Below are 57,671 nucleotides of genomic sequence, written 5' to 3' on the forward strand. Positions count from 1 at the left end.
GGCTTTGGGTTTGGGGTGCGCTCCGGTGCGCAGCGCGCACCGGGCCACCCCTGTCACATCCGACCTAGCAGCCCAGCAGACGGCTGCCGAGGTAGCTCTGGATCTGGTCCAGGGAGACGCGCTCCTGCTTCATGGTGTCGCGCTCGCGCACGGTCACCGCGTTGTCGTCCAGGGTGTCGAAGTCGACCGTCACGCAGAACGGCGTGCCGATCTCGTCCTGGCGGCGGTAGCGGCGGCCGATGGCGCCCGCGTCATCGAACTCGATGTTCCAGTTCTTGCGCAGGTCGGCGGCGAGGCCCTTGGCCTTCGGCGACAGCTGCGCGTTGCGGGACAGCGGCAGGACGGCGACCTTGACCGGAGCCAGGCGCGGGTCGAGGCGCATCACGGTGCGCTTCTCCATGACGCCCTTGGCGTTGGGGGCCTCGTCCTCGTTGTACGCGTCGAGCATGAAGGCGAGCATGGCGCGGTTGACACCGGCCGCCGGCTCGATGACGTACGGGGTGTACTTCTCCTTGGACTCCTGGTCGAAGAACATGAGTTCCTGGCCGGAGGCGGCGGAGTGCGCCTTGAGGTCGAAGTCGGTGCGGTTGGCCACGCCCTCGAGCTCGGAGAACTCGTTACCACCGAAGTTGAAGCGGTACTCGATGTCGGCGGTGCGCTTCGAGTAGTGGGACAGCTTGTCCTTCGGGTGGTCGTACCAGCGGATGTTCTCCTCGCGGAGACCCAGGTCGCGGTACCAGTTCCACCGCTCCTGCATCCAGTACTCCTGCCACTGCTCGTCCTCGCCCGGCTTGACGAAGAACTCCATCTCCATCTGCTCGAACTCGCGCGTGCGGAAGATGAAGTTGCCCGGCGTGATCTCGTTGCGGAAGGACTTGCCCATCTGGGCGATACCGAACGGGGGCTTCTTGCGCGAAGTCGTCAGCACCTGGGCGAAGTTGGTGAAGATGCCCTGGGCGGTCTCGGGGCGCAGGTACGCGACGGAGCCGGCGTCCTGGGTCGGGCCGAGGTGCGTCTGCAGCATGCCGGAGAACTGCTTGGGCTCGGTGAACTGGCCCTTGTTGCCGCAGTTCGGGCAGTTGATGTCGGCCAGGCCGTTCGCGGGGAGGCGGTTGTGCTTGGCCTCGTACGCCTCTTCCAGGTGGTCGGCGCGGTAACGCTTGTGGCAGGAGGTGCACTCGGTCAGCGGGTCCGAGAAGGTCGCGACGTGGCCCGAGGCCTCCCAGACCTCGCGGGCCAGGATCACGGAGGAGTCGAGACCCACCACGTCCTCACGGCCGGTGACCATCGAACGCCACCACTGGCGCTTGATGTTCTCCTTCAGCTCGACACCCAGCGGACCGTAGTCCCAGGCAGCCCTGGAGCCGCCGTAGATCTCACTGCACGGGTAGACGAAGCCACGGCGCTTGCTCAGGCTGACGATGGTCTCGATCTTGTCGGCGGCCACGGTGCTCTCTTCATTACGAGGACGAACGGCGAAGCCTTTAGGTTACCGGCGCCCGTACCCCCTCCTTCAAATCGGATCCCCTTAGAGCGGCTCCCGGGGCACCCTCACCAGGCTTGTTGACAATCGTTTCCATTTTTGATGAAAATGGATGTCATGAACGTACGTCGCCTCATACCCACCGCCGCCCTTGCCACGGCCGTCGCCCTCGGCGCCACGGCCCTGACCGCCTGCTCCGGCGCCTCCGCCGCGGGCACCGGCAAGGACGGCAAGCTCGACGTCATGGCGTCGTTCTACCCGATGCAGTTCCTCGCCGAGCAGATCGGCAAGGACCACGTGAAGGTCACCTCCCTGACCAAGCCGGGCGTCGAACCGCACGACCTGGAGATCACCCCGCGGCAGACGGCCGCGCTCGGCGAGGCCGACCTGGTCCTCTACCTCAAGAGCCTGCAGCCCGCCGTCGACAAGGCCGTCGCACAGACCCCCGCCAAGAACGTCGTCGACGCCGCCACCTTCACCAAGCTCGAAGTCCACGGCGCCTCCGGCCACGACCACGCCGAGGGCGAAGCGGACCACGGCCACAGCCACGGCGAGTCCGGTGAGGACCCGCACGTCTGGCTCGACCCGGTCAAGTACGCCGAGATCGCCAAGGGCGTCGGCGCCGCCCTGGAGAAGGCCGACCCCGACCACGCCGCGGACTACAAGAAGAACGCCGACGACCTCGTCGCCAAGCTGACCGCGTTGGACACCGAGTTCAAGGACGGCCTGAAGAACACGGCCTCCAAGACCTTCATCACCACCCACTCCGCCTTCGGCTACCTCTCCGCGCGCTACGGCCTCGACCAGGAGGGCATCTCCGGCATCGACCCCGAGTCCGAGCCGACCCCCGCCCGGATGAAGGAACTGCAGGACGTCGCGAAGAAGGACAATGTGACGACCGTGTTCTTCGAGGCGCTGGCCAGCGACAAGACGGCCAAGACCCTCGCCCGCGACACGGGCCTGAAGACCGATGTCCTCGACCCCCTCGAGGGAATCACCGACACGTCCCAGGGCGCTGACTACTTCGCGATCATGCGGTCCAACCTCAAGAACCTGCAGAAGGCGCTCGGCAACAAGTAATGGCAGCAGTAGCAGCAACGGAGGCGCGAGCCATGGAGTCCACGGCAGCCGCGACAGCGGTGGAGCAGCCCGTCATATCCCTGCGCGGGGCCACGGCCACGCTCGGCTCGCGCCCCGTGCTGCGCGGGGTCGACCTCACCGTCCGGCGCGGTGAGGTCGTCGCCCTGCTCGGCGCCAACGGCTCCGGCAAGTCCACGGCCGTCCGCGCCGTGGTCGGCCAGGTCCCGCTGACCGCGGGCACGCTCTCCCTCTTCGGTACGGACTTCAAGCGCTTCCGGCAGTGGTCGCGCATCGGGTACGTCCCCCAGCGCACCACCGCCGCCAGCGGCGTCCCGGCCACCGTCCGCGAGGTCGTCTCCGCCGGACGCCTGGCCCGCACCCGCTTCGGGTTCCTGCGCGCCGCCGACAAGGCGGCCGTGGAGCGCGCCCTCGCCCTCGTCGACATGGACGGGTACGCCGACGCCTCGGTCAACGCCCTCTCCGGCGGCCAGCACCAGCGCGTCCTCATAGCCCGGGCCCTCGCCGTGGAGCCCGAGCTGCTGATCATGGACGAGCCGATGGCGGGCGTCGACCTCGCCAACCAGGAAGTCCTCGCGAACGCCCTGCGCCTCCAGGTGGAGGCCGGCACCACCGTCCTGCTCGTCCTGCACGAGCTGGGCCCGCTCGAGCCCTTGATCGACCGGGCCGTCGTCCTGCGCGACGGCTGCGTCATGCACGACGGACCGCCCCCCGAGGCTCTGGGCCAGCACGCCCTGCCCGGCCACGACCACGTACACCCCCACGCGGCCCACGACGCCGAACCGATCCGGACGGGACTGCTGAGCTGATGGAGATCCTCGACTACGCCTTCATGCAGCGGGCCCTGATCGCGGCCGCTCTCGTCGGCATCACCGCCCCCGCCATCGGCACGTACCTCGTCCAGCGCCGCCAGGCGGTCATGGGAGACGGCCTCGGCCACGTCGCCATGACCGGTGTCGCGCTCGGCTTCCTGCTCCAGAGCAGCCCCGTCTGGATGGCCACGCTGGTCGCCGTCATCGGCGCCGTCGGCATGGAGCTGATCCGCGCGCGCGGCAAGACCAGCGGCGACGTCGCGCTCGCGATGCTCTTCTACGGCGGTCTGGCCGGCGGCGTGCTGATCATCAACATGGCTCCGGGCGGCTCCACCGCCAAGCTTCTGGGCCCGATGTTCGGTTCGATCGCCGCGGTCGCGCCCGAGGACGTCATCGCGATGGCGATCCTGTCCGCCTTCGTCCTGGCCGTCACCATCGGCCTGCGCCGCCAGCTCTTCGCCGTCTGCCAGGACGAGGAGTTCGCCCGGGTCACCGGCCTGCCGGTGCGGTTCCTGAACCTGATGATCGCGATCACCGCGGCCGTCACCGTCACCGTCGCCATGCGCATCGTCGGCCTGCTCCTGGTCAGCGCCATGATGGTGATCCCGGTCGCCGCCGCCCAGCGGCTCACCCGCGGCTTCGCCGCCACCCTGGGCCTGGCCATCGCGATCAGCCTCACGATCTCGCTGACCGGCACCGCCACGACGTACTACATCGACGTCCCCTCGGGCGCGATGATCGTGCTCATGGCCATCGCCGTCTTCCTGGTGCTCTCGCTGGTCTCCACCCCGCTCGCCCGACGGCGCGCACGGGCCGCGCGCACCGCCGAACAGGTCTGCACGCAGGACGACGTGAAGGTCCAGTAGCGCTCCGGACGGGGCGCCCGGGACCGGGGGGCTGGCACAATAGCCGGACGGCCCGATATGAGGAGGACCCGGTGGCGACTGCCCCTGGCGAGATGAATACCGCGCCAGTCCGAGGGCGCTCGACCCGGCAGCGGGCCGCCGTCGCGGCCGCGCTGGACGAGGTGGACGAGTTCCGCAGCGCCCAGGAGCTGCACGACATGCTCAAGCACCGCGGCGACTCCGTGGGCCTGACCACCGTGTACCGCACCCTGCAGTCCCTCGCCGACGCGGGCGAGGTCGACGTCCTGCGCACCAGCGACGGCGAATCCGTCTACCGGCGCTGCTCCACCGGAGAGCACCACCACCACCTGGTCTGCCGCAAGTGCGGCAAGGCCGTGGAGGTCGAGGGCCCGGCGGTGGAGAAGTGGGCCGAGGCGATCGCGGCCGAGCACGGCTATGTGAACGTCGCCCACACCGTGGAGATCTTCGGCACCTGCGCCGACTGCGCGGCGGCCGCCGCCTAGTACGGGTCGCGGCGCCGCAGGCTAGCGGCGCCGCAGGTTCCGGTCCAGGACCGCCCGCAGCCGCTCCAGGTCGGCGGGGCCGCCCACCCCGCGCTTCGGCAGGATCGTCATGGCCGCGGCGCGCTTGTCGTCGCTGAGCATGACGAACGCCCCGGGCGTCTCCACGTACGTCGGCTGCACGACCCAATTGACCCGCGACTCGGCATCGGCCGTGGTCACCCGCAGCCCGGCGTCACTCACGACGGCCCGGGTCTCCCCCACCTTCGCCAGTACGCCGCCCAGCGCGCGCGCCGTGAGCTGCGGACCGTACCGCGCCAGCGCCGCGAGCAGCACCCCGCCGCCCAGGAACGCCAGCCGATCGAGCTCGACCGGCCCGGCCGACACCAGCGACAGGGCGCCGATCAGGGCGATCAGCACCCCCGCCGACAGCAGCATCCGGCGCTGGAACCGCCCGGACGCGGTGTGCCGGGCGCGCGCGCTCAGCGCCTGCGCGAAGTCCTGCGTCGTGAGCTGGTAGACGAGCTCCACGGGCTGCTCCGCCCCGCCCCGCCCGGCCCCCGCCGCGGTGTCGTGCCCCTGATCCCCACCCGTTTCCATGCCGGTGAGGATAGGGCCGCGTCAGCCCGGCTGTCCCGGGATTTCCGGCTGGTTCGGGAGCGCCCCGCCGAAGCGGCGGTCGCGCTGCGCGTACTCCAGGCAGGCCGCCCACAGATTGCGCCGGTCGAAGTCCGGCCACAGCACGTCCTGGAACACCATCTCGGCGTAAGCGCTCTGCCAGAGCAGGTAGTTGGAGGTGCGCTGCTCGCCGCTGGGCCGCAGGAAGAGGTCCACGTCCGGCATGTCCGGGTAGTACATGTACTTCGCGAAGGTCTTCTCGTTGACCTTCGACGGGTCGAGACGGCCCGCCGCCACATCGCGGGCGATCGCCTGCGCCGCGTCCGCGATCTCCGCACGGCCGCCATAGTTGACACAGAAATAGAGCGTCATCGCATCGTTGTCGACGGTCTGTTCCTGCGCGACCTGGAGCTCCTGGACGACCGACTTCCACATCTTCGGCATGCGGCCGACCCAGCGGATCCGGATGCCCAGCTCGTTCATCTCGTCGCGGCGGCGGCGGATGACGTCCCGGTTGAAGTTCATCAGGAAGCGCACCTCGTCGGGCGACCGCTTCCAGTTCTCCGTCGAGAAGGCGTACAGGGAGAGGTTCTTGACGCCCATCTCCAGACAGCCCTTGAGTACGTCGAGCACGACGCCCTCGCCGACCTTGTGCCCCTCGGTGCGCGGCAGACCGCGCTCCTTGGCCCAGCGGCCGTTGCCGTCCATGACGACCGCGACGTGGTTCGGGATCAGTTCGCCGGGGATCTTCGGCGGGCGCGCACCGGACGGGTGCGGCTCCGGAAGCTTGTAGTCCCGACGGCTGCGCCCCAGGATCCCGCGTCGTGCCATGTGTACAGCTCCTATTTCTCGACGTAACGCAGGGAGCGTAGCCCGCGCTCCAGATGCCAGTGCAAGTAGGCGGAGACCAGCCCGCTGCCCTCCCGGACGTGGCGCGCCTCGCAGGCGTCCGCGTGCGGCCAGTCTCCGGTCAGCAGCGCGCTGAGCAGTGCGATGGCCTCCGACGAGGGTACGACGCTGCCGGGCACCCGGCAGTCCCCGCAGACGACCCCGCCGGCCGCGACGGAGAAGTGCCGGTTGGGGCCGTGGATGCCGCACTTCGCGCAGTTCGTGAAGCTGGGGGCGTAGCCGTTGACGGCGAGGGAGCGCAGCAGGAAGGCGTCGAGGATGAGGTTCGGCGCGTGCTCGCCGCGCGAGAGGGTGCGCAGGGCGCCGACGAGCAGCAGGTACTGCTGTACGGCGGGCTCGCCCTCCTGGTCGGTGAACCGCTCGGCGGTCTCCAGCATCGCGGTGCCCGCGGTGTAGCGGGCGTAGTCCACGACGATGCCGTTGCCGTAGGGGGAGATGATCTCGGTCTGGGTGCACAGCGGCAGGCTGCGGCTGACGAGATCGCTGCCGCGGGCGAAGAACTGCACGTCGGCGTGGGAGAAAGGTTCCAGCCCGGCGCCGAACTTCGACTTGGTCCGCCGCACACCGCGGGCCACGGCCCGGACCCGGCCGTGGCCACGGGTCAGGAGCGTGATGATGCGGTCCGCCTCACCCAGCTTCTGGGTGCGCAGCACGATGCCGTCGTCGCGGAACAGACTCATGGGTTCCATTGTCCCGTACGGCACTGACAGACCACGGACGGCACCTACGGGCCCTGGACACGGGTGTCCCCGGACCGGGGAGGGCCGGTCCGGGGACGTTTTTTCCGGGGGGCGGAGGGGGTGGATCAGACGGGTGGATCAGACGGCCGGGGCGGGGGCGTCCTCGCCCTCGTCCTGCGCCGGTGTGGCGGCCTCGGGTGCGTCCTGCGGCGGTATGAGGGCCACGGGCCCGGCGGGGAGGGGTGCCGCGGCGTGCGGGTCGCCGCTCGGCAGGCCGTTGAAGAGCAGGTTGAGGAGGATCGCGGCGGTGGCACCGAGGGTGACACCGCTGTTGAGGAGCGAGGCGGTGTCCACGCTCATGTGCTTCTCGAAGAAGGCCGGGACGGTGGCCGGGAAGAGCGCGAAGGCGAGGGAGACGCCCACGATCAGCGCGTTCTTCTCCTCCTTGAGGTCCACCTTGCCCAGCGTCTGGATACCGGCCAGGGCGACCATGCCGAACATCACGGTGGCCGCGCCGCCCAGGACACCCGGCGGGATCGCCGCGACGATGGCGGCGGCCTTCGGGAGCAGACCCAGGATGATCATGATCACGCCCGCGGCGACCACCACGAACCGGCTCTTGACCTTGGTGACCCGGACCAGGCCGACGTTCTCGGCGAAGGCGACGTAGGGGAAGGAGTTCAGCAGACCGCCGATCGCGGTGGCCGCTCCGTCGGCCCGCAGGGCGCGGGCCACGGTCTCGCTGTCGATGTCCCTGCCGACGATCTCGCCGACGGCGTAGGTGTCACCGGTCGTCTCGACCATCGTGATCAGCATGACGATCAGCATGAGGAGGATCGGGAACCACTCGAACTTCGGTGCGCCGAAGTGGAAGGGCGTGGTGACCCCGACCCAGTCGGAGGCGCTGACGGCCTCGAACTTCGCGTCGCCGAGGGCGAAGGCGACGAGGGTGCCGCCCACCAGGCCGAGCAGGACGGCGATGCTGGACAGGAAGGCCTGACCCAGCCGCATGACGACCAGGACGAAGAGCATCGTGCCGGCGGCGTAGGCGAGCTGCGTGGGGTCACCGCCGTCACCGACCAGCGGCGCGCCACCGACGACGTCCTTGAGGGCGACGGGCAGCAGCACGATGCCGAGGATCGTGATCACCGTGCCGGTGACGACGGGCGGGAAGAGGGCCATCACGATCTTGAACACCCGGGCGGGCATCCAGGCGAAGGCGAAGGTGGCGATGCCGGCCGTGATGACCGCGCCGTAGATCACGAGCAGGGCGGCCGTCCCGCCGCCCGCACCCAGCCCGATGGCGATCATCGGGGACACGGCGGTGAAGGTGACGCCCTGGACGATCGGCAGCCGGGCGCCGATCCGGCCGATCCCCCATGCCTGGATGATCGAGGCGATTCCGCAGGTGAAGAGGTCAGCGTTGATCAGATAGACCAACTGCTCGGGGGTGAGCTTGAGCGCGCTGCCGACGAGGATCGGGACGATCACCGCGCCGGCGTAGAACGCGAGTACGTGCTGGAAGCCGTACAGCGCGAGCTTGGGGAGGGGGAGCACCTCGTCGACCGGGTGCGTGCTCTGCTGTCCGTTGTCGGAAAGCCGGGCGGCGACACGTGCCATCTCTGCCTTGCCCTTCAAGAGGTAGGTAAGCGAGAGGAGATCTGGTTATCCCTGGTCGAAGTGGGTCGTGAGCCCGTTGATCCGCCAGGGTTGTCAGTACGTTCACGTGAATCGAAGCCGTGCCGTGTTACAGGCAGCGCCTCGCCGTGTGACCGGAATTGAACGCCGGTGGGGGGCTTCACAGATATCGTCGACTTCCACAAATTGTTGACGTTTCGTGAACGCATCTGTGGAGGTTTCTCCAGTAGCGGGCACCGCTGGGGGCGGAGTATGCGGGGCACGACGCGGGGTGCTGATTTGCAGTGCGCGATGGCTATGCCACCGAGCCGTCAGCCTGATGAGCTGGAAAAATCGCTCGCGTACTACTTCCCATGAGCAACGTGGAACGTGATCGCACACCAGTCCACTTGGTGGATACCCCAACCCCGGATCGATCGCTTCCACACATCAGACGACACCTCTCGGCCACGCGCGAGGCCGGATCGTTACGGTGGGGGCGTCGCGTCTGCCCTGATTTGGGGGGCGTGGGGGGCGCGGCTTCGCCGCGAGGGCCCGCGCTTCGAGCGTCCGGGGTCGGGGTGGTTCCCGGGGGCTGCCCGCCAGTTCAACTGTCTCTTCGTGCCGAGCCGCACTGTCAAGGGCGCTCCCTGCGGTCGCGTCGCTGCGCGATGGCCTGCGGCCACCCTTGACAGCACGACTCGACACGAAAAGCCAAGAACTGTCGGGCGGCCCCCGGAGGAACGGCAGGGGGCATGCCGACCATGGGCCCCTCGTGAAGTCGCTGGGCCGGGGCGAGGGTGCGGCCAAGCCGCGCCCTCCGGGCGGACAGACGACAGGCGACAAGCGACAGACACGCGCCAGATCGCTACACAGTCGCGACCGGCAGGCGTCTGCGGCCTGTTCGGGGCCCGTCTTGGACCTCAACTACGGCTGGACGAGCATGGGGACGGATCAAGCAGCCGTCCGACTCACCAGCCGTGTCTCAAATGGCCACAAAAGGGGCGTCTTGGAGGGATGTTGAGTGTCGAGTCCACCTTGACCCGACTACGTGCTCATGAGGGCGACGTGCAGGCCGCAGACGCCGATCCCAGAGAAGCGCGTAGCGATCTGCCGGCGTTCTTGTCGCTTGTCGTCTGTGGCCTTTCCGCCCGGAGGGCGCGGTGTGGCCCCACCAGGGCCCCTGGCCACTCGCCCAGGACCCGGGCCTTCGGGGGCCCTCCCCCCTGCCTTCCTCCGGGGGCCGCCCGACAGTTCTTGGCTTTTCGGGTCGAGTCGCGCTGTCAAGGGTGGCCGCAGGCCATCGCGCAGCGACGCGACCGCAGGGAGCGCCCTTGACAGTGCGGCTCGGCACGAAGAGACAGTTGAACTGACGGGCAGCCCCCGGGCGCCTCACCGACCCCGGACGCTCGAAGCCCGAGCCCCTGCGGCGAAGCCGCGCCCGGCGAAGCCGGGCCCCTCACCAAGACCCCGTGGCCCGTACCCCCGCCAGCAGGCTCGTTACCTCGTCGGCGTCCAGGCGGAGGGCCGCGCCCACCGTTGTCAGGACCTCTCGCTCGGCCGGGATGTACGGACCGTCCGCCAGGGCGATGCGGGCGGCCTGGAGCAGGAGGGACTCCCGGCCCGGGGCGGCCAGGTGCGGGGCCAGGGGCTCCAGTACCTCGTGCAGCTCGATCGACAGGGCGGCCCCGCAGCACTCCGGGCCGTCGTAGAGGCCCAGGCGGCCCTCATCGGTGGCCAAGGCCTCGACCAGAGACTCCAGCTGCTCCTCCGTGCAGTCCTGGAAGCCCGCGGCCCGTACGGCGCTCACAGCGGCCTCCAGGGCGCTGCGCGACGACGTACCGCCCGCCGCCAGGACCGCCAGGGTGACCGTGTGGACGGCGTCCCGCAGCATCGTCGAGAACCGGGTGGTGGTGGGGTGGTCAAGCACGTCGGTGTCGTAGCGGTCGCGACAGGCGGCGCATTCGACCACCGGGCCGACGCTGCCGCGCGGCAGCAGCGGCACGCCCAGCACGGTGAGCCGCCGGCGGCCGGTGCGGCGGCGGTAGTTGCGGTCACCACCGCAGCCGGGGCAGAAGAAATCCCCGTCGCCCACGGTGTTCCAGGTGGTACGGATGCCCCACGCCAACTTCCGGCCGGTCCCGCCCCGAACTGGCAGCACGTTCGCACCTCCGTAACGGTCCGGCAACATCGCCGGGTTGGCGTGATGTTAGCCACATCGGTGAGCATGCGTCAGTCGTGTGACAAGACAACATCGGTCGAGTCCGCGAGTTGGCCGAAGTGCGCCCCCGGTGGTGCGCCCGGAATACCGCTCGTTTTCCCCCCGAATCGTCCCTCGTTCGAGGGACGTCGCCACACCCCTGCCATCCCTGACCCGAGTGCCCGAACGACGGAAACCCCGCCCCTCGCGAGCGAGGGGCGGGGTTTCGCGGTGTCGCGGCGTGCGCGGGGGTCAGCGACCCGCGCGGTTCACGGCCGAGATGACGGCCTTCAGGGAGGCGCGCGTGGTGTTCGCGTCGATGCCGATGCCCCACAGGACACGGCCGTCGATGGCGCACTCGATGTACGAGGCGGCCTGCGCGGAGGCGCCCTCGCTCATCGTGTGCTCGGTGTAGTCCAGCAGGCGGGCGTCGATGCCGATGGCGGCCAGCGCGGCGAAGAAGGCCGAGATCGGACCGTTGCCGGTGCCCTCCAGTACGGTCTCGGCGCCGTCCACGACCGCTTCGACGGTCAGCGTGTCGGTGCCGTCCGTGTCGGTGGTCGTCTGGCCGGAGCGCAGCTGGATGCGGCCCCAACGGGCGTCCGCGTTCTCCCGGTTGGGCAGGTACTCGTCCTCGAAGATGGACCAGATCGCCTTCGGCGTGACCTCGCCGCCTTCGGCGTCGGTCTTGGCCTGGATGATCCGGGAGAACTCGATCTGCATCCGGCGCGGCAGGTCCAGCTTGTGCTCGTTCTTCAGAACGTATGCGATTCCGCCCTTGCCGGACTGCGAGTTGACCCGGATGACCGCCTCGTAGGAGCGGCCGACGTCCTTCGGGTCGATCGGCAGGTACGGCACCGCCCACTCGATGTCGTCCACGGTCTTGCCCTGGGCGGCCGCGTCGGCCTCCATGGCGTCGAAGCCCTTCTTGATGGCGTCCTGGTGGGAGCCGGAGAAGGACGTGTAGACCAGGTCGCCCGCGTAGGGGTGGCGCGGGTGGATCTCCATCTGGTTGCAGTACTCGGAGGTGCGGCGGATCTCGTCGATCTGGGAGAAGTCCAGCTCCGGGTCCACGCCCTGCGAGAACAGGTTCATGCCCAGCGTGACCAGGTCGACGTTGCCGGTGCGCTCGCCCTGACCGAACAGGCAGCCCTCGACGCGGTCGGCGCCGGCCATGACGGCCAGTTCGGCCGCGGCGACGGCGGTGCCGCGGTCGTTGTGGGGGTGGACGGAGATGCAGACGAACGGGCGGCGGGTCAGGTTGCGGGCCATCCACTCGAAGCGGTCCGCGTGGGTCGAGGGCGTCGAGCGCTCGATCGTCGCGGGCAGGTTCAGGATGATCTCGCGGCCCTCGCCCGGCTGCCAGACGTCACAGACGGCCTCGCAGACCTCCAGGGCGAAGTCCAGCTCGGTGTCGGTGAAGATCTCCGGGCTGTACTGGTAGCCGAAGACGGTCTCGTCGCCCAGGATCTTGTCGGCGTAGTCCATGACCAGGCGGGTGCCGTCGACGGCGATCTGCTTGATCTGGTCCTTCGAGCCGCGGAAGACGACCCGGCGGAAGGTCGGCGCGGTGGCGTTGTACAGGTGCACGGTCGCGCGCTTGGCTCCGACCAGCGATTCGACGGTGCGCTCGATCAGGTCCTCGCGGGCCTGGGTCAGTACGGAGATGGTGACGTCGTCCGGGATGGCGCCCTCTTCGATGATGGAGCGCACGAAGTTGAAGTCGGTCTCGCCGGAGGAGGGGAAGCCGACCTCGATCTCCTTGAAGCCCATGCGCACCAGCAGGTCGAACATCTCGCGTTTACGGGCGGGGCTCATCGGGTCGATCAGGGCCTGGTTGCCGTCGCGCAGGTCGGTGGACAGCCAGCGGGGCGCCTTGGTGATCCGGGCGTCCGGCCACGTGCGGTCGGGGATGTCCACCTGCTCGTAGGCGCCGTACTTGTGGATCGGCATGCCGGAGGGGCGCTGCGTGTGCGTGGCGTTGGTGATGGGGGTGGGTCGTCCCGCAAAAGTGTGCTGAGTCATGGCGTAGGGCTCCTCGCGTGTCCACGTGATGTTCGCTGGGACGGCCGACAGGCAGTAAAACCGCAACACCGGACTCCGCGGGGAGGGGGTCGGCCTACGACTACAGGCCCTCGCCGCGGCAGCTAAGGAGAAGCAGCCCAAAACGCATGATGACCGCACCCTAGCCCAGCCGCGCGGCTGTGCGGGGACCTGTTTCAGTATGCAAGACCATGCAGTCCGTTTTGTACCTCTTGTGAGCTATGACTCTTTCGATCCGTCGAGGTCCGGGTGATCCGTCAACCCGACTCCACCCGGTTTCAGACAGTCGAATGAATCATGGTTGCAGCTAGTGACAGTGGCATGACCCAGTGCCACATTGCCGCACATGGATGCCACGCCTCACCACCCCGCTCACCACCCCGTCTTCTGCACGATCGTGCCGCCGCACATCCTCGACCGCATCTCCCGCTCCGAGGACACCAGCCGCGCCGACATCGCCCAGCGCACCCTCGAGCACGACTCGCTCCAGCGCACCCGGCGCCGCATCAACGCCGTCCGGGGCGTCGCACCCGCCCTCGGCACCCCGCCGTCCGACACCCCCGCGCGCACGATCTACGACGCCCAGCACCACACCCGGCTGCCCGGCAAGAAGGTGCGCGCCGAGGGCGGCCCCCTGCACAAGGACGCCTCCGTCAACCGCGCCTACGCCGGGCTCGGCGCCACCTTCGAGCTGTACCTGAAGGCGTACGGACGCCACTCGATCGACGGTTCGGGCCTGCCCCTGAACGCCACCGTCCACTACGGCGAGCGGTACGACAACGCCTTCTGGGACGGCACCCAGATGGTCTTCGGCGACGGCGACGGCGACCTGTTCCTCGACTTCACGATTCCGGTGGACGTCATCGGGCACGAGCTGACCCACGGGGTCACCCAGCACACGGCCAACCTGGAGTACTACGGCCAGTCCGGCGCCCTCAACGAGTCGATGTCGGACGTCTTCGGCTCGCTCATCAAGCAGTACTCCCTGGACCAGACCGCGCAGGACGCGGACTGGCTGATCGGGGCCGGGCTCCTCGGCCCGAACGTCAGCGGGGTCGCGCTGCGGTCCATGAAGGCCCCCGGCACGGCGTACGACGACGACGAGCTGGGCAAGGACCCGCAGCCCGCGACGATGGACGGATACGTGCGGACCAGCGGGGACAACGGCGGGGTGCACATCAACTCCGGCATCCCGAACCACGCCTTCTACCTGGCCGCCACCGAGCTCGGCGGAAAGGCCTGGGAGCGGGCCGGGCAGATCTGGTACGACACCCTCACGGGCGGCCAGCTGGCCGCGGACGCGGACTTCGCCTCCTTCGCCCGGCTGTCGGTGGCCGCCGCGGCCACCCGATTCGGGAGCGGCGGCGCCGAGCAGGAGGCGCTCCTGAAGGCCTGGTCCCAGGTGGGTGTGCCGACGACGTAGAGCCGGTAGACAGGTCCCATGCGGATTCTTGTGGTGCGGACGGGCGGGTTCACCGGCATCGAGCGCCGGGTCGAGATCGACACCTCGGGCCTGCCCGACGAGGCGGAATGGCAGGCCCTGGCCCAGCTCGCGCTGCGCCCGGGGCCCCCGGGGCACGGGGCCGACCGGGTCCGGGACGGATTCTCGTACCGGATCACGGTCGACGGGCGCACGGTCCTGTGCCAGGACCCGAACCTCTCCGACGCTCAGCGCCAGCTGATCGTCCGGGTCCTCAAAGAGGGTGCCTGACCAGGCACCTTCTGTTTGGATGCCCGGATGACCCTTCTCGACGATCTTGAGCTCTACTACGACACCGTGCCGCGGACCGGGGGCGCGCGGGCCGAGGACCTCGGCCCGCTGACCCTGTTCGTCCAGGAGGGCGCCGGGTGGCCCTACTACGCGCGCCCCGCACGCGGCGCCGCGCCCGCGACAGGCACCGGCCCGGGCCCCGAGGTGACGGTCGCCGACGTCGCGCGGGTCCGCGCGCGCCAGCGGGAGCTGGGCGTCCCGGAAGCCTTCGAATGGGTGGCTGAAAACACCCCCTCGCTGCGGGCCGCCGCGGAGGGTGCCGGACTGCATGTCCATGCACACCCCCTGATGGTTCTGGACCGGGACGCCGTACGGAGTCCCGCGCATCCGGAGGTCCGGATCCTCGGCGCCGACGACCCGCTGCTGCGGGCCGCGGTGACCGTCCCGATGCTGGCCTTCGCGGCGCCCGGGACCGCCCGGGGCGAGGTCGGCCCGGTGGAGCTGGCGGCAGCGGCGGCGGACCCGGCGGCCGCGGCGCGGCAGGCCCATGTGGCGGGGCGGATCGACGCCGGGCAGACCGGCATCGCGGCGGCGGTGCGCGACGGCGTCGTGCTGTGTTCCGGCCAGTACAACCCGGTCGGCACCACGGCCGAGGTCGCGGGCGTCGGCACCCTCCCGGCGGCCCGCCGCCAGGGCCTGGCGCAGGGCGTGACGGCGGCGCTGGTGGCGGACGCCCTGGCGGCCGGTGCGTTCACCGTGTTCCTGTCCGCGGGCGACGAGGACGTGGCCCGGATGTACGGGCGGATCGGTTTCCGCCGGGTGGGCACGGCCCTGATCGCGGAGCCGCCGCAGGAGGAGACGGCGTAGCGGGAGGCGGCACAGGAGGACACGGCGTAGCGGGAGCCGTCGTAGCGGGAGCAGCCGGCCGAGTGGTCCCGCGGGGCGCGTTTGCCGGAACGGCAACAAAGTTTGTCGTCGGCCCGGGAGCGGGCCCAGCATCGAAGGGCAGGGCCGCCACCCCGGCGCCCGTACGGCAGGAAGAGGCCCCCATGCCCGAGCAGAGCCACGCGCACGACCACCAGGTCCCCGGGACCGCCACGGGCGCGGAGTACTGGGACGCCCGCTACCAGGAGAGCGAGCGGATCTGGAGCGGGAAGGCGAACACGGTCCTGGTCCGCGAGGTCGAGGGCGTCACCCCGGGGCGCGCCCTCGACCTCGGCTGCGGTGAGGGCGGCGACGCCGTGTGGCTGGCCCGCCGGGGCTGGCGGGTCACCGCCACCGACATCTCGGGCGTGGCCCTGGAGCGGGCCGCCGCGCACGCCGCCGAGGCGGGCGTCGGCGACCGGATCGAATGGCAGCGCCACGACCTGGCCGAGTCGTTCCCGGCCGGGGAGTTCGACCTGGTCTCGGCGAGCTTCCTGCACTCCTACGGCGACTTCCCGCGCGAGCGGATCCTGCGCACCGCCGCCGCGTCGGTCGCCTCCGGCGGCATCCTGCTGATCGTCGGCCACGCGGGCTGGGCGAAGTGGCAGGAGGAGACCCACCCCGAGGTCCGCTTCCCGACCCCGGAGCAGGTCGTGGCGGAGCTGGAGCTGCCGGACGGCGCCTGGGAGGTGCTCCTGGCCGAGGAACACGAACGGGCCCAGGACCAGCCTGACGGCCGGCCCGGGACCCGGACGGACAATGCGGTGAAGGTACGGCGCCTGCGCTAGAAGGCAGCGGCGGGGCGCCGGAAAGCGGGGCGGAAGGCGGGGCGGAAGGCGGGGGCGCTCAGAACCCGAGCTTGCGCAGCTGCTTCGGGTCGCGCTGCCAGTCCTTCGCGACCTTCACGTGCAGGTCGAGGAAGACGGGAGTGCCGAGCAGCGCCTCGATGTGCTTGCGCGACTTCATCCCGACCTCCTTGAGGCGCGAACCCTTGGGGCCGATGATGATGCCCTTCTGGCTGGGCCGCTCGATGTAGACGTTCGCGTGGATGTCCAGCAGAGGGCGGTCAGCCGGACGGTTCTCGCGCGGGATCATCTCCTCGACGACCACGGCGATGGAGTGCGGCAGCTCGTCGCGTACGCCCTCCAGCGCGGCCTCGCGGATCAGCTCGGCCACCATCACCATCTCGGGCTCGTCGGTGAGGTCGCCCTCCGGGTACAGCGGCGGGCTCTCCGGGAGCAGCGGGGCGATCAGGTCCGCCAGCAGCTGGACCTGGCTGTCGCCGACCGCGGAGACCGGGACGATCTCGGCCCACTCGAAGCCCAGCTCCGCGCCGAGCTGGTGGATGGCGAGCAGCTGCTCGGCCAGCGCCTTGGACTCGACCAGGTCGGTCTTCGTCACGATGGCGATCTTGGGGGTCTTCTTGATCCCCGCGAGTTCCTTGGCGATGAACTTGTCGCCGGGGCCGAGCTTCTGGTCGGCCGGGAGGCAGAAGCCGATGACGTCGACCTCGGACCAGGTGGCCCGGACGACGTCGTTCAGCCGCTCACCCAGAAGGGTGCGCGGCTTGTGCAGGCCGGGGGTGTCGACCAGGACGAGCTGGGCGTCCGGGCGGTGCACGATGCCCCGGACCGTGTGGCGGGTGGTCTGCGGCCGGTTGGAGGTGATCGCGACCTTGGTACCCACGAGTGCGTTGGTCAGGGTCGACTTGCCCGCGTTGGGGCGGCCGACGAAGCATGCGAAGCCCGCGCGGTGCGGGGCGGTGGGCTCGGGGGAACGATCGCTCATACGGGCCATTCTCCCCGATGCGGCTCCCAGCGCCGACCAGGCCACCGCGAGGAGGGCGAGCGCGGCCGCGAGCGGGGCCCCCAGCCAGGGGTGCGCGGCGTACCCGGCGGTGGCCCGGGCGGTGGCTCCGGGGGCCGCGGCGCGGACGGTCGTGGCGGTCCGGTCGAGGGCGGGCGGGTCCGCCCAGTGCTCGGTGAGCCGGACCCGCTGGCCCGGCAGCAGCTCGGCGGGGGCCGTGGCCTGCCGGTGGAGCAGGGAGCGGCCGAGGGCTCCGGTGGAGGTGAGGGTGATCCGGGGGCGGAGGGTGACGTTCCCGAGGTTGTGGAGCGTGTACGCGATCTGCGCGCCGGAGCCCTGCGGGGTGACCGCGAGCCCCTCCACGGCCAGGGCCGGCGCGGTCGGTCCGGCGACGCGGAGGTAGACCCGGGCGGCGACGGCGCGCTGTACGCCGATCCCCGCGCCGCCGGCCGGGGCGGTGGCTCCGGGGCTGTCCTCGAGCGCGACGACGGCCCCGGGGTGGTCCCCCGGTTCGGCCCGCTCGGGGACGGTCAGGGTGAACGGCACGCTGACCGCGCCCCCGGACGGGACGGTGATCCGGTCCTGGGCAAGCCGGGTCCAGGCCCCGGTGGCCTCCCGGGGCTCCCCGGGCCCGCGCAGGGCGAAGCCGCCGTCGCGGGCGGTGTTGTAGGCGTCGGCGGCGTAGAGCCGGAGGGTGAGGGGGGCGGCGGTGCGGTTGGTGACGGTGACGGCGTCGGAGACGGTGCCGCCGGGGGTGGCGGCGAGGTAGAAGTACGGCCGCTGGGCGACCTTGTTGGCGAGGGGGACGACGGACCACTGCCCGTTGTCGGCAGCCGTTGCCGTCCCGGCGGGCGCGAGCGCGACCCCGATCCCGGCCCCCAGCGCGAGCAGCAGCCCGCCCGCCCGTGCCCTCGGACGCCGGGCAGGCTGCACGTGCCTCCGGCGGCGCCTCAAACGCCGGCGAGGCTGATTCCCACCACCCCCGGGTCTCTCCAGCCCCGCCGTCGCCAGCCCCGCCAACCCCAGCCCCGCAGGCGATTGACCCGCCGTCACGACAGGGTCAAGGTCAGGACGGCCGTGTAGGCCCCCGGCGGGGTGTACGGCGGCACCCGCAAGGTGACGGTCGCGTCCACCGTGAACGTCCCGCCCACCGCCCCCGCGTCCGGGGCCGACGCCAGGACCGCCCCGTCCTCCCCCACCACCCCCGCACTGCCCGCCGCACAGACGCTCGGACTCCCGGCCGCCGTCACGCACACCGGCGTCCAGCTCAGCTTCCCGCCGGGGATCCGGACCCCGCCCGGCCCGGTGAAGTCGCTGACCTTGCCGATCAGGGACCAGCCCGCCGGCCCGCCCCGCGCGTCCCGCACGGTGACCGTGCCGATCCGGCCGACGGCCGCGCCCCCGTCGCCGTAGGAGATCGCGCCGAGCGCGACGGACTCCCCCGCCTGGGTCATCGTCAGCGCCCCCGGCTCCACCGTCGCCGTCACCTTCTGCGTCCCGGCCCGCGGCGGAGTCTCGGCGATGACCGTGTACGCCCCCGGCCCCGAGCCCCGCTCCGCCGTCCAGGCCGGGCCCTCGTACGCCACGACCGCCGTGGTCGTCCGGTCCCTGACGGGCAGCTCGGCCACGACCACGCCCAGCTCGTCGGCGGTGGCCGTGACCCGGTCCGCGGTGGCCGCCGCGCCCGCGCGCCCGCTGACGGTGACGGCCGCGCCCGGGGTGAAACCGGTCCCCGTGACCCTGACGGAGGCACCCGGCCCGCCGGACGCGCCCCCGAGGGCGACAGCGCGCGGGTTCGCGGTCGGCGCGGGGCTCGCCGTGAGCCGCCCGGCGACCGGCGGCGGCCCCCCGGCGGCCGCGGGCGTACAGGTGGTGTCGAGGTCGAGGAGGTGGCTGGTGTGCAGGGTGTAGGCCCCCGGCGCGAAGGTGGTCTCGCCGGGCGCGGTGACGGTGAAGGTGCCGGTCATCGTGACGGCGGGGAGGGCCTCGCCCACCCGCACGGGGTCGTTGCGCTTGGCCCCGACGACCGTGACCTCGCCGCGCTGCGCCCCGGCCAGCACGACCACGGCGGTGGGGGTCACCACGTCGACGGGCAGCTCGGTGGTCAGCGGGTTCACGGCAGGGGTGGCGGCCACCCGGTAGGTGACGGTGACCGTGTCACCGACCCGGGGCGCGGGGTTGTCCACGGTGAGCACCGCGGTGGTGGGGCCGTCGGCGGGCGGCAGCCCGGCCTCCTGCGGAGGCACGCAGTGCGTGGGGAAGCCGACCTGGCCCGCCGGGGCCGGTTCCCCGCCCTCGGCCACGGCCGGCGCGCCCAGCCCGCCGCCCGCCGCGGCGGCGAGGACGGCCATGCCGACGGCCGCCGACCAGCCTCTGCTCCGCGTCCCTCTGCGCACCGCGACACCCCCGCTGTCCACCTCGGCAGGGGGCCATTCACGAGCGGGCGGCAGCAGATGTCAAGGGAGCGATCCGACGCCAACTGATGGCCCATCAGATAGCGGCAGGATCAGGCCGACCGCACCCCCTCACCCCACCGGGCCGACCGCCCGGCCCCCCGCCCGGCCCCTTGTCCGCCCGCCCGCCCGGAAGGTCCGCCGGTACGCCGTCGGGCTCACCCCCAGCGCCGCCCGCACGTGCTTGCGCAGGGACTGGGCGTTGCCGAACCCCGTTTCCCGGGCCACCTCTTCCATGGGCAGCTCGGTGCGCTCCAGCAGCTGCCGGGCCCGCTCCACCCGCTGCATGACGATCCACTGGCCCGGGCTGACCCCGGATTCCTCCCGGAAGCGGCGGGTGAACGTCCGTACGGACATGGCCTCCTGGCGGGCCAGATCGGTCAGCCGCACCGGCTCGTGCAGCCGGTCCAGCACCCACGCCCGGGCCGCCGTGGTGCTGGCGAGCTGCGGCTGGGGCACCGGCCGTTCGATGAACTGCGCCTGGCCGCCCTCGCGGTGGGGCGGTACGACCGTGCGCCGGGCCACGTCGTTGGCCACGCCCGCGCCGTGGTCGCGGCGCACGATGTGCAGGCACAGGTCGATCCCGGCGGCCACCCCGGCCGAGGTCAGCACGTCCCCGTCGTCCGTGTACAGCACGTCGGGGTCGACCAGCACGGCCGGGAAGAGCCGCTGGAAGTGCTCGGCGGAGGACCAGTGGGTGGTGGCGCGGCGCCCGTCCAGATACCCGGCCGCGGCGAGGACGTACCCGCCCGTGCAGATGGAGACGAGCCGGGTGCCGGGGCGGACGTGCGCGAGGGCGGCGGCGAGTTCGGGAGTGAGCCGCCCCTCGTCGTAGACCGGCCCCAGCTCGTAGGAGGCGGGCACGACCACCGTGTCGGCGGTGGCCAGCAGCTCCGGTCCGTGCTCGACGTGGATCGCGAAGTCGGCGTCGGTGGACACGGGTCCGGGCGCGAGCCCGCAGGTGAGGATCTCGTACAGCGCCCGGCCCGCCGGGTCCTTGGCGCGGCCGAAGATCCGGTGCGGGATGCCCAGCTCGAACGGCAGCAGCCCGGTGAGCGCGAGGACGACCACGCGGTGCGGCCGGTCCGGCAGCCCACCAGGCGTCGGCGTGACCGCAGTGACCGACGTGACCGGCGTGACCGACGTGACCGGAGCCGACGTGACCGGAGTGGCGGGAGCCGGCGTGACGGAGCTCATGGCCCGATCGTACCGAACCGTGTCGTTCAGGCCACTGGATCACGGTCGGCCCGGGCCGGAAGCTGTCCCTGTGACCCAGACAGCGCCCCTCCCCGGCACCACCCCGGACCCCCGCCCCGCCCCCGGAGCCCCGGCCCCGCGTCCCGCCGGGCGGGTCCATCGCGCCTGGTCCGTGGCGGTGGTCACCTTCGTGACGATCATCGGCGCCGCGGCCTTCGCGTCCCTGCCCGGCCTGCTCTTCGATCCGCTGCACAAGGAATTCGCCTGGTCGCGCGGCACGATCGGCTTCGCCGTCTCGGTCAACCTCGCCCTGTACGGCCTGACAGCCCCCTTCGCCGCCGCCCTGATGGACCGCTACGGCATCCGCCGGGTGGTGGTCGTCGCGCTGACGGTGATATCCGGCGGCACGGCGGCGACGGTGTGGATGACCGCGTCCTGGCAGCTGGTGCTGTTCTGGGGCGTGCTCGTGGGGCTGGGCAGCGGCTCGATGGCCCTCGCCTTCGCGGCGACCGTCACCAACCGCTGGTTCACCGCCCGGCGCGGCCTGGTCACCGGCCTCCTGACGGCGGCCGGCGCCTCCGGCCAGCTGATCTTCCTGCCGCTGCTGTCCTGGCTGGTGGAACACCACGGCTGGCGCCCGGCGTCGGTCACGGTCTCGCTGGCCGCGCTGGCCGTCGTACCGTTCGTCTGGCTGCTGCTGCGCGACCACCCGGCGGACGTGGGGCTCGCCCCGTACGGCGGGGAGTACGCCCCCAAGCCCGCCCCCGTGCCGGGCGCCGCCCGGCGGGCGCTCACCGTGCTCTTCAAGGCGGCCCGCACCGGCCCGTTCTGGCTGCTCGCCGGGACCTTCGCGATCTGCGGGGCCTCCACCAACGGGCTGGTCAAGACGCACTTCGTGCCCGCGGCGCACGATCACGGGATGCCGATGACGGCGGCGGCCGGGCTGCTGGCGGTGATCGGCGTCTTCGACGTCATCGGCACGGTGGCCTCCGGCTGGTTCACCGACCGCTTCGAGCCGCGCCGCCTGCTGGCGGTGTACTACGCGCTGCGCGGGATCTCGCTGCTCTTCCTGCCGGTGCTGATGGCGCCCTCGGTGCATCCGCCGATGGTGTTCTTCATCGTCTTCTACGGCCTGGACTGGGTCGCGACCGTCCCGCCGACGATCGCGCTGTGCCGGGAGCAGTACGGCGAGGACAGCGCGATCGTCTTCGGCTGGGTGCTGGCCTCGCACCAGGTGGGCGCGGCGCTGGTGGCGTTCCTGGGCGGTCTGGCGCGGGACGTCTTCGGCTCGTACGACCTGGTCTGGTACGCCTCGGGGGCGCTGTGCGCGGTGGCCGCGCTGATGGCGATGGTGATCCGGCGCCACCGCGCCACCGACCCGGCCCGGGCCCTGGCCTGACCGGCCGGAACACCGGGCCGGTCAGCCGGTTCAGCCCGCCGGTTCAGCCCGCCGGTTCAGCCCGCCGTAACGGTCGACTTCAGGGTGCCGTCCGGTGCGGCGAGCAGGACCGGGGTGTCCGCTCCGCCCAGGTCACGGACGGCGGCCCGGTCGGCCTCGCTCACGCCCTCGGCCGCGCTGACCACGGCCGCGGCCTCCAGGGACTGGGCGCCGCTGGCCACGGCCATCGCGACGGCGGTCCGCAGCGCGCTGAGCTTGAGGGACTCCAGCTCCACGGTCCCGGCGACGTACGTACGGCCCGTCTCGTCGCGCACCGCCGCGCCCTCGGGTACCGCGTTGCGGGCCCGGGCACTGCGCGCCAGCGTGATGATCTTGCTGTCCTCGGGGTTGATCCCGGTACCGCCGTTGGCGATATCACTGTCCGTCATGCCCGAAAGCATAGGAGCGCCTCGGCGGGGCCGTACAACGGCCCCGCCGAGGCGCTCTCCCCTCCATGCCTCCCGGCACCCCGGCTCGGATCACCGCCGGGGACGCCAGGAACGGATCGCGTTCGAAGAACAGATCTTGCTTGGCGGAAGCAAACCTAAACGTAAAGTAAGAGAATCCGTAGATCTTGCGGTCCGGCAAAATTGTGACCTTGCTCCCAGCCGGTCCCGCCCGGCGGCGGGCCCCCGGCCCTCAGGGCCGGTCGAGCCGCAGCCGCTCCGCGCGCGGCAGCCCCGCCACCACCAGGTCGTACGAGTCCTCGACCAGCTCCCTGACCATGGCGTCCGGGAGCCCGCCCACGGTCACCGTGTTCCAGTGCCGCTTGTTCATGTGCCAGCCCGGCACGATCGCCTCGTGCTCGGCGCGCAGCCGGACCGCCGCTTCCGGTTCGCACTTGAGATTGACCTTGAGCGGGGTCCCGTCGAGCGCCGAGAGCGCGAACACCTTGCCCAGCACCTTGAAGACCGAGGTCTCCGGGTTGAACGGGAACTCCTCGGCCACGGCGTTGAATCCGAGGCAGAGGGCGCGCAGCTCGGCGGGTGTCATGCGGTCTCCTCCTTGACGGCCGGCTCCGGCTGGACCGGTTCGACCAGCACGGTGACGATCTTGTTCCGGCGGCCCGCCGGGGACTCGGCGGTCAGCCGCAGCGAGCGGCCGTCGGGCAGCTCCTGGAGCGCGGACGCGCCCGCGATCGGCACCCGGCCGAGGGCCTTGGCCAGCAGCCCGCCGACCGTTTCCACGTCCTCGTCGTCGAAGTCCTCCACCCCGAACAGCTCGCCGAGGTCGGTGATGTCGAGACGGGCCGTCACCCGGTAGCGGTCGTCGCCGAGTTCCTCGACGGGCGGCAGCTCCCGGTCGTACTCGTCGGTGATCTCGCCGACGATCTCCTCCAGGATGTCCTCGATGGTGACGATCCCGGCCGTGCCGCCGTATTCGTCGATGACGACGGCGACGTGGTTGCGGACCTGCTGCATCTCGCGCAGCAGGTCGCCCGCGTTCTTCGTGTCGGGCACGAAGACCGCCGGGCGCATGGCGGTGGTGACGAGCTCGGACTCGGCCTCGCGGCTGACGTGGGTCTTGCGGACCAGGTCCTTGAGGTAGACGACGCCGACGATGTCGTCCTCGTTCTCCCCGGTGACCGGTATGCGCGAGAAACCGGACCGCAGCGCGAGCGTGGTCGCCTGACGGATCGTCTTGTACCGCTCGATGCAGATGAGGTCGGTGCGCGGCACCATCACCTCGCGCACCAGGGTGTCGCCGAGCTCGAAGACCTGGTGCACCATCCGGCGCTCGTCGTCCTCGATCAGCGATTCCTTCTCCGCCAGGTCCACCATCGCGCGCAGCTCGGCCTCGGAGGCGAACGGCCCCTTGCGGAAGCCCTTCCCGGGGGTCAGCGCGTTGCCGATGAGGATGAGGAGCTGCGGGACCGGGCCCATCACCCGGGCCAGCGGGACCAGTACGTACGCCGCCGCGGTCGCGGTGTTCAGCGGGTGCTGGCGGCCGATCGTACGGGGGGAGACGCCCACCGCGACGAAGGAGACCAGCACCATCACGGCGATGGCGGTGAGCAGCGCCCGCCAGTTGTCGCCGAGGGCGTCGAGGCACACGTAGGTGACGAGGACGCCCGCCGCCATCTCGCAGGTGACCCGCACCAGCAGGGCCACGTTGAGATAGCGGGTCGGGTCGCCGACCACCTGGGCGAGCTTGGCGCTGCCGCGCCGTCCCTCGCGCACGGCCTGCTCGGCGCGGAAGCTGGACATGCGGGCGATCCCGGACTCGGCGCAGGCCGCGAACCAGGCCACCACGACCAGCAGGACCGCTCCGGTGATCAGCTGGGGAGCGGTCACGAGACGGTGGGGGCGGGCGACGCGCCGGTCATGCCGCGCTCGCCCCGCCAGCCGTCCACGATGGCCGCCTGCAGGCCGAACATCTCGGCCTTCTCGTCGGGCTCCTCGTGGTCGTAGCCGAGCAGGTGCAGCACTCCGTGGACGGTGAGGAGCTGGAGCTCCTCGTCCATGGAGTGCTGCGTCGGGGCGTCCTCGCCCTGCTTCTTGGCGACCTCGGGGCAGAGCACGATGTCACCGAGGAGTCCCTGCGGAGGCTCCTCCTCGTCCTTCGACGGCGGACGCAGCTCGTCCATCGGGAAGGACATGACGTCGGTGGGCCCGGGCAGGTCCATCCACTGGATGTGCAGCTGCTCCATCGCGGCCTCGTCGACCACGATGACGGACAGCTCGGACAGCGGGTGGATCCTCATCCGGGTGAGGGCGTAGCGGGCGATGTCGAGGATCGCCTGCTCGTCTACATCGGTTCCGGACTCGTTGTTGACGTCGATCGACATGGTGCTTCCGGACTACTTCCCGTTGTGGCTGTCGTACTGCTCGTACGCGTCGACGATACGGCCGACGAGCTTGTGCCGGACGACATCCTCGGAGGTGAGCCGCGAGAAGTGGATGTCCGGGACCCCTTCGAGGATCTCCTGGACCTGCCGCAGACCGCTCTTGGCCCCGCCCGGGAGGTCGACCTGGGTCACGTCACCGGTGACGACGATCTTCGAGTCGAACCCGAGCCGGGTCAGGAACATCTTCATCTGCTCGGGGGTGGTGTTCTGCGCCTCGTCGAGCACGACGAAGGCCTCATTGAGGGTGCGACCCCTCATGTACGCCAGCGGCGCCACCTCGATGGTGCCCGCCGCCATCAGGCGGGGGATCGAGTCCGGGTCGATCATGTCGTGCAGGGCGTCGTAGAGCGGGCGCAGGTAGGGGTCGATCTTGTCGAAGAGGGTGCCGGGCAGGAAGCCCAGGCGCTCTCCGGCCTCGACCGCCGGGCGGGTCAGGATGATCCGGCTGACCTGCTTGGACTGCAGGGCCTGGACCGCCTTGGCCATCGCCAGGTAGGTCTTGCCGGTACCGGCGGGGCCGATGCCGAAGACGATCGTGTTCTTGTCGATCGCGTCGACGTAGCGCTTCTGGTTGAGGGTCTTGGGGCGGATGGTGCGGCCGCGGCTGGAGAGGATGTTCTGGGTGAGCACCTCGGCCGGGCTCTCCTCCTCGCCGGCCTTGCCCCCGGGGCTCTCGCCATTGGCGCGGAGCATCGCGATCGACCGTTCCACTGCGTCCTCCGTCATCGGCTCTCCGGTGCGGAGCACCAGCATCATCTCGTCGAACAGGCGCTGGATGAGGGCGACTTCCGCCGCGTCCCCGACCGCGCGTACCTGGTTGCCCCGCACGTGGATGTCGGTGGCGGGGAAGGCCCGCTCGATCACGCGCAAGAGGGCGTCTCCCGATCCGAGTACCGTCACCATCGGGTGCTTGGCCGGAACGGTGAAGTGGGCTCGTGCCTGCCCCGGCAGTGCGGGGGTGCGGGCTGTCGGTGTCTGAGTCATGGGCCGGCTCTGAGGCCTGCACATACCTCCCGTCGAGGGGTCTCGCCGATCGACGACCCTCTGGATTACCAAGCGTACGACTCCGGCCCCGGTTGCCCGAAAGGATTTCTCCGGTCCCCGGGGCAGGTCACGGCCCGGACCGCTACGCGGAGTGGCGGAACCCGATCGTGGGGACCGCGCGGCGCCGGGCCCCGGCCCGGCGCGCCTCCTCGGCGGCCGCGGCGGCGTCCTCGGGCAGCAGGCCGTCCAGGAAGCCGTAGTGCCGCATCCCCTCGGGGACCCCGCCCGGCCGCGCCCGCAGCCCGTGCCACCAGTGGGCCACCTCCGGCCAGCCGGGGGCGGACAGCGAGCCGCCGAACTCCTGGACCGACAGGGCCGCGGTCAGCCCCGCGAAGGCGAGCCGGTCGGCGAGCGGCCAGCCCGCGAGGGTGCCGGTGACGAACCCCGCCACGTACACGTCGCCCGCGCCCGTGGGGTCCAGGGCCTCCACCTCGATCGCCGGGACCTCGGCGCTCTCCCCGGTCCGGCCGTCCACCGCGTACGAGCCCTGCGCGCCCATGGTGACCACCGCGATCGGCACCCGCTCCGCCAGCGCCCGGGCGGCCGCCCGGGGGCAGGCCGCGCCGGTGTACCGCATCGCCTCGGCGGCGTTCGGCAGGAAGGCCTCGCAGTGCTCCAGGTCGCCCAGCGCCGCCAGGTCCCAGCGCCCGCTCTCGTCCCAGCCGACGTCCGCGAAGACCCGGGCACCGCGGCGGGCGGCCGCGGCGATCCACTCCTCGCGGCGCCCGGGGGCCAGTGAAGCGACCGCGGCCCTGGCCCGGGGCGGACAGTCCGGGATGGGGTCGGTGGCGGCTCCAGGGGGCGCCTCGTGGCCGTGCGAGACCATCGTGCGCTCGCCCTCGTAGGCCATCGAGACGGTGACGGGCGAATGCCAGCCCGGAATCCGGCGCGACATCGCCAAGTCGATGCCCTCGCCCTGCTCCAGCGCGTCCCAGCAGTACTCGCCGTAGTGGTCGTCACCGAAGGCGGCGGCGAGCGAGGTGTGCAGCCCGAGCCGGGCCAGCGCGGTCGCCATGTTGGCGACTCCGCCGGGGCTGGAACCCATGCCGCGCGCCCAGGACTCCGTACCGCGCACCGGGGCCGAGTCGAGGCCGGTGAAGATGATGTCGAGGAAGACCGTGCCGGTCAGGAAGACATCGCAGTCCGGGTCCCGGGGCGACCGGAGCGGACCGAGAGGGTCCACCTGCTCGCCGGAGGCTCTGTTCCGGCTCTGGATGCTGTTCCGACTGGTCACGGCATGTTCCCCGTTTCGTGCGCGGCGTGGAGGATCCGGAAGGCCGCCGTCCCTACCCGGGCCGGACCGGCGCAAAACCCAGTGTGGCCCAAGTCACCGGAGGAACGCTCTTCTCCTCAACTCCGGTCACTTGATAGATATTGGCCCCCGCTTCTCACGCGGTGCCTCGAACCGCCCGCGCACCACCTGGATCCCCCGTGTCCGACCACGCCCCGGAGCACCCCGCCTCCTGGCCCCTCGTAGCCCTCTTCACGGCCGGTTACGTCGCCCCCTACCTGCTGCCCACGGTGGTCGGACGCCTCGACGCGTACCTTCCGTTGGGCCCCGCCGAGGCGGGGCTGATCGGCTCCGCGCTGCTGCTCGGTTCCGCCGCCGCCGGGTTCGTCCTCGCCTCCCGCATCCCGCGGCACGGGCCGCGGCCGCTCGCCCGGCTCGGGCTGCTGCTCGCCGTCCTGGGCTACGGCGCGGCCGCCGCGACGTCCCTGCTGCCGCTCGTCGTCGCGGGCTCCGTGGTCGGCGGGTTCGGTTCCGGTACGGCCACCGCCGTCGCCGCCTCCGGGATCGCCGGCCGCCGGGACCCGCACCGCGCCTCCGCCCTGGGGCTGCTGTCGGTGTCGGCGACCGCCGGTGCGCTGTACCTGACGCTGCCCCGGCTCGGGGGCGGCCACGGGCTGCCCTTCGCCGCGATCGCGCTGGTCGCGGCGCTGGCCTGGCCCGCCACGGGGCGGCTGGCCGGGCCGTCGGGCCCCGGTGGGCGCGGCGCCGTACGGGCCCGCGCCGGGCGGCTGCCGTACCCGCGGGCCGGGGCGGTGCTGGCCGGGGCGCTGATGCTGTGGTCGCTGGCCCAGAACGCGCTGTGGGGGGTCAGCGGCCGCATCGGGTCCCAGCAGGCGGGCCTGTCGGAGGTGGCCCTGGGCATGGTCTTCGCGGCCGCGCTGGGGGCCGGGCTGCTCGGGGTCGGCGCCGCGTCCGCGCTGGGCGCGCGGCTCGGGCGGGCGGTGCCGATCGGGGTGGGTACAGCGCTGATCGCGCTGTGCGTGCTCGCCGCGTCCTCGGCGCGCGGCCCGGTCTCGTTCGCGGCGGGCGAGATCGTGTGGAACGCGCTGTACCCGGTGGTCCTCTCGTACGCCATCGGCCTCGCCGCGGCCCTGGATCCGCGCGGGCGCTGGGCGGTGCTGGCGGGTTCGGCGTCCTCGCTCGGGGTGGCCTGCGGCCCGGTCACGGGCAGTGTGCTGGCCGAGCGGGCGGGCTTCCCGGTGATGGGGGTGGTGCTCGGCGGGCTGCTGCTGGCGGTGGCGCTGCCGCTGACGGCGGTCGCGCTGCACGCGGGCGGGCGGCCGCTGGTGCCGGGTTCGGTGCGGCGCCGGGGCGGGGCCCCGGCCGCCGTCCTGGCGGCGGGTGCGGGGGCGGCGGCCGCGGGGCGGGTGCCCCGGGTGGGCGCGCCGGAGCTGACGGTCGCCGAGATCGCCGTACGGCCGCTGCCGGGGCGGGGGCTGCCGGGGCGGGCGCCGTTGCGGGTGCTGCTGCGGTCCCCGGCGGCCCGCTATCCGCGCTTGGGCAGCGGGACCCGGGCCAGGTCGGCCGCGATGGTCAGCTCGCCCTCGAACCCGGCGGCGCGGGCCTCGCGTTCGAAGTCGTCCGGGTCCGGGTAGCGCTGCGAGAAGTGGGTCAGTACGAGGTGGCGGACGCCGGCCGCGCGGGCGACGCGGGCGGCCTGGGCCGCCGTCAGGTGTCCGTGGTCGGTGGCGAGGCGTTCGTCGGCGTCCAGGAAGGTGGACTCGATGACCAGCATGTCGCAGCCCTCGGCGAGGGCGTCGACGCCGGGGCAGAGCCGGGTGTCCATGACGAAGGCGAAGCGCTGGCCGGGCTTGTGCTCGCTGACCTCGTCGAGGGTGACGCCGTTCAGCTCGCCGTCGCGCATGAGCCGGCCGACGTCGGGGCCCTTGATGCCGTGGCGGGCGAGGAGTTCGGGCACCATGCGGCGTCCGTCGGGCTCGGTGATCCGGTAGCCGAAGGACTCCACGGGGTGCGAGAGCAGGCGGGCCTCCAGCGTGTACGCCGGCCCGCTCGCCAGGACCCCGTCCGCGGCCACCGGGGCCTCGGCCAGCTTGACCGTCTCGCGGTAGGCGGTCGCGTACCGCAGGCGGTCGAAGAACTTCTGCCCCGAGGCCGGGTAGTGCGCGGTGACGGGGTGCGGGACCTGGTCGAGGTTGATGCGCTGGATCACCCCGGCGAGGCCGAGGCTGTGGTCGCCGTGGAAGTGGGTGACGCAGATCCGGTTGATGTCGTGCGCGGCGACTCCGGCCCGCAGCATCTGGCGCTGCGTGCCCTCGCCCGGGTCGAAGAGGATGCCCTCGCCGTCCCAGCGCAGGAGGTAGCCGTTGTGGTTGCGGTGGCGGGTGGGCACCTGGCTGGCGGTGCCCAGCACCACGAACTCGCGTACGGACACGGCTATCCCGGGGGCCATTCGAGACCACGGCCGCCGAGCACGTGGGCGTGCGCGTGGAAGACGGTCTGGCCTGCGCCGACGCCGGTGTTGAGGACGATCCGGTAGCCGGAGCCGTCGATCTTCTCCTGCGCGGCGACCTCGCCGGCGGCGCGCAGCACGTCACCGGCGATGGCGGGCTCGGCGGCGGCGAGAGAGGCGGCGTCGGGGTAGTGGACCTTGGGGATGACCAGGACGTGGGTGGGCGCCTTGGGGTTTATGTCCCGGAAGGCGAAGGTCGTCTCGGTCTCGTGGACGACGGTCGCGGGGATCTCACCCTTGACGATCTTGCAGAACAGGCAGTCAGCCTGAGGTTCCCCGGCCATTGCGGCGCCTCCGTATGCGGTGATCGACTCCCCGCATCGTAACGGTCCCCCACGACACGCAGCCGAGGCAGCCGATCCGGGCCCGCCAAAATCAGCCCGTCCGGCGTTTGAGGACCCGCCGGAGGCAACACCGGCACAAAAGCCGCGGCCCGCCCTCGCCTCCGGCGGCGCCTCGAACGCCGGCGAGGCTGAATGTGCGGCCAAGGATCCGCGGCCAGGGCCGGCGGCAGCGCCCCGTACGCACCCCGGGCGAATCAGCCGGCCGTGATCGGCCCGAGGTAGGTGCCGCCGGAGACGTCGATGGCCTGACCGGTCACCCAGCGCCCCCGCGGACCGGCCAGGAAGGCCACCACGTCCGCGACGTCCTCCGGCTCGCCGATCCGCCCGAGCGCGGTGATCGACTCGAGCCCGGCGACCGCCTCCGGCACCGTGGCATAGGCGGCGACCATGTCGGTCAGCACCACCCCGGGTTCCACCGTGTTCACGGTGATCCCGCGCCGGCCCAACTCGTTGGCCAGCGAGGGCCCGACGGCCGCCAGCGCCGCCTTGGTGACGGTGTAGCCGATCTGGAGGGGGTTCGCGATCCGGGTGGCCGCCGAGCCCATGTTGACGATCCGTCCGCCGTCCCGCAGCAAGGGCAGCACCCTCTGCACCACGAAGATCGGCGTGCTCACATTGACCGCCAGGAGCCGCCCGAACTCCTCCTCGGTGAGCTGCCCGATCGAACCGACCGCGTGCATGCCCGCGTTGTTGACCAGAATGTCCAGACCGTCCGCGTCATGATCCGCCAGCCCGGCGGTGAGCCCCTCGAACAGCCGGTCCACCGCGCCGCTCTCACCGAACAGGGCCCGCACCGCGAACGCCCGCCCGCCGGCCTCGGCGATCCGCGCCACGGTCTCCGCGGCAGCTTCCTCATTGCCCCCGTAGTGGACCGCGACCAGCGCCCCCTCGGCGGCGAGCCGCAGGGCGACCGCACGCCCGATCCCCCGCGAGCCGCCCGTCACCAGCGCGGTCTTGCCGTCCAGCTCCCCCATGCCCGACTCCCCTCCCGACGCCCCGGCCGGATCCGGGAACGATCCACCCTAAGCGGCCGCGGTGAGGCGCGCCGGTGCCCCGTCGGCCAAGGATCGGCACGCGCCGTCGGCCAACCCGCCTACGACCAGCGGCCCGTGCGGGCCAGGAGGACGGAGACCGCCGCGGTGCCGGCGGTCGAGGTGCGCAGGACGGACCGCCCCAGGCGGTACGGCTTGGCGCCCGCCTCCGCGAACACGGCCAGCTCCTCCGGCGAGACCCCTCCCTCGGGCCCGACCACGAGCACGATGGACCCCGCGGCCGGCAGCTCGGCCGTCGCCAGCGCCGCGGACGCCGCGTCGCGGTCCTCGTGCAGGACCATCGCCAGGTCCGCCCCCGCCAGCAGCGCGGCGACCTGCTTGGTGGACATGGCCTCCGCGACCTCCGGGAAGCGGACCCGCCGGGACTGCTTACCGGCCTCCCGCGCGGTCGCCCGCCACTTCCCCAGGGCCTTCGCCCCCCGGTCCCCGCGCCACTGCGTGATGCACCGCGAGGCCTGCCACGGCACCACCGCGTCGACCCCGGTCTCGGTCATCGTCTCGACGGCGACCTCACCCCGGTCCCCCTTCGGGAGCGCCTGGACCACGGTGATCCGTACCGTCGGCAGCGGCTCCTCGTGTACCGAGTCCACCGCCACCACCAGCCGGTCCTTGCCCTCCGCCGCCTTGACCACGGCTTCGGCCCAGCGGCCGCGGCCGTCCGCGAGGACCACCGCCTCGCCGGGGTTCAGCCGCTTCACGGACACCGCGTGGCGGCCTTCGGAACCCTCCAGGACGAACTCCGGCCCCGCGGGGACCTCTTCGACCACGAACACGGGGGCGGTCATGACGCACTCCTCATTCTCAGCATCCGCAACGCACTCTGCGCTTCGGCCAGTTCGGCCGCCAGCACCTCCACCAGCTGTCCGGCGGGCAGCGGCCGGGCCAGCCGGTGGCCCTGGCCCGCCCACAGGGCCATGCCCTGCGGGTCCCCGGCCGCCGCCGCGGCCTTGCGCAGGCCGGAGGTGATGTGGTGGACCTGGGGATAGGCGGCGGGGGCGTACGGCCCGTGCTCCCGCATGAACCGGTTGACCAGCCCCCGGGCCGGACGGCCGGAGAAGGCCCGGGTGAGCTCCGTGTGCGCGAACAGCGGGTCGGTCAGCGCCTTCTTGTGCAGCGGGTCGGCGCCCGACTCCGGGCAGGCCAGGAAGGCCGTACCGAGCTGCGCGGCCTCCGCGCCCGCCGCGAGCACGGCGGCGATCTGCGAGCCCCGCATGAGGCCGCCCGCCGCGACAATCGGGAGGCCGACCGCTTCCCGTACCTGCGCGACCAGCGCCAGCAGACCGACGCCCGCCGTCCCGTCGGCGTGCGGGTCGTCGCGGTGCGTGCCCTGGTGGCCGCCCGCCTCGATGCCCTGGACGCAGACGGAGTCGGCGCCCGCGGTCTGGGCCGTGCGGGCCTCGTCGACGGAGGTCACGGTGACCACGGTGCGGGTACCGGCCTGGCGCAGGGCGGCGAGCACCTCGGCCGGGGGACAGCCGAAGGTGAAGGAGACCACCGGAACGGGGTCCTCCAGAAGGATGGCGAGTTTGGCCTCGTAGCCGTCGTCGCAGGTGCCGACGGTGTCCTCGGGGGCGATCGAGACCCCGTACCAGTTGGCCTCGCCGGCCAGCTGTCCCCGGTAGGCCTCGACGGCCGCGGGGTCGACCGCGTTGGTCTGCGGCAGGAAGAGGTTGACGCCGAAGGGGCGCCGGGTCAGCCCGCGCAGCCGTTTGATCTCCTGGTACATGCCGTCGGCGGTTTTGTAGCCGCCGGCCAGGAAGCCCAGCCCGCCCGCCTCGCACACGGCGGCCGCGAGCGGCGGGCAGGAACCGCCGCCCGCCATGGGGGCCTGCACGATCGGGTACTGGTTTAGACCGTTCGGTGCGGAGGACATGCCCAGCATCGTGCCATGCCCCCCGCACCAGACCGAATCGTGCAATTCGCCTGGCATAGTCCGGTTCCCCGGACCGTTGCGGCTCCTGTTCCGGCGACCGGTCCGCCGCGTGTCCTACCGCCCGTTGAAGGCGTCCTTCAGCCGGCTGAAGAGGCCCTGCTGCCCGGGCTGGAACTGGCCGGTGGGCCGCTCCTCGCCGCGCAGCTTCGCGAGCTGGCGCAGCAGTTCCTCCTGCTGCGCGTCCAGCTTGTTCGGGGTGATGACCTCGACGTGGACGATCAGGTCGCCCCGGCCGCCGCCGCGCAGGTGCGTGACGCCGCGGCCGTGCAGCGGGATGGACTGGCCCGACTGGGTGCCGGGGCGGATGTCCACCTCTTCCATGCCGTCCAGGGTTTCCAGCGGGCACTTCGTGCCGAGGGAGGCCGCCGTCATCGGGATGGTGACCGTGCAGTGCAGGTCGTCGCCCCGACGCTGGAAGGTCGAGTGCGGCAGCTCGTGGATCTCGACGTACAGGTCACCGGCGGGGCCGCCGCCGGGGCCGACCTCGCCCTCGCCCGCGAGCTGGATGCGGGTGCCGTTCTCGACACCGGCCGGGATCTTGACCGTCAGCGTGCGGCGGGAGCGGACCCGGCCGTCGCCCGCGCACTCGGGGCACGGGGTGGGGACCACGGTGCCGAAGCCCTGGCACTGCGGGCAGGGGCGCGAGGTCATGACCTGGCCCAGGAAGGACCGGGTGACCTGCGAGACCTCACCGCGGCCGCGGCACATGTCGCACGTCTGCGCCGAGGTGCCGGGTGCGGCGCCCTCACCGGAGCAGGTGGTGCAGACGACGGCCGTGTCGACCTGGATGTCCTTGGTCGTCCCGAAGGCCGCCTCGTCGAGTTCCAGGTCGAGGCGGATCATGGCGTCCTGGCCGCGGCGGGTCCGCGAGCGCGGTCCGCGCTGCGAGGCCTGGCCGAAGAAGGCGTCCATGATGTCCGAGAAGTTGCCGAAGCCACCGGCTCCGAACCCGCCCGCGCCACCGCCGCCCGAGGAGGACAGCGGGTCGCCGCCGAGGTCGTAGACCTGCTTCTTCTGCGGGTCCGAGAGCACCTCGTAGGCCGCGTTGATCTCCTTGAAGCGCTCCTGCGTCTTCGGATCCGGATTCACATCCGGGTGGAGTTCACGCGCGAGGCGCCGGAAGGCCTTCTTGATCTCGTCCTGGGATGCGTCGCGGCGCACGCCGAGTACGGCGTAGTAGTCCGTGGCCACTTACGACTCCGCCAGGATCTGTCCGACGTAACGTGCCACTGCGCGTACCGCTCCCATCGTTCCGGGGTAGTCCATGCGGGTCGGTCCGACCACGCCGAGTTTGGCGACTGCTTCGCCGCCCGAACCGTAACCGACCGAGACGACCGACGTGGAGTTCAGCCCCTCGTAGGCGTTCTCGTGCCCGATCCGTACGGCCATTCCCGACTCACTGGCCTCGCCCAGCAGCTTGAGGAGCACGACCTGCTCCTCCAGCGCTTCGAGCACCGGCCTGATCGTCAGGGGGAAATCGTGTCCGAAGCGGGTGAGATTGGCGGTTCCGCCGATCATCAGCCGTTCTTCGGCGTCCTCCACGAGGCATTCGAGGAGGGTCGCGAGGACGGTGGAGACCGTCGCCCGGTCGTCGGTCTCGAAGGACTCGGGAAGGTCCTGCACCAGCGGCGGCACGTCGGTGAACCGACGGCCGACGACCCGGCTGTTGAGCCGGGCCCGCAGGTCTGCCAGGGAGGTCTCCCCGAAGGGCGTCTGGCAGTCGATGAGCCGCTGCTCGACCCGGCCGGTGTCCGTGATCAGTACGAGCATCAGGCGGGCCGGGGCCAGCGACAGGAGCTCGACGTGGCGGACGGTGGAGCGGGTCAGGCTCGGGTACTGGACGACGGCGACCTGCCGGGTGAGCTGTGCGAGCAGCCGCACCGTGCGGCCGACCACGTCGTCGAGGTCGACGGCGCCGTCGAGGAAGTTCTGGATGGCCCGGCGCTCGGGGGTCGACAGCGGTTTGACCCCCGCCAGCCGGTCCACGAAGAGGCGGTAGCCCTTGTCCGTCGGGATGCGCCCCGCGCTGGTGTGGGGCTGGGCGATGTAGCCCTCTTCCTCCAGCACGGCCATGTCGTTGCGCACGGTGGCGGGCGAGACGCCGAGCCGGTGCCGCTCGGTGAGCGCCTTGGAGCCGACCGGCTCCTCCGTCCCGACGTAGTCCTGGACGATGGCGCGGAGCACTTCGAGTCTGCGTTCGCTGAGCATCGCGCACACCTCCATCTGTGATGCCTGTTCGCTGGGCCGTCGTGAGGGGGCCGCTGGCACTCGCGGTCGGGGAGTGCCAGAGATCCCCCGGTCAGTGTACGGCGGGTACGCACGGCGTTAGCAAGGGCGGCCCGTCAAGGTACCGCGCGGGGGGCGGCCGCTCGACTAGCGTCGCGGCATGGACGTGAGTTGGGAAGGGTCGGGCTGGGAACGGCTGACCGGGCGCTGCGGCCGGCTGCGCCTGCCGGTGTGGGACTGCACCGCGGGGCTGGTGGTGGGGGACGACGCGGTCCTGCTGATCGACCCGGGTTCGTGCCTGCGCGAGGGGGCCGGACTGCGGGTGGCGGCGGAGCGGATGACGGGCCGCCGGGTGACGCATCTCGCATTCACGCACGGCCATTTCGATCACGTGCTGGGCGCGGCGGCCTTCCCCGGCGCCGAGGTCTTCGGCGCGGTGGGCCTCGACGCGCTGCTGGCCACCGGCCGTGACGAGCTGCGCGAGGACGCCGTCCGGAACGGGCTGGCGCGGGCCGAGGCCGCCGAGGCGGCGGACCGGCTGGTCGTGCCGGGCCATCCGGTGTCGGGCGAGTGGACGCTGGAACTGGGCGGGGTGCAGGTGCTGCTGGCCAATGTCGGTCCCGGGCACACCGGGCACGACCTGGCGGTGTGCGTGCCGGGCGAGCGGGAGGTGGTCTTCTGCGGGGACCTGGTGGAGGAGTCCGGGGAGCCGCAGGCGGGCCCGGACGCGGTGCCGGGGCGCTGGCCCGCCGCCCTGGACCGGCTGCTGTCGCTGGGCGGGGACGACGCGCTGTACGTGCCCGGTCACGGAGCGGTGGTCGACGCGGGCTTCGTGCGTGCGCAACGCGACACACTGGCCCTGCGGTACGGCGTGTCGCGTGCGTGAGGGCGCGGGGCCTCCTAGCGTCGGCCGGATGCGTGAGTACTCGCCCGACCTGACCCCCGCGTGGAAGCGCCCCCGGCCCGTCCCCGAGGTCCCCGCGGACCTCGACGTGGTGGTCGAGGAGGCCGGTACGGGCTTCTGCGGGGCCGTGGTCGGCTGCGAGGCGGGCACGGTGACCCTGGAGGACCGCTTCGGCAAGCGGCGGGTGTTCCCGATGGAACCGCGCGGCTTCCTGCTGGACGGGGCCGTGGTGACCCTGGTGCGGCCCTCCCGGGCCCCCGCGGCGCCCGCGCGCACGGCCTCGGGCTCGATCGCGGTCCCGGGGGCGCGGGCCCGGGTGGCGCGGGCGGGGCGGATCTACGTCGAGGGGCGCCACGACGCCGAGCTGGTGGAGCGGGTCTGGGGCGACGACCTGCGCATCGAGGGCGTGGTGGTGGAGTACCTGGAGGGCATCGACGACCTCCCGGCGATCGTGGCGGACTTCGGGCCGGGGCCGGACGCGCGGCTGGGCGTCCTGGTCGACCACCTGGTGCCCGGCTCGAAGGAGTCCCGCATCGCGGCCGCGGTGACGTCCCCGGACGTCCTGATCGCGGGCCACCCGTACATCGACGTCTGGCAGGCGGTGAAGCCGTCCGCCCTCGGCATCCCGGCCTGGCCGGTGGTCCCGCGCGGCCAGGACTGGAAGACGGGCATCTGCCACGCCCTGGGCTGGCCCCCCAACACGGGCGCCGCCTGGCAGCAAATCCTGTCCCGCGTCCACTCCTACCAGGACCTGGAACCGGCCCTCCTGGGCCGAGTGGAAGAACTGATCGACTTCGTCACGACCCCCTGACCCCCACCCGCCCCGGCCGGGCAGGCGGGCGGGCCCTCAACCGCCGGGCGGCTGATTCCGCCCGGCCGTCACCCGGAGGGCAACCGACCAAACGCCGCCCCATCCAGCCACGCCGACGCTTGAGACACCCCCGGAGAGCAACCGACCAAACGCCGCCCAACCCAGCCACGCCGACGCATGAGGCACCCCCGGAGAGCAACCGACCAAACGCCGCCCAACCCAGCCACGCCGACGCTTGAGACACCCCCAGAGGGCAGACCGGGCCGCGCGCCGCCCAACCCAGCCTCGCCGGCGTTTGAGGCGCCCCCGGAGGGCAACCGACCAAGCGCCACCCAACCCAGCCTCGCCCACTTGAGGTACCCCCGGAGGGCAACCGACCCCGCGCCGCTCAACCCAGCCTCGCCGACGCTTGAGACACCCCCGGAGAGCAACCGACCAAACGCCGCCCAACCCAGCCACGCCGACGCATGAGGCACCCCCGGAGAGCAACCGACCAAGCGCCGCCCCATCCAGCCTCGCCGGCGTTTGAGGCGCCCCCGGAGGGCAGACCGGGCCGCGCGCGGTCGACGGGACCAGGCGCCGCCGTGGCACCCCGGTCCGGGGACAGCTGGGCCAGGACGCCGAGTGCGGCTGGGCTCGCCCTCCGGGGCGCCTCGAACGCCGGCGAGGCTGGAGGCACAGCCAGTCACACGGCAGCCGGAGGCTCCGGGGCCCGGCCCCGGGGCCCGGTCAGTCCACCAGGTCGCGGACCACCGCGTCGGCCAGGAGGCGGCCCCGCAGGGTCAGTACAGCCCGCCCGGCCGCGTAGGGCCCGGCCTCCAGCAGCCCGTCCCCGAGCGCCCGGCGCGACGCCGCCAGCCCGGCCGCCGCGAGCAGCGCCAGCGGTACGCCGTCCGCCAGCCGCAGCTCCAGCAGGATCCGCTCCACCCGCCGGTCCTCGTCCGAGAGCAGCTCCCGCCCGGCCCCGGGAGAGCGACCGGCGCCCAGCGCAGCGGCGTACGCACCGGGGTGCTTCACGTTCCACCACCGCACGCCCCCCACGTGCGAGTGGGCCCCGGGCCCCGCCCCCCACCAGTCGGCCCCGCGCCAGTACAGCTCGTTGTGCAGGCAGCGCCCGGCCTGCGAGGTCGCCCAGTTCGACACCTCGTACCAGTGGTACCCGGCCTCCGCCATGACCGAGTCCGCGATCAGATAGCGGTCGGCGTGCACGTCGTCGTCGGTCATCGGGACCTCGCCCCGCCGGATCCGGCGCGCCAGCTGCGTGCCCTCCTCCACGATCAGGGCGTAGGCACTGATGTGGTCCGGCCCGGCCCCCAGCGCGGCGGCGAGCGTGGCCCGCCAGTCGTCGTCGGATTCGCCGGGGGTGCCGTAGATCAGGTCGAGGTTGACGTGCTCGAAGCCCGCCGCCCGCGCCTCCGCGACGCACGCCTCGGGGCGCCCGGGGGTGTGCGTGCGGTCCAGCACCTTCAGGACGTGCTGCCTGGCGCTCTGCATGCCGAAGGAGACCCGGTTGAAGCCGCCCTCCCGCAGCTCGGCGAGGTACCGCGGGTCGACCGACTCCGGATTGGCCTCGGTGGTGATCTCCGCGTCCTCGGCCAGGCCGAATTCGTCCCGGATCGCCGCGAGCATCCGGACCAGGTCCGCGGCGGGCAGGAGCGTGGGCGTACCGCCGCCGACGAAGACCGTACGGACGGCGCGCGGGTCGTCGCCGAGCACCTTGCGGGCGAGGCGGACCTCGTCGATGAGGGTGTCGGCGTAGTTCTCGCGGGAGGCCAGGACGCCACCGGTGCCGCGCAGCTCGGTGGCGGTGTAGGTGTTGAAGTCGCAGTAGCCGCAGCGCGTGGCGCAGTACGGGACGTGCAGGTAGAACCCGAGCGGCCGGTCCCCCGCACCCACCAGGGCGTGCGACGGCAGCGCGCCGTCTTCGGGCATGGGTTCCCCGTCGGGGAGGGCGGAAGGCATGGGTCCATTGTCCCGCACGCCGAACCCGTCCTGGTTCGGCGTGCGGGGGACGACCGGGCCGGCCGCCTGGGCGGCGGGGTCCAGCGCGGGCGTCAGGCCTGGCTCAGCGGGTGTCGGGCCCGGCCCAGCGGGTGTCGGGCCCGGCCCGTCGCGCGTCAGGCCTCGTTCGAGCCCGCGTACATCTCGTCGATGAGCGCCTTGAACTCGCGCTCCACGACCGGCCGCTTCAGCTTGAGGCTGGGCGTGAGGTCGCCGTGCTCGACGTCCAGGTCGCGCGGCAGCAGGCGGAAGGTCTTGACCGTCTGCCAGCGCTGCAGGCCCTCGTTGAGGGTCTGTACGTACGTCTCGACCAGGCGGTTGGTCTCGGCCGCGGCCACGACCTCGGCGTACGTCTTGCCCTCCAGGCCGTTCTCGGCGGCCCAGCCGAGGATGGCGGGGCCGTCGAGGGCGATGAGCGCGGAGCAGAAGTTCCGGTCGGCGCCGTGGACGACGATGTTGGAGACGTAGGGGCAGATCGCCTTGAAGCGGCCCTCGACCTCGGCGGGGGCGACGTACTTCCCGCCCGAGGTCTTGATCAGGTCCTTCTTGCGGTCGGTGATGCGCAGGTAGCCGTCGGGGGACAGCTCGCCGATGTCGCCGGTGTGCAGCCAGCCGTCCGCTTCGAGCACCTCGGCGGTCTTGTCGGGCTGGTTGTGGTAGCCCTCCATGATGCCGGGACCGCGCAGCAGGATCTCGCCGTCGTCGGCGATGCGCACCTCGGTGCCGGGGAGCGGCTTGCCGACGGTGCCGGTGCGGTAGGCCTCGCCGGGGTTGACGAAGCTGGCGGCGCTGGACTCCGTCAGGCCGTAGCCCTCCAGGATGTTGATGCCCGCGCCGGCGAAGAAGTAGCCGATGTCGGGGGCGAGGGCGGCGGAGCCGGAGACGGCGGCGCGCAGGTTGCCGCCGAAGGCCTCGCGGAGCTTGCCGTAGACGAGCGCGTCGGCGACGCGGTGCTTGGCGGCGAGGGCGAGGGGGGCCTTGGCCTGACCGGTGCGGCGGAAGTTGTCCTGGGTGACCTGGGCGTATTCGCGGGCGACGGCGACCGACCACTTGAAGATCTTGTACTTGGCGCCACCGCCGGCCCGGGCCTTGGCCGCGACTCCGTTGTAGACCTTCTCGAAGATGCGCGGGACGGCCGCCATGTAGGTGGGCTGGACGATCGGCAGGTTCTCGATGATCTTGTCGATCCGGCCGTCGACGGCGGTGACGTGGCCGACCTCGATCTGGCCCGAGGTCAGCACCTTGCCGAAGACGTGCGCGAGCGGCAGCCACAGGTACTGGACGTCGGTCGCGGAGATCATGCCGGTGGCGACGGTGGCCTTGGCCATGTACGACCAGTTGTCGTGCGGCAGCCGGACGCCCTTGGGGCGGCCCGTGGTGCCCGAGGTGTAGATGAGGGTGGCGAGCTGATCGGCGGCGATCGCCGCGATCCGCTCCCGGACGGCCTCGGGGTGCTTGGCGAGGTGCTCGTTGCCGCGCGCCTCGAGGTCGGCGAGGGAGAGCACCCAGCCCTCCGGGTCACCGTCGGCCGCGATCGCGTCGGCCGCGTTGAGCACGATGACGTGCGCGAGGCCCGGGAGGTCGGCGCGGTGCGCGCGGGCCTTGGCGAGCTGGGCGGCGTCCTCGGCGATCAGCATGCGGCTGTCGGAGTCGGCGAGGATGAACGCCGATTCCTCGGCGTTGGTGCTCGGGTAGATCGTGGTGGTCGCGCCTCCGGCGCACATCACGCCGAGGTCGGCGAGGATCCACTCGACCCGGGTGCTGGAGGCGAGGGCCACGCGCTCCTCGGACCGGACCCCGAGGGTGATGAGGCCCGCGGCGATGGCGAAGACCCGTTCGGCCGCCTGACCCCAGCTGAGCGACTTCCACTCGTCCGGTCCCTGACCGGGCGCCGCGATGACCGGATAGCGGTAGGCCTCGCCGTTCGGAGTCGCGGCGACGCGCTCAAGGAAGAGGGCCGCCACGGAGGGCGGACGGTTCTCGATCATGGTCTGTGTGTCGCTCACGACATCCTCCGTACCGGTCCACGCGGCAGGGCGTGAAGACGTGGGGACTGGCGGGTTTCTTGTGACTGGCGAGTAACCAACGAGCAGTGATCAGAGTAGATGGCCGCCCCGCCAGTGCGTAAGGGCCGACAGGCGGCCGGTTCATAACGAAATCCGCAGCGCGGGCGCGGACGAAACGGGCCCCCGCGCAGGTGCGCGGGGGCCCGGGTCGGCCACGGGGGCGGGCTGCTTTCGGCCCGCCCGTGACGGGGGTTACTTCTTCTTGCCGCCGGACTCGTCGCTGGAGAGCACCGCGATGAAGGCCTCCTGGGGGACCTCCACGGAGCCGACCATCTTCATCCGCTTCTTGCCTTCCTTCTGCTTCTCCAGCAGCTTCCGCTTACGGGAGATGTCACCGCCGTAGCACTTGGCGAGGACGTCCTTGCGGATGGCGCGGATGGTCTCGCGGGCGATGACCCGGGAGCCGATGGCGGCCTGGATCGGGATCTCGAAGGCCTGCCGCGGGATGAGCTCGCGCAGCTTGGCGACGAGGCGCACACCGTAGGCGTAGGCGGCGTCCTTGTGCGTCACGGCGGAGAAGGCGTCGACCTTGTCGCCGTGCAGCAGGATGTCGACCTTGACCAGTCCGGAGGCCTGCTCGCCCGTGGGCTCGTAGTCCAGGGAGGCGTAGCCGCGGGTCTTGGACTTCAGCTGGTCGAAGAAGTCGAAGACGATCTCCGCGAGGGGCAGCGTGTAGCGGATCTCGACCCGGTCCTCGGAGAGGTAGTCCATCCCGAGGAGGGTGCCGCGGCGCTGCTGGCAGAGCTCCATGATCGCGCCGATGAACTCGGAGGGCGCGAGCAGGGTGGCCCGGACGACCGGCTCGAAGACGTCCTTGATCTTGCCTTCGGGGAACTCGCTCGGGTTGGTGACGGTGACCTCCTTGCCGTCCTCCAGGACGACGCGGTAGACCACGTTCGGCGCGGTGGCGATCAGGTCGAGGCCGAACTCGCGCTCCAGGCGCTCGCGGACCACGTCCAGGTGCAGGAGGCCGAGGAAGCCGACGCGGAAGCCGAAGCCGAGCGCAGCCGAGGTCTCCGGCTCGTAGACGAGCGCGGCGTCGTTCAGCTGCAGCTTGTCGAGGGCCTCGCGCAGGTCCGGGTAGTCCGAGCCGTCGAGCGGGTAGAGACCGGAGAAGACCATCGGGCGCGGGTCCTTGTAGCCGCCGAGGGCCTCGGTCGCGCCGTCGTGCAGGCTGGTGATGGTGTCACCGACCTTGGACTGACGGACGTCCTTCACGCCGGTGATGATGTAGCCCACCTCGCCGACGCCGATGCCGTCGGCCGGGGTCATCTCCGGGGACGAGACGCCGATCTCCAGCAGCTCGTGCGTGGCGCCGGTCGACATCATCCGGATGCGCTCGCGCTTGTTGAGCTGGCCGTCGACCACACGGACGTAGGTGACGACACCGCGGTACGAGTCGTAGACCGAGTCGAAGATCATCGCGCGGGCCGGGGCGTCCTTGGGGCCGACGGGGGCCGGGACCGTCGCGACGATCTTGTCCAGCAGCGCGTCCACGCCGAGACCGGTCTTCGCCGAGACGCGCAGGACGTCCTCGGGCTGGCAGCCGACCAGGTTCGCGAGCTCCTCGGCGAACTTCTCCGGCTGGGCGGCCGGCAGGTCGATCTTGTTCAGGACCGGGACGATCGCCAGGTCCTTCTCCATCGCCAGGTACAGGTTGGCGAGGGTCTGCGCCTCGATGCCCTGGGCGGCGTCCACGAGGAGGACCGTGCCCTCGCACGCGGCGAGGGAGCGGGAGACCTCGTAGGTGAAGTCGACGTGACCGGGGGTGTCGATCATGTTCAGGATGTGCGTGCTGCCCTGGCCCTCACCCGTGGTGGGGGACCAGGGCAGGCGGACCGCCTGCGACTTGATGGTGATGCCGCGCTCACGCTCGATGTCCATGCGGTCGAGGTACTGGGCACGCATCTGCCGCGAGTCGACGACGCCGGTGAGCTGGAGCATCCGGTCGGCGAGGGTCGACTTGCCGTGGTCGATGTGCGCGATGATGCAGAAGTTACGGATCAGCGCCGGGTCGGTACGGCTCGGCTCGGGCACGTGGCTGGGGATCGCGGGCACGCAGTGTCCTGATTCTCGGGTCGCAGTCGGAAGCGGTCTCGGAGCGGAAGGTTGTGGGAGCGGAAGTCTGAGTCTCGTCGCCTTCCTCGGCGCGATGTCGGATCTATACGCAGACTCCCATGGTCCCATGGCCGGGGCAGTGCGACCGGTTTGGGCCGGTCGGAGCGTGGCTGGTAAGCTGGGCAGCTGTGTGTCGTATGCCCTCTCAGCAGACGGCGCACAATCCGAAGATCAAACTCTGAACCTGAAAAGGCTCTTTCGTGGCGAACATCAAGTCCCAGATCAAGCGGAACAAGACCAACGAGAAGGCGCGCCTGCGTAACAAGGCCGTCAAGTCGTCGCTCAAGACCGCGATCCGCAAGGCCCGCGAGGCCGCCGCCGCCGGTGACGTCGAGAAGGCCACCGTGGCTTCCCGCGCCGCTTCGCGTGCGCTCGACAAGGCTGTCTCGAAGGGCGTCATCCACAAGAACGCCGCCGCCAACAAGAAGTCGGCGCTGGCCACCAAGGTTGCCGCCCTGCAGGGCTGAGCTTTCTGATGTGAACGCCGGAACGGACTCAGCGGGCCCTCTCTCCCGCTCCTGACCGGCACCCCGCGCCGCACACGGCCTGCGTTCGCCACGCGGGTGCGGCGCACACCAAGCAGTACGCAGTACCGAAGGCCCCGGCCCGCTCCCCTTCCCCAGGGGAGCGGCCGGGGCCTTCGTGCGTGGGCTTCCCGGGGGGGGCGGGGCGGCGGGGCCACCGGGGGCGCGGGGTGGGGCCCGGGGGGCAGGGCCCTGGGGGCGCGGGCCGGAGGCCGGGCCTGGGGCCGAGGGTACGGGCCTGGGGCCGAGCCTGGGGCCGGGGTCCGTAGAGCCAGGAGTCCGGGGCCGGAGCCGGAGCCCGGGGCCGGGGCCGGGGCCGGAGCCCGAGGCGGGAGCCGGGGCCAGAGCCCGAGGCCGGAGCGGGGGCCAGAGCCCAGGGCCGAAACCGGAGCCCCAGGCCAGAGCCGGGGCCAGAGCCCGAGGCCGGAGCCGGAGCCGGGGAAGCGGTAGGCCGGGAGCCGTGGGCCCAGGCCAGGGGGCCGGGAGCGGAAGCCCGGGAGTCGGGAGCCGAGGGAGGCCGCCCCCGGATCTCCCCGCTCACGCCCGTGCCATCCGATGCCGACCGTCACCCCGGCGACGGCCGCAAGCGGCCGCGACCGGAGGGGCGCTTGCTGGCAAAGGCCCGGGGAGGCGCCACGCCAGCGTGGAGCGGGCGGTGGGGAGGCCTTGCCTCGCGATCCGCGCAGGGGCAGCGGGCCTACGCCACCCGCCGGCCGAGCGCCCGGCGCCGCGAGCACACGAAGGCGGGTGGGGACCGCGCCCAGGAGCACGCAGGGGCGGCAGCCGGGTGCCGAGCATCCGACGCCACACCTCGCGAGCACGCGGAGGCGGTGGAGCCGCGCCCGCCCGCCGAGCGTCCGGGGCCACCCACTGGCGAGCACGTGGAGCGGTGGGCTGCCGAGCGCCCAAAACGCCCCACGGCACGCGGAGACGGTGGAGGGCACCCATTGACCAAGCGCCTGGCGCGGCGCCCGCGAGCAGGCGAAGGCGCAGGCGAAGGCGGTGGGGGCCATGCCCACCAGCCAGGCGCCCAGAGCCCACACCCTCGCGAGCGCACGGCGGGGCCGTGAGGAACACCCGCCAGCCGAGCGTCTGCAACCGCGCCCCGGGAACACTCGGGGCGAAATCCGGCTGCCGAGCATCCGAAGCCACTCGCGAGCACGGGGTGGCCGATGGGGGCGCACCCACCGGCCAAGCACCCCAAGACGGGGCCGCACGAGCACGCGAAGGCCGTGGGTGGGGCCGCACCCGCATGCCAGGCACTCGAAACACCGCCGTACGGGCACCCGCGGACGGGGTGAAGGGGCGGCGCCCACTTCCCGAGCGCCGAGACCGCGGCCCCGAGCATCTGAAGGCGGCGGGAGGCAGCGGCACCCGCCCGCCAAGCGCCTGGGGCGCCTCGCGAGCACGCGGAACGGTGGGCTGCCGAGCGCCCAAAACCCACGCCCGACAGGCACGCGGAGCCGGCGGGGCACCCGCCTGCCAAGCATCCGGGACGGCGTAGCGCGAGCACGCGGGCGGCCACGCGCCCAGGACCGAGCCTTGCGAGCGCGCGGAGGCCGTGGGGCTGGGCCGCCCCTCCCCCGAGCGTCGGAACTCCGCCCCGCGGGCCGAGCATCCGAGACCGCGCCCGCGAACGCGGAATAGCGGTGGGGCCACGCCAACCGCCTTGCCGAGCATCCGGGACCGTGCACCGCCAGCACCCCGCGAGGCTGAAGGTACGTCACCCGACTGCCGGGCGTCAGAGACCGCGCCCCGGGAGCACGCGAGGCGGCAGCCGGACGCAGAGCATCCGAGGCCCTTGGCCCGCGGGAGACCCCCCCCGGGCAAGGGCGGCAAGACGGGCCTCGCGCGTGCGCGGAGCCCGTGGGTGGGGCCGCGGCCGCCTGCCAGGGGCTTGTGACCACGCCCCCGCGGGCACGCAGGAGCGGTGGGGCCGGGCCGCGCGCGGGCCGGGGGGCCCGGAGTGCGTCCCGGCAGGGTGGAGGGGGCGGCCGGCTGCCGGGCGTGTGGGGCGGTTGGGGTCAGTGGGCGGGCTGGCGGGGGCGGGCGGCTCGGGCTACTGCTACTACCGCCTTCTCCAGGGCGTATGCCGCGTCGTCGCCGCCGCCCTTGACGCCCGCGTCGGCCTGCGCGACGGCGCGCAGGGCCTCCGAGACGGCGTCCGCCGACCAGCCCCGCATCTGCTGCCGGACCCGGTCGATCTTCCACGGGGGCATGCCGAGGTCGCGCGCGAGGTCTCCGGGGCGGGCGCCCCGGGGGGCCGAGGCCAGCTTGCCGATGGCCCGGACCGCCTGGGCCAGCGCGCTGGTGATCAGGACCGGTGCGACCCCGGTGGACAGGGACCAGCGGAGGGCTTCGAGGGCCTCGGCGGCACGACCCTCGACCGCCCGGTCCGCGACCGTGAAGCTGGAGGCCTCCGCCCGGCCGGTGTAGTAGCGGCCGACCACGGCCTCGTCGATGGTGCCCTCGACGTCCGCGCACAGCTGGGCCGCCGCGCTCGCCAGCTCCCGCAGGTCGCTGCCGATGGCGTCGACCAGCGTCTGGCACGCTTCCGGCGTCGCCGACCGGCCCAGGGTCCGGAATTCGCCCCGTACGAACGAGAGCCGGTCCGCCGCCTTCGTCATCTTCGGGCAGGCGATCTCCCGGGCCCCCGCCTTGCGGGCGGCGTCCAGCAGGCCCTTGCCCTTGGCCCCGCCCGCGTGGAGGAGGACGAGGACGATCTCCTCGTAGGGCGCGGCGAGGTACGCCTTGATTTCCTTGATCGTGTCCGCGGACAGGTCCTGCGCGTTGCGCACGACCAGGACCTTGCGCTCGGAGAAGAGTGAGGGGCTGGTCAGCTCGGCCAGCGTGCCGGGCTGGAGCTGCTCGGACGCGAGGTCGCGCACGTCGGTGTCGGCGTCGACGGCCCGGGCGGCCGTCACCACCTCCCGCACCACGCGGTCGAGGAGCAGGTCCTCCTGGCCCACCGCGAGGGTGAGCGGGGCGAGTGGATCGTCGGTTGAGTTCTTCCTGGTGGCCATCGGCTCCAGCATCCCACGCCACACCGACAGTGCTCCGCCCCGCATGCCGGAGAATGATCCGGTGAACGTGCGACATGTACTGGTCCTGCCCGACCGCGACGCCGCCGACGAGGTGGCCCGGGAGCTCATCGACCGCTTCGGCCTGCCCGAGGAACCGCGGCTGGTCCGCGACGCCCTGGCCGGCGAGGACGACGCCGAGGACGCCCAGTGGCTCGTGGTCGTCGAGGACCCGGAGGAACGCCTCGACGCCTCGGCCCTGGACGGCCTGGCCGCCGACCACGACGGCTGGCTCGAAGCCCCGGCCTAGGCTCCGGCCGTGGCGCCATCGGCGGGCCCGGTGGGCTACGCCTTGTGGATGATCTGGACGTCGAGTTTGACCTCGATGCTCTTGCCGATCGCCGCGACGCCGTGGGCCAGCATCGACTGCCAGTTCAGCGTGAAGTCCTCGCGGTGCAGCTCGACCGTGGCGCGGCAGGCGGCCCGGGTCTCCCCCTCCAGGCCGGTGCCCACGCCCAGGTACCGGGTGTCCAGCGTGACCGACCGGCTGACGCCGTGCAGGGTCAGGGCTCCGGCCACGGCCCAGTGGGAGCCGCTGCGGTGGATGAACCGCTCGCTGTAGAACTCCACCGTCGGGTGGCGCTGCGCGTCCAGGAAGTCCGCGGAGCGCAGGTGGTCGTCGCGCAGCCGGACGCCGGTGTCGATGCTCGCCGCGTCCATGATCACGTGCATGGAGGAGTCCTCCATGCGGTCGGCTATCCGCACCGCCCCGGCGAAGGTGTTGAACCGGCCATGGATCCGGGCCATTCCGATGTGCCGGGCCGTGAAGCCGATGGACGAGTGGGAGGGGTCCAGCTCCCAGTGCCCGGGCTTCGGCAGCAGCGGCGGCTCGACCGCGTCGAGCACGATCTCCCCCGAGCCCTGCTGCACGCCGTCCGCGACGATCGTCGCCCCCTGGTACGACGCGTACCCCTCGGCCGTGACGGCCAGGCGGTACTCCCCCTCCGGTACCGCAGCGAGGAATCCTCCGTAGGGGTCGGTCTCCCCGCTGACGATCCGTCGGCCGATCGGATCGGTGACCTCGAACCGGGCCTGACGGACCGGCTGGTGAATCGTGTCGAGTACCCGGAAGCTGAGCAGGCCCGCCATCGGCGGCAGCGTCAGCGTCGCGGATCCGGGTGGTCTGGAGCCCGCGCCCGTCTCCATACCCCGTCGGCGACTGAACATGGTTGATGCACCCCCGTGCGCTGTGTGGAATTGAATGGTCTTGATTCGGTCTGGCGAAAACGCATTCGATCATGTCGGTGAGTCGGGGGCAAACAGAACACGCACTGCCGGTATCCGCACGCCCGCGCCTCCGCCGACCGGCCGGAAACGCCCGCAGCCCCGGACCCGCTCCGGTGACCGCCACCGAACCGTCGGTGTCGGTCCGCAGGACGACCGCACCCGCCGCCCGCAGGCGGGCGATCGTTTCCAGCGCCGGGTGACCGTAGCGGTTGTGGGCTCCGACCGGAACGATCGCGATGCGGGGACGGGTCCGCGCCGTCAGGGCGGGGTCCTGGTGCGCGGAGCCGTGGTGGGCGACCTTGAGCACGTCCACAGGTCCCATTTCCGGACGTTCCCTCAGCAACCGCTGCTGTGCGGCCGGTTCGAGGTCGCCGAGGAGCAGCAGTCGCAGCCCGGCGCTGTCGACCAGCAGGGTCACGCTCGCGTCGTTGGGGCCGTCGGGCGGTGGGCCCGCGCCCGGCCCGGTGGGGGGTGGCCAGAGCACTTCCCAGGACAGCGGGCCGATGCGACGGCGCTCCCCCGCCCGGGCGGTTTCCACCGTGATGCCCGCGGCGGCCGCGGTCCGGCGGACGAACTCGGCCTGGCCCGGCGGCTCGGCCAGGGTGGTGGTCTGAATCACTCCGACGGCCCGTCCGCGCAGTACTCCGGCCAGCCCGCCCACATGGTCGGCGTGAAAATGTGTCAGAAGCAACAGCGGTACCCGCCGCACCCCGAGGGCCCGCAGGCACGCGTCGACCGGTCCGGGCTCCGGCCCGGCGTCCACGACGACCGCCGTACCCGGGCCCGCGGACAGCACGCCCGCGTCCCCCTGGCCCACGGCGCACTGGACGTAGCGCCAGCCGGGCGGTGGCCAGCCGGTGAGGGTCCGGGTGAGCTGCGGAGGCCGCAGCAGGGCCAGCAGCAGGAGCAGGGCCGTCACCGCGCAGGCCCAGCGGTACCGGCCCAGCCGCGCCGCCAGCCCTACGACGCCCAGGGTGGCCACGGCCAGCAGCAGGCCCCCGCCGATCCCACCGGGCCAGGACAGCTCCGCCCCGGGCAGCCCCGCGCCCGTCCGGGCCACGGAGGCGATCCACCCGGCGGGCACTCCGGCGCACCAGGCCAGCGCCCGCGCGGCGGTCATCCACAGCGGGGCCACGGCGAGCGCGGCGAAGCCCAGCACCGTGGCCGGGCCGGCCGCCAGCTCGGCCAGCAGATTGCACGGCACGGCCACCAGACTCACCCGGGCCGCCAGCACCGCCACGACCGGCGAGCACACCGCCTGCGCGGCCGCGGCGGCGCCCAGCGCCTCGGCGAGCCGGGTCGGCACCCCGCGCCGCCGCAGGCCCTCGCTCCACCGCGGGGCCAGGGTCAGCAGCGCCCCGGTCGCCAGGACGGAGAGCAGGAATCCGTAACTGCGCGCCAGCCACGGGTCGTACAGCACGAGCAGGATCACGGCGGCGGCCAGCGCCGGAATCAGGGACCTGCGCCGCCCGGTCGCGAGGGCGAGCAGGGTGACCGCGCCGCAGGCGGCGGCGCGCAGCACGCTGGGTTCGGGACGGCAGACCACCACGAACGCCAGGGTCAGGGCCGCCCCGCCCAGAGCCGTCCCCCGCAGCGAGAGCCCGAGCCGGGGCGCCAGCCCGCGCCGCTCGGCGTACTGCGCGGTGCTCGCGGGGCCGATCAGCAGGAAGAGAACGACGGTGAGGTTGGACCCGGACACCGCCAGCAGGTGCAGCAGGTCGGTGGCGCGGAAGGCGTCGCGCAGGTCGGGCGGCACCCGGGAGGTGTCCCCCACCACCAGCCCGGGCAGCAGCGCCCGCGCGTCCGGCGCGAGCCCCTCGGTGGCCGTGCGCAACCCGGCCCGCAGCCGCCCCGCGACGCGTTGCGCGAGGTCCGGCCCGCCGGTCACCCGGGGCGGGGCGTCCCCCACCGGGCGCAGCAGGGCCACTGCCCGCTCCCCACCGCGCGCCGGGGCCAGCCGGGCCGGTACCCGCACCCGGGTCGAGGGCAGCAGCCGCGCCCACGATGGGTGCCCCGCCATCACCAGGACGGGTGTCGCCACCCGGGTCCGCGTCCCGTCCGGTCCTGTCACGCCGGTCACTTCGGCGTCCAGGAGCAGCGTGGGCGGCCCGGCCCCGCTCCCGGCCCGCCGGGGGTCCGAGCCCACCGTCAGCTCCGCGGTGACCAGCGCGTGCTGCCGGGCGAGCCCGGCCACCGGACCGGCTCGGGCCCCGGCCCGGTCCAGACCGGCCACGGCGGCTCCGGTGGCGGCGCAGAGCAGAGCGGCCGCCACGGCGGTGCCGATCGCCCAGCGGGGTTCGCGGCGGCGGCAGGCCACCAGGACGAGCGCTCCCGCACCCGCCGTCGCGAGGCCCACACCGACCGCGGTCCGTCCGGCGGGCGCGTCGAGGGCGAGCGCGGCCGCCGCCCAGGCGGCGAGGGCGGGCACGGCGAGCCGCAGGTCGACCGGGGTGGCAGGTCCCGTCGGCCGGCTCACGGCCGGACCAGGGGGCGCAGATCGGCGAACCGCCGCTCGCCGATGCCGTTGACCTGGCGGAGTTCCTCCACGGACCGGAAGCCGCCGCGCGCGGTGCGGTAATCGACGATGTGCCGGGCCAGCACGGGCCCGACGCCGGGCAGCCCGTCCAGTTGCTCGACGGTGGCGGTGGCGAGGCTCACGGGCCCGGGGCTGGGTCCGGCCCCACCAGGCGCGGGCTGCGCCGGGGCGCCGACCAGCACCTGTTCCCCGTCCACCAGGACCCAGGCCCGGTTCAACCCGGAGGTGTCCGTGCCCGGCCGCACGCCCCCGGCGGCGGCCAGCGCGTCCTCGACCCGCGATCCGGCCGGCAACCGCCGGATTCCCGGATCCCGGACCTTGCCGCTGACGTCGACGACGATCCGGGCCCCGGTGGAGGGCGCCGGAGCGGGAGCGGGGGGTGCGGCGGCGCCGGGGAACGGGCTCGAGGCGGCCCCCGCCGGGGCGAGCGGTGGGGCGAGGACGGACGGCGCGGTCACCGGCTTCGGGCCGGCCGACCAGTACTGCTGCCCCGCGAACCCCACGGCGGCGACCAGCACCACCGCGACGGCCCCCAGCGTCTTCGGCTCCAGCCCGACCCGCGTCTGCACCCACACCGGCATCCGCTCCCGCACCGCGAGCGCCCACCCGCTCCGGAACGGCGGTGGATCCGCCTCACCCGGGGGCCGGGCGACCTCTTCCCGGGCCGGAGAGGGGACGCCGGCCACCGGCGCGTCCGGCGGCGCCTCCCGGGCCCCCGCGGCCCCTACGGCCGGGTCAGCGGCCCCTAAGGCCAGGTCAGGGAGGGGGTCCGCGTTCAGGAGGGCCTCCGCCCGGCGGCGCAGGGCCGCGGAGGGCGGGGCGGGGGTGCGCGGCCGCGAGAGGCGGCGGCTGCGGCTGCGGCCGTCGGAGGCGTAGGGGCGGCCCGGGCCACTGGTGGCTCCGGAGGACGGTGACGTACGTGTGCGAAGAGTCATGCGAACGACGGTAGGGACGAATCCCCGACCCCGTTTGGAACCCTCAATTCCGGTGGACAGCCACCCCGTTGTGGATAACCCCGTCACCCTTTCGAGGGGTGACGGGCACCCACCGAGGGGCGTCGGACACCGACCGAGAGGCGTCAGGCACCCACCGAGGGGCGTCGGGCACCGGCCGAGGGGCGTCGGGCCCGGACCGAGGGGCGTCGGGCACCGACCGAGAGGCGATGGGAGCCGATGCAGGGGCGACGGCCACCGATCAGGGACGACGGAAACCGGCGGAGCGGAGGCCGGCCAGGCTCAGCGCGGCGAGACGACCGCCGCGAGCAGCCCCGGCCCCGTGTGCGCGCCGATCACCGCACCGACCTCGCTGACGTGCAGTTCCACCAGGCCCGGGATGCGCTCGCGGAGCCGCTCGGCCAGCTTCTGGGCGCGCTCGGGGGCAGCGAGATGGTGCACGGCCACGTCCACCGCGCCCGATCCGGCGCGCTCGACCGCCAGCTCCTCCAGGCGTGCGATGGCCTTGGACGCCGTACGCACCTTCTCCAGCATCTCGATGCGCCCGCCCTCCAGCGTGAGCAGCGGCTTGACGGCGAGTGCCGAGCCCAGCAGGGCCTGGGCCGCGCCGATGCGGCCGCCGCGGCGCAGGTAGTCGAGGGTGTCGACGTAGAAGTACGCCGACATGCCTGCCACCCGCTTCTCGGCGGCGGCCACCGCCTCGTCGAGGGAACCGCCCGCGTCGGCGACCTCGGCCGCGGCGAGGGCGCAGAAGCCGAGGGCCATGGCGACCATGCCGGTGTCGATCACGCGGACGGGCACGGGGGCCGTCCGCGCCGCGACCACGGCGGCGTCGTAGGTCCCGGAGAACTCCGCGGAGAGGTGCAGGCTGACGATGGCGCTCGCACCCGCGTCCACGGCCGCCTGGTAGGCCCTGACGAACTCCGCGGGGCTGGGCCGGGAGGTGGTGACCGAGCGGCGCTTCTGGAGGGCGAGAGCGAGGCTGCGGGCCGAGATTTCCGTGCCCTCTTCGAGGGCCTCGTCACCGAGGACCACGGTCAGGGGCACGGCGGTGATTCCGTGCCGCGCCATCGCCTGTTGGGGCAGGTAGGCCGTGGAATCGGTGATGATCGCGACATGGCGGGACATGAGCCGGAGGGTACCGGCAGCGGGCGGAGTCCGGCAGCCCGGCCCGGCCCGCGACTCACCCGCTGACCTCGTGGACGGCCTCGTGGACGACCTCGTTGATGACCTCGCGGCCGACCCCGCGGCCGACCTGGCCCGCCCAGCCCTCCAGCCCTCCAGCCCTCCAGCCCTCCAGCCAGAGTCCGTCCCGGCTCGACCCCGGCTCGACCCCGGCTCAAGCCCGGCTCGACTCCGGCTCAGGTGGTTGTCTCCGGCCGCGGGGCCTTGTCCCACGGGTACGCGGCCCGCGCCGGAGGCTTCGGCAACGCAGCCGGCTGAGCCTGCCCCGGAGCCGAAGCCTGTCCCGGAGCCGAAGCCTGTCCCGGACCCTGAGCCTGTCCCGGACCCTGAGCCGAAGCCCCGGCGGAAGGCTCCTGCCCCCACCCCGTCAGGTCGTCCACCGACTCGCGGGACCAGTCCCGCAGCGCCCCCGACTCGACCTCGATCTGCGCCGACAGCACGCTCAGGTCGTCCTCGGCGAACCGGCGGGCCCGGTCGCGCGCGGCCCAGCGCAGGGAGTCCGCCGCCTGCGTGACGCGGTCGGCGCGCTCCCGCAGCTCCGGCAGGCGCTCGGCGATCCGCTTCTTGTCGGGTTCCTGCTCCAGCCGCTTCAGCTCGTCGTCCAGCTCGTGCCCGTGGGCGCTCAGCCGCTCGAACAGGCCGATGGACTCCTTGAGCGAGGCATCCGTCTGCACGCCCTGGTAGAGAGCCTGCTGTGTGGACCTCATGGACATCCGCAGGTCCAGCCGCATCTGGGCGAGCGCCCCGGCCACCCCGACCTGGCCGAAGCTGCGTGCCTTCAGGCTGGTGTCCTCGACGGTCCGGCGTGCCTGCGTGATCGTCCGGTCCACCCCGCGCTTCGCCGCCCCGACCACCTTCACGGTGACCCACACGCCGAGCCCCAGAAAGGTGAACAGCACCATCAGGGCCATGATGATCAACGCGGCCTCCATGAGGTTCCCTTTCCCCAGAAACTAACGAACCAGAACCGAACGCCCTCCCACCGTAAACGCCACGGGCAGGCCAGGGGTTCCAATCGAACCCCCAACCTGCCCGTACGGGATGACCCCTACACCAGGGTCACGACGCCTCAGATGACGATGTTCACCAGCTTCGGCGCACGCACGATCACCTTGCGGATCTCGGCGCCGCCCAGCGCCTCGACCACGCCCGCGTCGGTCACCGCCAGCTGCTCCAGGTCCGCGTCCGAGATCGTCGGCGGCACCTCCAGACGGGCCTTGACCTTGCCCTTGACCTGCACCACGCAGGTCACGCTCTCGTCCACGACGTACGCCGGGTCCGCGACCGGGAAGTCCTGGTGGACCACCGAGTCCGTGTGGCCCAGGCGGTGCCACAGCTCCTCCGCGATGTGCGGGGCCAGCGGCGCGACCAGCAGCACCAGCTGCTCGGCGACCGTGCGCTCCAGCGGGCGGCCGGCCTTGGTCAGGGCGTTGTTCAGCTCGGTGATCTTGGCGATGGCGGTGTTGAACCGCAGCGCCGCCATGTCGGCGCCCGCCCCGTCGATCGCCTTGTGCAGCGACCGCAGCGTGTCCTCGCCCGGCTCGGCGTCGACCACGGTGACCGCGCCCGACTCCTCGTCCACGATGTTGCGCCACAGGCGCTGCAGCAGCCGGTACTGGCCGACCACGGCGCGGGTGTCCCACGGACGCGAGACGTCCAGCGGGCCCATCGCCATCTCGTACAGGCGCAGGGTGTCCGCGCCGTACTCCTCGCAGATCTCGTCCGGGGTGACGGCGTTCTTCAGGGACTTGCCCATCTTGCCCAGCTCGCGCTTGACCGGCTCGCCCTCGAAGAAGAACTTGCCGTCGCGCTCCTCGACCTCCGTGGCCGAGACCGGGAAACCGCGCACGTCACGGTAGACGAACGCCTGGATCATGCCCTGGTTGTACAGCTTGTGGAACGGCTCGACCGAGGACACGTGGCCCAGGTCGAACAGCACCTTCGACCAGAAGCGCGCGTACAGCAGGTGCAGCACCGCGTGCTCGGCGCCGCCGACGTACAGGTCGACGCCGCCGTGCGGCTGGCCCTCGCGCGGGCCCATCCAGTACTGCTCGACCGCCGGGTCGACCAGCGCCTCGGAGTTGTTCGGGTCCAGGTAGCGCAGCTCGTACCAGCAGGAACCGGCCCAGTTCGGCATGGTGTTGGTCTCGCGGCGGTAGCGCCGGACGCCCTCGCCCCGGCCCAGGTCCAGCTCGACGTCGACCCAGTCCGCCTTGCGCGACAGCGGGGTCTCCGGCTGGCTGGTGGCGTCGTCGGCCTCGAAGGTGCGCGGCGAGTAGTCCTCGACCTCGGGCAGCTCCAGCGGCAGCATCGACTCGGGCAGCGGGTGCGCGACGCCGTCCTCGTCGTAGACGATCGGGAAGGGCTCGCCCCAGTAGCGCTGGCGGCTGAACAGCCAGTCGCGCAGCCGGAAGTTGATCGTGCCCTCGCCGATGCCGCGCTCGGCCAGCCAGTCGGTGATCTTCGCCTTGGCCTCGACGACGCCCAGACCGTCCAGGGACAGGCCCTCGCCCGTCGAGTTCACCAGGGCGGCGTCGTACGAGGCGAACGCGTCGTCCCACTCCGCCGGGTCGGTGCCACGGCCGTCGGACGGCTGCACCACGCAGCGCATCGGCAGTTCGAAGGCGCGCGCGAAGGCGAAGTCGCGGGTGTCGTGCGCCGGGACGGCCATGATCGCGCCGGTGCCGTAGCCCATGAGCACGTAGTCCGCGATGAAGACCGGGACCTGGAGGCCGCTGACCGGGTTGACCGCGTACGCGCCGGTGAAGACGCCGGTCTTGTCCTTGGCCTCGGCCTGGCGCTCGACGTCCGACTTGGACGCGGCCTGCTTGCGGTACGCGGCGACGGCGTCGGCCGGGGTGGCGTGCCCGCCGGTCCAGACGTCGTGCGTGCCCTCGGGCCAGGCGGCCGGGGTGATCTTCTCGACCAGCTCGTGCTCGGGCGCCAGCACCATGTACGTGGCGCCGAACAGCGTGTCGGGGCGGGTGGTGAAGACGGTGATCGCGTCCTCGCCGACGGCGAAGTCGACGCGCGCGCCCTCGCTGCGCCCGATCCAGTTGCGCTGCTGCAGCTTGATGGCCTCGGGCCAGTCCAGCGCGTCCAGGTCGTCCAGCAGGCGGTCCGCGTAGGCGGTGATCCGCATGTTCCACTGGCTCAGCTTGGCCTTGAAGACGGGGAAGTTGCCGCGCTCGGACCGGCCGTCGGCGGTGACCTCCTCGTTGGCCAGTACGGTGCCCAGCCCGGGGCACCAGTTGACGGGCGCGTCCGAGGCGTACGCCAGCCGGTACTCGTTGAGTACGTCGGCGCGCTCGCCGGCGGTCAGCGCGGCCCAGGCGCGGCCTCCGGGGACCTCACGGGAGCCGTCCTCGAAGGCGGCGACCAGCTCGGCGATCGGGCGGGCCGTCTTCGCCTCGGTGTCGTACCAGGAGTTGTAGATCTGCAGGAAGATCCACTGGGTCCACTTGTAGTAGTCCGGGTCGATCGTCGCGAAGGACCGGCGCTTGTCGTGGCCCAGGCCCAGGCGGCGCAGCTGGACCTTCATGTTCTCGATGTTCGCCTCGGTCGACACCCGAGGGTGCGTGCCGGTCTGCACGGCGTACTGCTCGGCCGGCAGGCCGAAGGCGTCGAAGCCCAGGGTGTGCAGGACGTTGTGCCCGGTCATCCGCTGGTGACGGGCGAAGACGTCGGTGGCGATGTACCCCAGCGGGTGGCCGACGTGCAGGCCCGCGCCGGAGGGGTACGGGAACATGTCCATGATGAACTTCTTGGGGCGGGCGACCACGGCCGCGTCCCCGGCCAGGTCACCGGTGGGGTTCGGGGCCTCGTAGGTCCCCTCCGCGTCCCATACGTCCTGCCAGCGTGCCTCGATGTCGGCGGCCATGGCAGCCGTGTAGCGGTGCGCCTCGGCCGCCTCGGGGGCCGCGGTGTTCGTCTCGCTCATGATTTCTGAAGCTCCATCGATCGTCTCTGCCGTCTCTGCCTGCCCAAACGAAAAAACCCCTCGCACAGGAGGGGGCGCCGCGCCGATGCCGACCGTCTCGCGGTCGGCGCTGTTCAGCGCGGCTCGGTAAGCAGGAGGCGTACGGCACGCATGGCGTCAGGGTACCGCAGGGGCCCCGACGCCCGCTCGGCCGTACCGCGGCACGGACACAACGAGAAGCGGGCCACCCGATCCGGGTGACCCGCTTCTCTTCACTGTGGAGCTATGGAGAATTGAACTCCAGACCTCCTGCATGCCATGCAGGCGCTCTACCAACTGAGCTATAGCCCCTTGCGTACTGCCCGCCGCCTCGGTGTTCCTCGCGGTTTCCCTTGGCGACGTCCCAAACATTACACGGTGATGGCCCTGGTCCAAAAATCGGTTTCGGCCGACTCCCGGAGCGGCCCGGCCGGCCCGGTCCAGGGCCTCGGTTCACCCCCGCCGACCACGCCCCGGGCCACGTCCCCGGTCACGCCCGCGCGAACTGGTAGAACCGCTTGAGCGTGCAGTGCTCGTCGAGCAGACGGCCGTAGATCGGCTCTCCTTCGAGCTCCCGGTACGTCTCGATCGGGTCGCCTTTTATGATCAGCGCCCGCGCGCATTCCTCGCACCAGTACTGGTAGTCGGGATTGACCGGGTCCATGTCCCGCACGATCGGCGTGCCGTTGTTGCACCAGTCGCACCGGCGCCGGTGTGCACCCATCCGTCAGCGACTCCCTCCCGC

47 protein-coding genes, 1 tRNA gene and 1 pseudogene are annotated in these 57,671 nt (G+C 72.4%); 14 read left to right on the forward strand and 35 right to left on the reverse strand.

What is annotated here, in order from left to right:
• Positions 1-64: 64 nt before the first annotated feature.
• A complete protein-coding gene (locus ABT084_RS22875; RefSeq protein ID WP_351046898.1) occupies positions 65-1,447 on the reverse strand; it encodes a glycine--tRNA ligase in 1,383 nt (460 codons plus the stop codon).
• 153 nt (positions 1,448-1,600) lie between these two features.
• Between ABT084_RS22875 and ABT084_RS22880 the strand changes: the two genes are divergently transcribed.
• The 4 genes from ABT084_RS22880 (at position 1,601) to ABT084_RS22895 (ending at position 4,762) form a co-directional block, all read left to right on the forward strand.
• The gene (locus tag ABT084_RS22880; RefSeq protein ID WP_351046901.1) at positions 1,601-2,563 is read left to right on the forward strand and encodes a metal ABC transporter substrate-binding protein; all 963 of its coding nucleotides are present in this window, start codon (positions 1,601-1,603) and stop codon (positions 2,561-2,563) included.
• A 32-nt stretch (positions 2,564-2,595) separates the two neighbouring features.
• On the forward strand, positions 2,596-3,390 hold the full coding sequence (locus ABT084_RS22885) for a metal ABC transporter ATP-binding protein (protein WP_351046904.1): 795 nt from the start codon (positions 2,596-2,598) through the stop codon (positions 3,388-3,390).
• Complete coding sequence (locus tag ABT084_RS22890; RefSeq protein WP_351046907.1) at positions 3,390-4,259, forward strand: metal ABC transporter permease; 870 nt, start codon at positions 3,390-3,392, stop codon at positions 4,257-4,259. Before ABT084_RS22885 ends, ABT084_RS22890 begins: the two co-directional genes overlap by 1 nt.
• A gap of 71 nt (positions 4,260-4,330) precedes the next feature.
• On the forward strand, positions 4,331-4,762 hold the full coding sequence (locus ABT084_RS22895) for a Fur family transcriptional regulator (RefSeq protein WP_351046910.1): 432 nt from the start codon (positions 4,331-4,333) through the stop codon (positions 4,760-4,762).
• 21 nt (positions 4,763-4,783) lie between these two features.
• On the opposite strand, the gene ABT084_RS22900 is transcribed toward ABT084_RS22895, so the two are convergent.
• The 6 genes from ABT084_RS22900 to leuA form a co-directional block, all read right to left on the reverse strand.
• Entirely contained in the window at positions 4,784-5,359 is a 576-nt protein-coding gene (locus tag ABT084_RS22900) for a hypothetical protein (protein WP_351046913.1), read from the reverse strand.
• A 21-nt stretch (positions 5,360-5,380) separates the two neighbouring features.
• Positions 5,381-6,208, reverse strand: coding sequence for an isoprenyl transferase (locus ABT084_RS22905; protein WP_351046915.1), 828 nt, complete (start codon positions 6,206-6,208; stop codon positions 5,381-5,383).
• A gap of 11 nt (positions 6,209-6,219) precedes the next feature.
• Positions 6,220-6,966 carry a DNA repair protein RecO gene (recO, locus tag ABT084_RS22910; protein ID WP_351046918.1) on the reverse strand — a complete coding sequence of 249 codons (747 nt, stop codon included), beginning with the start codon at positions 6,964-6,966 and terminating at the stop codon, positions 6,220-6,222.
• Between the two features lie 138 nt (positions 6,967-7,104).
• Positions 7,105-8,586: a nucleobase:cation symporter-2 family protein gene (locus tag ABT084_RS22915; RefSeq protein WP_351046920.1), complete on the reverse strand. Its 1,482-nt coding sequence runs from the start codon at positions 8,584-8,586 to the stop codon at positions 7,105-7,107.
• A 1,456-nt stretch (positions 8,587-10,042) separates the two neighbouring features.
• A complete protein-coding gene (locus ABT084_RS22920; RefSeq protein WP_351046923.1) occupies positions 10,043-10,744 on the reverse strand; it encodes a TerB family tellurite resistance protein in 702 nt (233 codons plus the stop codon).
• Positions 10,745-11,035: 291 nt separating this feature from the next.
• Positions 11,036-12,808, reverse strand: coding sequence for a 2-isopropylmalate synthase (gene leuA / locus ABT084_RS22925; protein WP_351046925.1), 1,773 nt, complete (start codon positions 12,806-12,808; stop codon positions 11,036-11,038).
• 364 nt (positions 12,809-13,172) lie between these two features.
• On the opposite strand from leuA, the gene ABT084_RS22930 reads away from it, so the two are divergent.
• The 4 genes from ABT084_RS22930 to ABT084_RS22945 all read left to right on the forward strand — a co-directional run bounded on the left by ABT084_RS22930 (position 13,173) and on the right by ABT084_RS22945 (position 16,249).
• Positions 13,173-14,249 (forward strand): M4 family metallopeptidase, encoded by a 1,077-nt coding sequence (locus tag ABT084_RS22930; RefSeq protein WP_351046928.1) that lies wholly within the window; start codon positions 13,173-13,175, stop codon positions 14,247-14,249.
• An 18-nt stretch (positions 14,250-14,267) separates the two neighbouring features.
• Positions 14,268-14,537 carry a protealysin inhibitor emfourin gene (locus ABT084_RS22935; RefSeq protein WP_351046931.1) on the forward strand — a complete coding sequence of 90 codons (270 nt, stop codon included), beginning with the start codon at positions 14,268-14,270 and terminating at the stop codon, positions 14,535-14,537.
• Positions 14,538-14,564: 27 nt separating this feature from the next.
• Positions 14,565-15,404: a GNAT family N-acetyltransferase gene (locus tag ABT084_RS22940; protein ID WP_351046934.1), complete on the forward strand. Its 840-nt coding sequence runs from the start codon at positions 14,565-14,567 to the stop codon at positions 15,402-15,404.
• 182 nt (positions 15,405-15,586) lie between these two features.
• On the forward strand, positions 15,587-16,249 hold the full coding sequence (locus tag ABT084_RS22945; protein WP_351046936.1) for an SAM-dependent methyltransferase: 663 nt from the start codon (positions 15,587-15,589) through the stop codon (positions 16,247-16,249).
• Positions 16,250-16,307: 58 nt separating this feature from the next.
• On the opposite strand, the gene era is transcribed toward ABT084_RS22945, so the two are convergent.
• The 3 genes from era to ABT084_RS22960 form a co-directional block, all read right to left on the reverse strand.
• Positions 16,308-17,258 carry a GTPase Era gene (gene era / locus ABT084_RS22950; protein WP_443065435.1) on the reverse strand — a complete coding sequence of 317 codons (951 nt, stop codon included), beginning with the start codon at positions 17,256-17,258 and terminating at the stop codon, positions 16,308-16,310.
• A 1,058-nt stretch (positions 17,259-18,316) separates the two neighbouring features.
• A complete protein-coding gene (locus tag ABT084_RS22955; protein ID WP_351047059.1) occupies positions 18,317-19,618 on the reverse strand; it encodes a WxL domain-containing protein in 1,302 nt (433 codons plus the stop codon).
• Between the two features lie 174 nt (positions 19,619-19,792).
• Complete coding sequence (locus ABT084_RS22960) at positions 19,793-20,917, reverse strand: GlxA family transcriptional regulator (protein ID WP_351046938.1); 1,125 nt, start codon at positions 20,915-20,917, stop codon at positions 19,793-19,795.
• Positions 20,918-20,987: 70 nt separating this feature from the next.
• Between ABT084_RS22960 and ABT084_RS22965 the strand changes: the two genes are divergently transcribed.
• Positions 20,988-22,316: an MFS transporter gene (locus tag ABT084_RS22965; RefSeq protein ID WP_351046940.1), complete on the forward strand. Its 1,329-nt coding sequence runs from the start codon at positions 20,988-20,990 to the stop codon at positions 22,314-22,316.
• 56 nt (positions 22,317-22,372) lie between these two features.
• Here the strand turns inward: ABT084_RS22965 and ABT084_RS22970 are convergent, their stop codons facing one another.
• The 6 genes from ABT084_RS22970 to ABT084_RS22995 all read right to left on the reverse strand — a co-directional run bounded on the left by ABT084_RS22970 (position 22,373) and on the right by ABT084_RS22995 (position 27,481).
• Positions 22,373-22,744: a cytidine deaminase-like protein gene (locus ABT084_RS22970; protein ID WP_502969006.1), complete on the reverse strand. Its 372-nt coding sequence runs from the start codon at positions 22,742-22,744 to the stop codon at positions 22,373-22,375.
• Positions 22,745-22,994: 250 nt separating this feature from the next.
• Complete coding sequence (locus ABT084_RS22975; protein WP_351046946.1) at positions 22,995-23,348, reverse strand: MmcQ/YjbR family DNA-binding protein; 354 nt, start codon at positions 23,346-23,348, stop codon at positions 22,995-22,997.
• Positions 23,345-24,649, reverse strand: a complete 1,305-nt coding sequence (locus tag ABT084_RS22980) for a hemolysin family protein (protein WP_351046948.1) — start codon at positions 24,647-24,649, stop codon at positions 23,345-23,347. Before ABT084_RS22980 ends, ABT084_RS22975 begins: the two co-directional genes overlap by 4 nt.
• Complete coding sequence (gene ybeY / locus ABT084_RS22985; RefSeq protein ID WP_351046950.1) at positions 24,646-25,143, reverse strand: rRNA maturation RNase YbeY; 498 nt, start codon at positions 25,141-25,143, stop codon at positions 24,646-24,648. Before ybeY ends, ABT084_RS22980 begins: the two co-directional genes overlap by 4 nt.
• Positions 25,144-25,155: 12 nt before the next feature.
• Entirely contained in the window at positions 25,156-26,187 is a 1,032-nt protein-coding gene (locus ABT084_RS22990) for a PhoH family protein (protein WP_351046953.1), read from the reverse strand.
• 142 nt (positions 26,188-26,329) lie between these two features.
• Positions 26,330-27,481 (reverse strand): PfkB family carbohydrate kinase, encoded by a 1,152-nt coding sequence (locus ABT084_RS22995; protein WP_351046956.1) that lies wholly within the window; start codon positions 27,479-27,481, stop codon positions 26,330-26,332.
• 197 nt (positions 27,482-27,678) lie between these two features.
• Here ABT084_RS22995 and ABT084_RS23000 point away from each other — a divergent pair, with 197 nt between their 5' ends.
• Positions 27,679-29,133: an MFS transporter gene (locus tag ABT084_RS23000; protein ID WP_351046959.1), complete on the forward strand. Its 1,455-nt coding sequence runs from the start codon at positions 27,679-27,681 to the stop codon at positions 29,131-29,133.
• Here ABT084_RS23000 and ABT084_RS23005 read toward each other — a convergent pair.
• The 7 genes from ABT084_RS23005 to hrcA form a co-directional block, all read right to left on the reverse strand.
• Positions 29,025-29,930 carry a ribonuclease Z gene (locus ABT084_RS23005; RefSeq protein ID WP_351046962.1) on the reverse strand — a complete coding sequence of 302 codons (906 nt, stop codon included), beginning with the start codon at positions 29,928-29,930 and terminating at the stop codon, positions 29,025-29,027. The genes ABT084_RS23000 and ABT084_RS23005 overlap by 109 nt on opposite strands.
• Positions 29,931-29,932: 2 nt before the next feature.
• Positions 29,933-30,292 (reverse strand): histidine triad nucleotide-binding protein, encoded by a 360-nt coding sequence (locus ABT084_RS23010; protein ID WP_351046965.1) that lies wholly within the window; start codon positions 30,290-30,292, stop codon positions 29,933-29,935.
• A gap of 254 nt (positions 30,293-30,546) precedes the next feature.
• A complete protein-coding gene (locus tag ABT084_RS23015; protein WP_351046967.1) occupies positions 30,547-31,326 on the reverse strand; it encodes an SDR family NAD(P)-dependent oxidoreductase in 780 nt (259 codons plus the stop codon).
• Positions 31,327-31,445: 119 nt separating this feature from the next.
• Positions 31,446-32,189 (reverse strand): 16S rRNA (uracil(1498)-N(3))-methyltransferase, encoded by a 744-nt coding sequence (locus ABT084_RS23020; RefSeq protein ID WP_351046970.1) that lies wholly within the window; start codon positions 32,187-32,189, stop codon positions 31,446-31,448.
• A complete protein-coding gene (locus ABT084_RS23025) occupies positions 32,186-33,277 on the reverse strand; it encodes a nitronate monooxygenase (protein ID WP_351046972.1) in 1,092 nt (363 codons plus the stop codon). The genes ABT084_RS23020 and ABT084_RS23025 overlap by 4 nt, the downstream gene beginning before the upstream one ends.
• Before the next feature lie 114 nt (positions 33,278-33,391).
• The gene (dnaJ, locus tag ABT084_RS23030) at positions 33,392-34,528 is read right to left on the reverse strand and encodes a molecular chaperone DnaJ (protein WP_351046975.1); all 1,137 of its coding nucleotides are present in this window, start codon (positions 34,526-34,528) and stop codon (positions 33,392-33,394) included.
• Entirely contained in the window at positions 34,529-35,545 is a 1,017-nt protein-coding gene (hrcA, locus tag ABT084_RS23035; protein ID WP_351046978.1) for a heat-inducible transcriptional repressor HrcA, read from the reverse strand.
• Between the two features lie 178 nt (positions 35,546-35,723).
• Between hrcA and ABT084_RS23040 the strand changes: the two genes are divergently transcribed.
• On the forward strand, positions 35,724-36,449 hold the full coding sequence (locus ABT084_RS23040; RefSeq protein ID WP_351046981.1) for an MBL fold metallo-hydrolase: 726 nt from the start codon (positions 35,724-35,726) through the stop codon (positions 36,447-36,449).
• Positions 36,450-36,477: 28 nt separating this feature from the next.
• Entirely contained in the window at positions 36,478-37,278 is an 801-nt protein-coding gene (locus ABT084_RS23045) for a DUF3097 domain-containing protein (RefSeq protein ID WP_351046983.1), read from the forward strand.
• A 729-nt stretch (positions 37,279-38,007) separates the two neighbouring features.
• On the opposite strand, the gene hemW is transcribed toward ABT084_RS23045, so the two are convergent.
• From hemW to lepA, 3 genes are all read right to left on the reverse strand, one after another.
• Positions 38,008-39,240: a radical SAM family heme chaperone HemW gene (gene hemW, locus ABT084_RS23050; RefSeq protein WP_351046986.1), complete on the reverse strand. Its 1,233-nt coding sequence runs from the start codon at positions 39,238-39,240 to the stop codon at positions 38,008-38,010.
• Between the two features lie 155 nt (positions 39,241-39,395).
• Positions 39,396-41,285 carry an AMP-dependent synthetase/ligase gene (locus ABT084_RS23055; RefSeq protein WP_351046988.1) on the reverse strand — a complete coding sequence of 630 codons (1,890 nt, stop codon included), beginning with the start codon at positions 41,283-41,285 and terminating at the stop codon, positions 39,396-39,398.
• A gap of 252 nt (positions 41,286-41,537) precedes the next feature.
• Positions 41,538-43,403, reverse strand: a complete 1,866-nt coding sequence (gene lepA, locus ABT084_RS23060; RefSeq protein WP_351046990.1) for a translation elongation factor 4 — start codon at positions 43,401-43,403, stop codon at positions 41,538-41,540.
• Positions 43,404-43,663: 260 nt separating this feature from the next.
• Here lepA and rpsT point away from each other — a divergent pair, with 260 nt between their 5' ends.
• The gene (gene rpsT / locus ABT084_RS23065; RefSeq protein ID WP_351046992.1) at positions 43,664-43,930 is read left to right on the forward strand and encodes a 30S ribosomal protein S20; all 267 of its coding nucleotides are present in this window, start codon (positions 43,664-43,666) and stop codon (positions 43,928-43,930) included.
• A 2,081-nt stretch (positions 43,931-46,011) separates the two neighbouring features.
• Here the strand turns inward: rpsT and holA are convergent.
• The gene (gene holA, locus ABT084_RS23070) at positions 46,012-47,010 is read right to left on the reverse strand and encodes a DNA polymerase III subunit delta (RefSeq protein ID WP_351046995.1); all 999 of its coding nucleotides are present in this window, start codon (positions 47,008-47,010) and stop codon (positions 46,012-46,014) included.
• 43 nt (positions 47,011-47,053) lie between these two features.
• Here holA and ABT084_RS23075 point away from each other — a divergent pair, with 43 nt between their 5' ends.
• Entirely contained in the window at positions 47,054-47,317 is a 264-nt protein-coding gene (locus ABT084_RS23075) for a hypothetical protein (protein ID WP_351046997.1), read from the forward strand.
• A gap of 35 nt (positions 47,318-47,352) precedes the next feature.
• Here ABT084_RS23075 and ABT084_RS23080 read toward each other — a convergent pair whose 3' ends face one another.
• The 8 genes and pseudogenes from ABT084_RS23080 to ABT084_RS23115 all read right to left on the reverse strand — a co-directional run bounded on the left by ABT084_RS23080 (position 47,353) and on the right by ABT084_RS23115 (position 57,650).
• Positions 47,353-48,234, reverse strand: a complete 882-nt coding sequence (locus ABT084_RS23080; RefSeq protein ID WP_502969010.1) for a YceI family protein — start codon at positions 48,232-48,234, stop codon at positions 47,353-47,355.
• Positions 48,235-48,382: 148 nt separating this feature from the next.
• Positions 48,383-50,770 (reverse strand): annotated as a pseudogene (locus tag ABT084_RS23085) (ComEC/Rec2 family competence protein); the annotation flags it as partial.
• A complete protein-coding gene (locus ABT084_RS23090; RefSeq protein ID WP_351047000.1) occupies positions 50,767-51,765 on the reverse strand; it encodes a ComEA family DNA-binding protein in 999 nt (332 codons plus the stop codon). The gene ABT084_RS23090 and the pseudogene ABT084_RS23085, both read right to left, overlap by 4 nt.
• Before the next feature lie 300 nt (positions 51,766-52,065).
• Positions 52,066-52,911, reverse strand: a complete 846-nt coding sequence (locus ABT084_RS23095) for a DegV family protein (protein ID WP_351047003.1) — start codon at positions 52,909-52,911, stop codon at positions 52,066-52,068.
• Between the two features lie 233 nt (positions 52,912-53,144).
• Complete coding sequence (locus ABT084_RS23100) at positions 53,145-53,900, reverse strand: hypothetical protein (RefSeq protein ID WP_351047006.1); 756 nt, start codon at positions 53,898-53,900, stop codon at positions 53,145-53,147.
• A 137-nt stretch (positions 53,901-54,037) separates the two neighbouring features.
• Positions 54,038-56,908 carry a leucine--tRNA ligase gene (gene leuS / locus ABT084_RS23105; RefSeq protein WP_351047009.1) on the reverse strand — a complete coding sequence of 957 codons (2,871 nt, stop codon included), beginning with the start codon at positions 56,906-56,908 and terminating at the stop codon, positions 54,038-54,040.
• A gap of 257 nt (positions 56,909-57,165) precedes the next feature.
• Positions 57,166-57,238, reverse strand: a tRNA-Ala gene (locus ABT084_RS23110).
• Between the two features lie 178 nt (positions 57,239-57,416).
• Positions 57,417-57,650 carry a hypothetical protein gene (locus tag ABT084_RS23115; RefSeq protein ID WP_008738908.1) on the reverse strand — a complete coding sequence of 78 codons (234 nt, stop codon included), beginning with the start codon at positions 57,648-57,650 and terminating at the stop codon, positions 57,417-57,419.
• Positions 57,651-57,671: the final 21 nt, after the last annotated feature.

It is taken from the genome of Streptomyces sp. NPDC002138 (assembly GCF_040296485.1).
Lineage (GTDB): Bacteria > Actinomycetota > Actinomycetes > Streptomycetales > Streptomycetaceae > Streptomyces.

Bases quoted from the DNA above. Each gene is read 5' to 3' on its own strand.
- ABT084_RS22880 (WP_351046901.1), top strand. From the start codon at position 1,601: ATGAACGTACGTCGCCTCATACCCACCGCCGCCCTTGCCACGGCCGTC.
- ABT084_RS22885 (WP_351046904.1), top strand. From the start codon at position 2,596: ATGGAGTCCACGGCAGCCGCGACAGCGGTGGAGCAGCCCGTCATATCC.
- ABT084_RS22890 (WP_351046907.1), top strand. From the start codon at position 3,390: ATGGAGATCCTCGACTACGCCTTCATGCAGCGGGCCCTGATCGCGGCC.
- ABT084_RS22900 (WP_351046913.1), bottom strand. From the start codon at position 5,359: ATGGAAACGGGTGGGGATCAGGGGCACGACACCGCGGCGGGGGCCGGG.
- ABT084_RS22905 (WP_351046915.1), bottom strand. From the start codon at position 6,208: ATGGCACGACGCGGGATCCTGGGGCGCAGCCGTCGGGACTACAAGCTT.
- recO (WP_351046918.1), bottom strand. From the start codon at position 6,966: ATGAGTCTGTTCCGCGACGACGGCATCGTGCTGCGCACCCAGAAGCTG.
- ABT084_RS22915 (WP_351046920.1), bottom strand. From the start codon at position 8,586: ATGGCACGTGTCGCCGCCCGGCTTTCCGACAACGGACAGCAGAGCACG.
- leuA (WP_351046925.1), bottom strand. From the start codon at position 12,808: ATGACTCAGCACACTTTTGCGGGACGACCCACCCCCATCACCAACGCC.
- ABT084_RS22930 (WP_351046928.1), top strand. From the start codon at position 13,173: ATGGATGCCACGCCTCACCACCCCGCTCACCACCCCGTCTTCTGCACG.
- ABT084_RS22935 (WP_351046931.1), top strand. From the start codon at position 14,268: ATGCGGATTCTTGTGGTGCGGACGGGCGGGTTCACCGGCATCGAGCGC.
- ABT084_RS22940 (WP_351046934.1), top strand. From the start codon at position 14,565: ATGACCCTTCTCGACGATCTTGAGCTCTACTACGACACCGTGCCGCGG.
- ABT084_RS22945 (WP_351046936.1), top strand. From the start codon at position 15,587: ATGCCCGAGCAGAGCCACGCGCACGACCACCAGGTCCCCGGGACCGCC.
- era (WP_443065435.1), bottom strand. From the start codon at position 17,258: ATGGCCCGTATGAGCGATCGTTCCCCCGAGCCCACCGCCCCGCACCGC.
- ABT084_RS22955 (WP_351047059.1), bottom strand. From the start codon at position 19,618: ATGGCCGTCCTCGCCGCCGCGGCGGGCGGCGGGCTGGGCGCGCCGGCC.
- ABT084_RS22960 (WP_351046938.1), bottom strand. From the start codon at position 20,917: ATGAGCTCCGTCACGCCGGCTCCCGCCACTCCGGTCACGTCGGCTCCG.
- ABT084_RS22970 (WP_502969006.1), bottom strand. From the start codon at position 22,744: ATGACGGACAGTGATATCGCCAACGGCGGTACCGGGATCAACCCCGAG.
- ABT084_RS22975 (WP_351046946.1), bottom strand. From the start codon at position 23,348: ATGACACCCGCCGAGCTGCGCGCCCTCTGCCTCGGATTCAACGCCGTG.
- ybeY (WP_351046950.1), bottom strand. From the start codon at position 25,143: ATGTCGATCGACGTCAACAACGAGTCCGGAACCGATGTAGACGAGCAG.
- ABT084_RS22990 (WP_351046953.1), bottom strand. From the start codon at position 26,187: ATGACTCAGACACCGACAGCCCGCACCCCCGCACTGCCGGGGCAGGCA.
- ABT084_RS23010 (WP_351046965.1), bottom strand. From the start codon at position 30,292: ATGGCCGGGGAACCTCAGGCTGACTGCCTGTTCTGCAAGATCGTCAAG.
- ABT084_RS23015 (WP_351046967.1), bottom strand. From the start codon at position 31,326: ATGGGGGAGCTGGACGGCAAGACCGCGCTGGTGACGGGCGGCTCGCGG.
- ABT084_RS23020 (WP_351046970.1), bottom strand. From the start codon at position 32,189: ATGACCGCCCCCGTGTTCGTGGTCGAAGAGGTCCCCGCGGGGCCGGAG.
- ABT084_RS23025 (WP_351046972.1), bottom strand. From the start codon at position 33,277: ATGTCCTCCGCACCGAACGGTCTAAACCAGTACCCGATCGTGCAGGCC.
- hrcA (WP_351046978.1), bottom strand. From the start codon at position 35,545: ATGCTCAGCGAACGCAGACTCGAAGTGCTCCGCGCCATCGTCCAGGAC.
- ABT084_RS23040 (WP_351046981.1), top strand. From the start codon at position 35,724: ATGGACGTGAGTTGGGAAGGGTCGGGCTGGGAACGGCTGACCGGGCGC.
- ABT084_RS23045 (WP_351046983.1), top strand. From the start codon at position 36,478: ATGCGTGAGTACTCGCCCGACCTGACCCCCGCGTGGAAGCGCCCCCGG.
- hemW (WP_351046986.1), bottom strand. From the start codon at position 39,240: ATGCCTTCCGCCCTCCCCGACGGGGAACCCATGCCCGAAGACGGCGCG.
- holA (WP_351046995.1), bottom strand. From the start codon at position 47,010: ATGGCCACCAGGAAGAACTCAACCGACGATCCACTCGCCCCGCTCACC.
- ABT084_RS23075 (WP_351046997.1), top strand. From the start codon at position 47,054: ATGCCGGAGAATGATCCGGTGAACGTGCGACATGTACTGGTCCTGCCC.
- ABT084_RS23080 (WP_502969010.1), bottom strand. From the start codon at position 48,234: ATGTTCAGTCGCCGACGGGGTATGGAGACGGGCGCGGGCTCCAGACCA.
- ABT084_RS23090 (WP_351047000.1), bottom strand. From the start codon at position 51,765: ATGACTCTTCGCACACGTACGTCACCGTCCTCCGGAGCCACCAGTGGC.
- ABT084_RS23095 (WP_351047003.1), bottom strand. From the start codon at position 52,911: ATGTCCCGCCATGTCGCGATCATCACCGATTCCACGGCCTACCTGCCC.
- ABT084_RS23100 (WP_351047006.1), bottom strand. From the start codon at position 53,900: ATGGAGGCCGCGTTGATCATCATGGCCCTGATGGTGCTGTTCACCTTT.
- leuS (WP_351047009.1), bottom strand. From the start codon at position 56,908: ATGAGCGAGACGAACACCGCGGCCCCCGAGGCGGCCGAGGCGCACCGC.
- ABT084_RS23115 (WP_008738908.1), bottom strand. From the start codon at position 57,650: ATGGGTGCACACCGGCGCCGGTGCGACTGGTGCAACAACGGCACGCCG.